Here is a 56680-nt window from a genome sequence, read left to right on the forward strand (position 1 = left end):
GGAGGAGCTGGGCGACCGGCTGACCCTGCCCGGGACGCTGCCCTTCGACCACCCGACCTGCGCCTCGCTCGCCGCCCACCTGCTCGACGCGCTGGCGCTCGCCCCCGGCGACGCAGCACAGCCCGACGAGGACGGCGTCGAGGACGGCGTCGAGGAGCTGATGGCCGAGGTGGAACGGCTCACCGCCGACGAGGCGGCCCGGTACTTGAACCAGCTCACCACCGAGAACGCGCCCGAAGGGGGCCAGACGCATGAGTAGCATCGCCGACCGGATCGCGGCACTTCCCGCATCTCAACGGGCCCTGCTGGAAGAGCGGTTGCGGCAGCAGCAACGCCCCGCCACCCCGGCTCCCGAACCGATCGCCGTAGTGGGCATGGGCTGCCGCTTCCCCGGTGGGGCAAGCGATCCCGAGACCTTCTGGAACCTGCTCACGTCCCGGACGGACGCGACCTCCACCGTGCCCGCCGGCCGGTGGGACGCCGAGCAGCTGCACGACCCCGAGGCGGCCCGGCCGGGCACCGTACGGTCCAAGCGCGGCGGTTTCCTCGACAGCATCGACACCTTCGACGCCGAGTTCTTCGGCATTCCCCCTCGGGAGGCGGAGACGCTCGACCCCCAGCACCGGCTGCTGCTGGAGGTCGCCTGGGAAGCCCTCGAACACATGGGTCAGGCGCCCACGGCGCTGCAGGGCACACAGACGGGCGTGTTCGTCGGCATCGGGATCGATGACTACAAGCTCCTGCAGACCGCCGACCTGTCACGGATCGACGGGCACATGGGGACCGGAAACCTCTTCTGCGCGGCCGCCGGGCGCCTGTCGTACCTGCTGGGCGTGCGTGGACCGTCGCTCGCCGTCGACACCGGATGCTCCTCGTCCTTGGTGACGGTCCATCTGGCGATGCAGAGCCTGCGCTCGGGGGAATGCGATCTCGCGCTCGCCGGGGGCGTCCACCTCATGGTCGCCCCGGACATGTCGGTCTACCTCTCCCAGGCCGGCGTGCTGTCACCGGAGGGGCGCAGCCGCGCCTTCGACGCCTCGGCCGACGGCTACTCGCGCGGCGAGGGTGCTGGGATCGTCGTCCTCAAGCGGCTCTCCGATGCCAGGGCCGCCGGTGACACGGTGCTCGCGGTGCTCCGGGGCTCCGCCGTCAACCACGGGGGACGTGGCAGCGGGCTGACGGTTCCCAACGGCAGCGCCCAGCAGGACCTGATCAACAGCGCCCTGAAGGCCGGGCGGTTGGAGCCGGCCGACGTCGACTACGTCGAGACCCACGGCACCGGCACACCGATCGGCGATCCCATCGAGGCGAACGCGCTCGGCGCCGTCTACCAGCGGGGACGGACCCCCGACCGTCCGCTTCTGATGGGCACGGTGAAGACGAACCTCGGCCACCTGGAGGCCGCGGCGGGCATCGCCGGGCTGATGAAGGTGGTGCTGTCGCTGCGCCACGAGGAGATCCCGGCCCATCTCCACCTGCGGGACCGCAATCCGCAGATCGCCTGGGACGATCTCCTGCTCGACGTCCCCACCGAGGCCACGCCGTGGCCGCGGGGTGACCGGCCCCGGGCGGCCGGCGTCAGCTCCTTCGGGATCGGCGGCACCAACGCCCATGTGATCGTGGCGGAGGCGCCGGTCGTCTCCGCGCCGCCGGCCGCTCCTCAGGAGCGGTCACCTCACCCCGTCGCGCTGTCGGCCAAGACCGAGCCCGCCCTGCGGCAGCTGGTCGAACGCTACCGGCGCCATCTCGAAGGGCACCCGGAGGCGGTCTGCGCGGACGTGGCCCACTCGGCGAACACGGGGCGCGCCCACTTCGCCCACCGTGCCTTCTTCGTCGCGTCGGACACCGCGGATCTGACCGCGCAGCTCTCCTCCTGGGACGCACCGGGAGCACCCACCGCGTCCCGCTCCCCCGGCCGCGACTTCCGTACCGCGTTCCTCTTCACCGGGCAGGCGTCGCAGTACGTCGGCATGGGCGCCGGGCTGTACGCCAACCAGCCGGTGTTCCGGCAGGCGATCGACGCCTGCGCCGAGCTGCTGCGGGACCGGTACGGCTGGTCGCTGACCGAGGTCCTCCACGCACCGGACGGCGACCGGTCGCTCCTCGACCGCACCGAGTACGCACAGCCGGCCCTCTTCGCGGTGGCCCATGCGCTGGTGTCCCTGTGGAAGGCGTGGGGCATCACACCGTCCGTCGTCCTGGGCCACAGCGTCGGCGAGCTCGCGGCGGCCTGCGCCGCCGGCATCCTGCGCTGGGAGGACGCACTGACGCTGGTCGCCGAACGCGGCCTGCTCATGGCGAAGCTGCCGGGCGACGGCGCGATGGCCGTCGTCACCGCCGACGAGCCGACCGTGTCGGCGCTGGTCGAGTCCTACCCGGGGCTGAGCGTCGCGGCGGTGAACGGCCCACTGCAAACCGTGGTGTCGGGGCCCGCCGACACCTTGGCGGAGCTGCTCGATGCCCTGGGCAAGGACGGTGTCGGAGCCCGTCGGCTCAACACCTCGCACGCCTTCCACTCCGCGCTCATGGACCCGATGCTGGAGCCCTTCGGCGCCGTGGCGGAAGGCGTGGCGCACCGGAAGGGCGCCGTTCCGGTCATCTCCACCGTCACCGGTGAGCAGGTCCACGGCGACGAAATGGCCCGCGGCGGGTACTGGAGCCGCAACGCCCGCGACGCGGTCCGCTTCCTCCCCGCCGTCCGGACGCTGCTGGAGCGGCGGTTCGACGCGGCCATCGAGATCGGTCCGGACCCCGTCCTGACCCGCCTGGTCGCCAAGCAGGGCCTGGACCCCCGCGCGGACCGGCTCTGGCTGCCCTCCCTGTCCCGGCACACCGACGACTGGCAGCAGATCCTCCAGACCCTGGGGAGCCTGTACGCGGCCGGCGCCGACATCAACTGGCACGCCGTGGACGCCGGGTTCACCAGGAGCCGGGTGCCGCTGCCCAGCTACCCGTTCGAGCGGAAGCGTTACTGGAGGGACACCCGGGCCACTCGCGGCACCCGTCCGGCGGGCACGTCCGTCTTCCCGGGCACCCGGCTGAGCTCGCCGGCGCTGCGCGACACGGTGTTCCAGACCCGGTTCACGGCCGGTTCCCCGGCCTTCCTCGCCGATCACGTGCTCTTCGGCGCGGTGGTGGTTCCCGCCGCGTCCCACCTGGCCATGACGCTCTCCGCCGCCGTGCAGGGCCGGGCGGGCTCCGGCGCACTGCTGGACGGGGTCTCCTTCCCCCAGGCGTTGACCGTGGACGACGCCGAACGGGACGTACAGCTGCTCATCGAGGAGAACGACGGTGCGGACTCCCGGGCCTTCCGGGTGGTCAGCGCCCCCGCGGGCACGACGGACCAGCGGGCCTGGACGACCCATGCCACGGGAACGCTGCGCGTCTCCCCGGCGCCGGGGACGGCAGGCCGCACGTCCGCGCACCGCGAGTTGCTGGGGCGGCGGGGCGAGCGCCTCGACGGGGTCGATTTCTACGCCGCGATGCGGGAGAACGGCGCCGACCTCGGTCCCGGCTTCCGTTACCTCAGCGAGGTCACGCGCTACCCCGGCGAGGTCCTGATCCGGATGCTCCCGCCGGAGCAGGACGACCGGGACGGCCGCTTCCTGCTGCCCCCCGGCCTGGTCGACTCCTGCGTCCAGGCCGTGGTCGCCCTGGTCTGGGCCACCCGGCCGGACGAGGAGCTCGGCGTACGGGTTCCCCTCCGGCTGGACGCCATGAGGTTCCACACGGCGCCGCCCACCGCGCCCCTGTGGTGCCACGTCCAGGAGCGCCCGGACCAGAGCCCGGACGGCGAGACGGTCGTGGCGGACCTGCTGCTGTGCGACGAAGAGGGCACCGTGGTACTGGAGATGGACGGTCTCTGGCTGCGCCGCGTACCGGCCGACGCACTGCTGCGCCGGGACACCGCCGTCGTCCGGCAGCCCTCCTGGCAGGCCACGGACACCGTGCCGGTCCCCGCCGACGGCACCACGCCGGACGCACCCTGGCTGGTTCTGGCCGACCGGCGCGGCGTCGGCGCCGCGCTGGCCGCACGGCTGCGGACGAGCGGACACGAAGCCACCGTCGTCGGGGCCGGTGCCCGTGAGGACGCGGACCTCAGGGCGCTGCTACGGGAACGGACCGCCGGCGGCAGCCCGTTGAACGTGGCCTTCCTCCCGGGCCTCGACGAGCCCGCGGACGAGCCGACCGCGGAATCCCTCGACGGGGCCCAGGGAAGGGCCTCCGCCGCCCTGCTGACCGTCCTGCAGGAGCTCGGCAGTGCCGGGCGTGCCGCACGGGTCCTGGTGGTGACCCGCGGGACGCAGTCGCTGTCCGCGCACCCCGTCCGGGTCGTGCACGCCCCGCTGTGGGGCCTGGCGGCCATCGCCAACGCCGAGAACCCGGACGTACGCTGCGTACTCGTCGACCTCGACCCGGACGGGCCAGCGGTGCAGGACGAGGCCGAAGCGCTCTGCGCCGAGGCGCTCGCGGCCGACGGCGCCGACCGGATCGCCTTCCGCGGCGGTCGGCGGCAGATCGCCGGGACAACGGGCACGGCGCTCGCCGAACGCCCCACCGCGGCCGAGGAGTTGGTGCGGCCGGAGGGCACCTATCTGGTCACCGGCGGGCTCGGCGCGCTCGGCGTGCACACGGCCGACTGGCTGGTGCGCAGCGGTGCCCGGCATCTCGTGCTGATGGGGCGCCGGGCTCCCTCGGAGGCCGCCGGCCGCGCCATCGGCCGGTGGGAGCGGGCCGGGGTCCAGGTCGCCGTACGCCAGGCCGATGTCGCGGACTTCGAGGCCGTGCAGCGGGTGCTGGCCGAGGTGGCAGACACCATGCCACCGCTGCGCGGAGTGATCCACGCGGCCGGTGTGCTGGACGACGGCAGCATCGCGCGGCAGAACGCTCAGCGGCTGCGCTCGGTGATGGCTCCCAAGACGCGTGGTGCGTGGAACCTGCACCTGCTGACGCGGGACGCGAAGCTGGACTTCTTCGTCCTGTACTCCTCCGTAGCCGCCCTCATGGGCTCCCGCGGCCAGAGCGGTTACGCCGCCGGCAACTCCTTCGTCGACGCCCTCGCCTACCACCGGCAGTCCCTCGGGCTGCCCGGAACCAGCGTCGCATGGGGGCCGTGGAGCGGCGACGGAATGGTCGCGACCCTTGACGCACACGCCGAACGCCGGGTGCGGGAGAGCGGTTTCGGCATGCTGGAACCGGGCCCCGCGCTGCGGGCGATGGAGGACGTGCTGCGGGCCGGCGTCCCGCACGCGTACGTCTACGCCGGTGAGCCGGCCGGTGCCCGAGCGGCCGCTACGGGACGGAGCGGAGATTCACGTGCGAAGGCCCCGTCCCCGGCCGGGCAGTCCGTCTACGACCGCCCCGCCGCCCTCGGGCCCGCGCTCGCGCCGAGGAACGAGACCGAGGCCAGGCTCGTGGCCATCTGGGAATCGCTGCTCGGCATCCACCCCATCGGTGTCGAGGACGACTATTTCCACCTGGGAGGCGACTCCATCACGAGCCTGCGGATCATCAGCAGGGCCAAGCAGGCGGGCATCCGGCTGACCGAGGCGGACCTCTTCACCCACCCGACGGTGGCGGAGCTGGCGGCGGCGGTGCGGACCGTACCGACACCGGACGACGGCGGGCCGGCGACGCCCACACCGCAGGGCGCCGCCATTCTCCCCACGCACCTGGCCGAGGACGACCTGCACCGGCTGCTGTCCCGCATCGGGTCCACCGAGGCCGAGGCACCCGACACCACGGCACGACACGTCGATGCGGCCAACGACAGCACCATGGAAAGGCGGAGCCGATGACCACCCGCATTGAGGGCGTACATCCCCTCTCCCCCCTGCAGCAGGGCCTCCTGTACCACACCATCCTCGATCCGGGGACGTCCTTCTACGTCGACCAAGTGATCCAGACGCTCGACGGCGACCTGGACGCCGATGCCCTGGAACGGGCGTGGCAGCGGGCCGTCGACCGGCACACCATCCTGCGGTCCTCCTACCACTGGGAAGAGATCGACGAGCCCGCGCAGGTCGTGCGCGCCTCCGGCACCGCGCACATCGAGCGGCACGACTGGCGGGACACCGGCTCTGACGACGCCGTCCAGGAGCGACTGGAGAACTTCCTGCGCACCGACCGGCGTCGGGGCTTCCAGCTGGACCGTCCGCCCCTGTTCCGGCTGCACCTCCTGCGCGTCGCCGAGCAGCGGCACCTCTTCGTCTTCCGCTACCACCACATCCTGCTCGACGCCTGGTCGGCCCTGATGCTGCTGGAGGAGGCGCTGTCCACCTATGACGACTTGGTGCGGGGTCGGCGGCTGTCCTCCCGGCCGGTGCGGCCGTACCACGACTACGTCGCGTGGATACGCCGCCAGGACATGAGCCGGGCCGAGGAGTTCTGGCGCACCGAATTGGCGGGCTTCCGGCCGGCCCCGCTGGCCGTGACCGGCACGGAGGGCGACGACGCACGGGCGGGGACCGGCTCGGACACCGGCCGGGAGAACCCGGAGGTGTCGCTGGTTCTCCCGCGGGAGACCGGGGAGGCCCTGCGCCGGCTCGCCCGTGAGCACCGGCTCACTCTCGGCACGGTGTTGCAGACCGCGTGGGGCTTGCTGCTCAGCAGGTACACCGACCAGCAGGACGTCGTGTTCGGGATGACCATGACGCACCGGCCGGCCGAGCTGGACGGGATCGAGGACGCCCTCGGACTGTTCATCAACACGCTGCCGTTGCGGGTGCGGTCTGCCCCGCACCGCCCGTTCGCCGAGGTGTGCGCCCGGGTCCAGGGCGCCCAGACGAGGATGCGGGGCTACCTGTCCAGCCCCCTGGCGGATGTGCAGCAGTGGAGCGACGCCGAACCGGGTGAGCCGCTGTTCGACAGCATCATGACCATCCTCAACGTGCCGCGGATCGGCAACCTGGGACGCCGTACCGGCGAACTCGACGTCCGAGGTGGCGCATACCGCTACCACACCAACTATCCGCTGGCCGTTCTCGTCATCCCCGACGAGGAGATCAGCCTGCGCATCGGCTACGACAGGAACCGCTTCGAGGCGGCCGTCGTCGAGCGCATGCTGGGTCATTTCGCCACGATCCTGGAAACGGTGGCCACCGACTTCACGCTCCCGGCCGGCCGGATCCCCCTGCTGACCCGCGATGAGCGGCGGATGATCGACGCGTCGAGCGCCGGCGAGGCGCTGGCGTCACCCGGCCTGTGCGCCCAGCGGCTGTTCGAGGAGCGTGCGGAACGCACACCGGACGCGACGGCGGTGACCTTCCGGGACACATCCCTGACGTACCGTCAACTCGATGTGCGGGCGAACCAGTTGGCGCATCTCCTGGCGGGCCACGGCATCGGTCCGGAGTCGCGGGTCGGGCTCTGCCTGGACCGCTCGATCGACCTCGTGGTCGCGATGCTGGGCGTCCTCAAGGCGGGTGGTGCGTTCGTACCGCTCGACCCCGCCTACCCCGAGGACCGCCTCGACTTCATGAGCCGGGACGCCGAGCTGTCCCTGCTGCTGACGAGCAGCACGGCACAGCGGCAGCTGCCCCGACTCGCCGTCCCAAGCATCCTGCTGGACGAACAGACGGAGACGCTCGACCGGCACAGCACCGAACCCGTCTCCAGCGGCCTCCGGCCGGACGACCTCGCGTACGTCATCTACACCTCAGGGTCCACCGGGCGTCCCAAGGGAGCGCTCATCACCCACGACGGCCTGGTGAACAGCTGCCTCGCGCAGCAGGACGCGTTCGGCATCGGCCCCGAGGACCGGGTGCTGCAGTGGGCGTCCCCGAGTTTCGACGCCTCGGTCTTCGAGGTCTTCCTGGCACTGGGCGCGGGCGCGGTCCTGTGCCTGGCTCCCCAGGAGGAGGTCGTCCCCGGCCCCGGGCTGGTCGACCTGCTGGCCCGCGAGAACATCACCGGCCTGGTGATGGCCCCCTCCGCGCTCGCCGCCCTCCCGCTGGAGGCGCCCGCACGGCTGCCGGGGCTGCGCACCATCGTGCTCGGAGGCGAATCGGTGTCCACCACACTGCTCGATCGCTGGTGCCCCGGCCGACGGATCTTCAACGTCTACGGACACACGGAGACGAGCATCTGGGCCACCGTCGAGGAGTGCGCGGCGGACGGGCGTCCCCCGTCGGTCGGCCGGCCGATCCGGGGCATCCAGCTGTACCTGCTCGACAGCAGTGGGCAGCCGGTCCCGGACGGGGTCGCGGGTGAGCTCCACCTCGGTGGTGTCGGCGTCGGCCGTGGCTATCTGAACCGGCCGCGGCTCACCGCCGAGCGCTTTCCGGCGAATCCCTTCTCCGACGTCCCCGGCTCCCGTCTCTACCGGAGCGGCGACCTGCTGCGCAGGCGTCCGGACGGCCGGCTCGACTTCGTCGGCAGGGTGGACGGGCAGGCCAAGATCCGGGGCCTGCGCATCGAGACGGGCGAGATCGAGAGCGCCCTGCGCGAACACCCGAACGTGAAGGACGCCGCGGTCATGGTGCGCGACGGGCTCGGCGGAGAGGGCACCGACCAGAGGCTGGTGGCCTACCTGTTGCTCCGGCCCGGTGACGAGCGCCCGGCAGAGGACTGGCGCCTCTTCCTGCGCACGACGCTGCCGGACTACATGGTGCCCAACTCCTTCGTCACGCTGGACTCCCTTCCGCTGACCTCCAACGGCAAGCTGGACTACGCGGCTCTGCCGGAGCCCGGACGGAGCGTGCCGGCCGACGGACGGGCGGCGCCGCTCACCCCGCTGGAGAGCCGGATGGCCGAGCTGTGGGCCCAGACGCTCGGACTGGACGGGGTCGGCGCGCACGAGGACTTCTTCGCCCTGGGCGGCAACTCCATCAAGGCCACCCGGATCGCCTCCCGCATACGTCAGGAATGGCAGGTGGAGTTCTCCGTGCGCACGGTGCTGGAGAACGGAACCGTCGCCGGCTGCGCAGCCGCGCTCGGCGGCCTCCCGGCGCATTCCGTGCACGAGCCGTCGGCGACCTGAGCCCCGGCCGCTTCCCCTCGAAAACCGCCGATCGCCTTCCCGGCGAGCGCGCCGAAAAGTGCGCCGATCATTCTCGAAAGGACCACATGAGCCTCACGGTTGATGAACCGGGTGTGCTGTTCCCGTTCGGCATCCCCGACCCCGAAGCGCCCGTCCGAGTCTTCTGCCTGCCCTACGCGGGCGGCGGCGCCGGCCTCTACCGTGCCTGGAGTCGGCGTGCCGTACCGGGCGTGGAGTTCGTCCCGGTGCAGCTGCCGGGGCGGGAGAACCGGCTCCACGAGCCGCCGGAGCACGATTTCGACGCCCTCGCCGAGCGCCTGGCCCGTGCGGTGGCTCCGTGGACGGGCGAGCGCTACGCCCTCTTCGGGCACAGCATGGGCGGTCTGCTCGCCCACGAACTCGCCCACCGGCTGCAGGAACGGACCGGGCGGCCCGCCGACCTGCTCGCCGTGTCCGCCTGTTCGGCTCCTGATGTGGAGCGCCCCGCCTGGCGCATCCACGACCTGCCGAGAGAGGAGTTCGTCGCGGAAGTGCGGCGGCTCAACGGCACCCCGCAGGAGGTGTTCGAGGACGAGGACCTCCTCGACCTGTGCCTGCCGCGCATCCGCGCCGACTTCTCCGTACTGGCGAGCTACCGGTACCAGCAGCGAACGCCGCTGGCCGTTCCGGTCACCGCGCTGTGCGGAACCCGTGATCCGCAGGTACCCACTTGGTCGGTGGAGACCTGGCGCGCGCACACGACCGGCGACTTCCGACTGCACCTCGTCGACGACGACCACTTCTTCATCCACCGTCACGAGCAGGCCGTATTCACGCACATCACCGATGGGCTGCACCGGGAACTCGTGTGAGGCGAGGAATTCACCCGCTCCCACTCCCCGTGCCCACACAGGAAAACGGAAACCGGATATGAGCAATTCCTTGGACGAGCCGGACGGCTTGTTCCTGGTGCTGGCCAATCACGAGGCGCAGTACTCGCTGTGGCCGGAATTCGCAGAGATTCCCCACGGGTGGACGGTCGCGCATCCGAAGAGCGACCGGAACACCTGCCTGGATTACATCGAACAGCAATGGACGGACATGCGTCCGAAGAGCGTTGGCGAACGACATGACAAGGGGTGTGGCATGAACAAGGTTGGTGCGACGATAGCCGAGGTGTACAACCACGCCCTGGCGGCTTCGGCGATCAGTGCGGCGTGGGAGGTCGGCGCCTTCGACGCGCTGCGGGAGTCCGGCCCCCTGGACGCCGAGGCGTTCGCGGCCGAACGGGGCCTGGATGCCGCCTCGATGCTCGAGTTGTTCCGTGCGCTGGCCGCCGCGGACATCGTCACCCGGGAGGGCGTCAAGGTCCGCCCCGGCCCGAACTTCGACGAGGCGGACCGGTCCAAGTCGCTGTTCCACTGGATGACACGAGGCTGCGGCGAGCTGTTCAACACCCTCCCGGACCTGGTCCGAGTGGAGAACCGCGAGGGTTCCTTCTATCGGCGTGACGCGGCGGCGATCAGCGTCGCCTGCCGCGAGATCAACGCCGAGTGGTGGGACCCCGTCTTCCGGCCGGTGGTGGACAAGCTGGACTACACCTACGTCGCCGACCTGGGCTGCGGCAGCGGCGAGCGGCTGATCCGGCTGGCCCAGTCCCGGCCGGGTGTGCGCGGGCTCGGCATCGACGCCGCCGACGGGGCCATCGAGGTCGCCACGGGCGCGGTGGCGGAAGCGGGCCTGTCGGACCGCATCACCATCACCCAGGGCGACGCCACCCAGCTCGAACCGCGCGCTGAGTACGCGGGAGTCGACCTGCTGACCTCGTTCATGATGGGACACGACTTCTGGCCGCGGGCCGAAGCCGTCGCCTCCCTGCGGCGCATCCGCGAGGTCTTCCCCGACCTGAAGCACTTCCTGCTCGCGGACGCGACGCGGACCACGACGTACGCGGACCACGAGATGCCGGTCTTCAGCATGGCCTTCGAATTCGCCCACGCGGTGATGGGCGACTACCTCCCCACCCTGGAGGAGTGGGGACCGGTCTTCGAAGAGGCCGGGTGGCGCCTTGCGGGCCAGCACCCCATCTCCGTACCGGCGGACAGCGTGCTGTTCCACCTGGTCCCCGCCAGCTGACGCACCGCCGCCGCCCCCGTGCCTCGCCCCGAGGCACGGGGGCGCCGCCCTGGAACGGCCCGGTACGGGGTCAGAACTTCACGGTCGAGACGGTGTGGACGACGGGGTGGCCCGGCTCGTCGTAGCTGACCATGATCCGCTGGGACGGGTGCGGGTCCTTGCTGGTGATCGTCGTGCCCGCCCAGGGCGCATCGGTGCCGAAGTCCCAGCCGACCTTCGCCGCTTGATCCGGCGGGATGGTCATACGGCCCTTGGTGAGGGCGGCGGTGCTGGTGCCGACGGCAGCGAGGAAGTGCTCCAGCCCCCACTCGTTGGTCCTGAACTGCACGAACAGCGAGCTGGTCTGCCAGGAGTTGGTCTCGTAGTAGTAGACCGGGGTGGACCCGATGGGCACCGGGACGTTGTAGATCCGCTGCTGGACCTTGGAGGGGAAGGCGTTGGTCAGGCCGGTGGCCGCGGCCTCGGCCTCCTTGCCCTCGCCGCTGTCCCGGCTCTGCTCGGCGGAGATCACGATGTAGCCGGCCGGGATCGCGATCAGCAGGAAGATGATCAGCGCCATCAGGAAGGGACGGCGGGGCTTGGCCCGGGGCGGCAGCGCGGTGAGGTGGTCGTCATGCATGGCGTGGGATTCGGTTTCGGTCATCGGCGGCCGGCCCGTTCATAGCGCTCGTAGCGCTCGACGCGGCGGCGGTTGGCGCGCCGGAAGCGGCGGGCCACCAGGCGGGCGAGGTCGGCGGCGCCGACCATCCCGGCTTCCGGGCCCAGCTGGGCCTTGGCGAGGGTGGCCTCGGGGCGGTAGCCGCGGCCGGTGAGGTGGCGCCGGAAGGCGTCCCTGGCCGGGGCGATCAGCAGGTCGTCGGCGGCGCTGACACCGCCGCCGATGACGAAGCAGGAGGGGTCGAGCGCGGCGGCGAGGTTGGCGATGCCGACGCCCAGCCACTGGCCGATCTCCTGCAGGAGCTCGACGCACATGGCGTCGCCCTCCCGGGCCAGCTCGGTGATCAGCGGGCCGGTGATGTCCCCGACCCGTCCGCCGACCCGCTCGATGATGTTGTACGCGACCGGGGAGTCGGCGGCGGCCAGCTCCCGGGCCTCGCGCACCAGGGCGTTGCCGGAGCTGTACTGCTCCCAGCAGCCGCGGTTGCCGCACGGGCAGCGGTGGCCGCCGGGGACGACCTGCATATGTCCGAATTCGCCGGCCACGCCGTACTTGCCGCGCTTGACCGCGCCGTCCTCCAGGATGGCGCCGCCGATGCCCGTACCCAGCGTGATCATGACGAGGTGGTCCTCGCCGCGTCCGGCGCCGAAGCGCCACTCCGCCCAGGCGGCGGTGTTGGCGTCGTTGTCGACCATGACGGGGACGGCCAGGCGGCCGGCGAGGCGGTCCCGCAACGGCTCGTTGCGCCAGTTCAGATGGGGGGCGAACAGCACCCGGGAGCGGTCCGCGTCGACCCAGCCGGCGGCGCCGATGCCGACCGCGTGCACATCGTGCCGGTCGGAGAGGTCCAGCACCAGCTCGGTGATGGTGTCCTCGACGACCTTGGGGCTCTTGGACTTGTCCGGCGTCTCGGTGCGGACCTTCTCCAGGATGGTGCCGTCCGCGTCGACCACCCCCGCCATCACCTTGGTGCCGCCGATGTCGATGCCGACGGTGGGCACCCGCGGGGCGGTCAGGTGCGAGCGCCGCTCCCGGGTGCCGACCGTGCGCAGCACGGTGGCCCTGGCCGACCCCCGGTGCACCCGGTCCCGGTACATGCTCATCGACCCACCTCTTCGCCGTTACGGTCACGGCCCTGTTCGCCGTTGCTCCCCCACTGCCTGCGGGGCGTGGGTGGTACCCCCGTGCGGCGGCTGCGTGCTCGCAAGAGTCGTCTCGTCCCTGCGGGGTCTCGGGAGGCCGGGGCCTCGATGTGCGGGTTCGGTGCGATTGTGCATCACCGGCGGCGTCCGGCGCACCGCGACCGGCACTGCGGCGCCCGGCGCGACCGGCCACCGGGGCGGACCGCCGGTGCGCTACCGGCGCTCAGTCGGGCCGGTGACCGCCGGGGAACTCCGGGGTCGCGGTGCGGGCCAGCTCATGGCTGAGCTGTTCCAGCTCGCTGCCGCCCGCCATCTGGCGGGTCAGCTCCTCCAGGGCGATCTCGTCCTTGGTGTGGCTGCCGGCCATGGTGCCGCGCTTGAGGAGGACGAACCGGTCGCCGACGAGGTAGGCGTGGTGCGGGTTGTGGGTGATCAACACCACGCCGAGCCCGGCGTCCCGGGCTGCCGCGACGTACTTGAGGACCACACCGGACTGCTTGACGCCGAGCGCCGCCGTCGGCTCGTCCAGGACGAGGACCTTGGCGCCGAAGTAGACGGCCCGGGCGATGGCCACGCACTGCCGCTCACCGCCGGAGAGGGTCCCGATGGGCTGGTCGACGTCGCGCAGGTCGATGCCCATCCGCAGCATCTCGCTCCGGGTGGTCTCGCGCATGGTGCGGACGTCGAGCCGCTTGAAGGGGCCCGCTCCGGTGGTCGGCTCGGACCCGAGGAAGAAGTTCCGCCACACCGGCATCAGGGGCACCACCGCCAGGTCCTGGTAGACGGTGGCGATCCCGCGGTCCAGCGCCTCCCTCGGGGAGGACAGGGTGGCCTCCTCCCCCTCGATGGTGAAGGTGCCGGCGTCGTGCCGGTGCAGCCCCGCGATGATCTTGATGAGGGTGGACTTGCCGGCGCCGTTGTCGCCGAGCACGCAGGTGATCTCCCCGGGGTACACCGTCAGGGACACCCCGGTGAGGGCCCGGACGCTGCCGTAGTGCTTGCTGACGTCCGTCAGCTCGACCAGCGCGGTCATGCCGTCTCCTCCGCCCGCTTGCGGACCCAGGCGTTGAGCAGCGTGGCGAGCAGCAGCATCGCGCCGAGGAAGAACTTGTACCAGTCCGGGTTCCACTGCGCGTAGACGATGCCCTTGCTGGCCATGCCGAAGATGAAGGCGCCGACGGCGGCGCCGATCGCCGAGCCGAAGCCGCCGGTCATCAGGCAGCCGCCGACCGCCGCCGCGATGATGTACAGGAACTCGTTGCCCACGCCGTCGCCGGACTGGATCGCGTCGTACGAGAACAGCAGGTGCTGTCCGGAGATCCAGGCGGCGAAGGCGACGCCCATGTACAGGCCGATCCGGGTCCGGGTGACCGGGACGCCGACCGCCCGCGCGGCATCGGCGTTACCGCCCACCGCGAAGATCCAGTTGCCGACGCGGGTGCGCAGCAGGATCCAGGTGGCGAGCGCGACCAGGGCGAGCCACCACACGATGGTGATCTGGATGTCGACACCACCGACGGTCAGGTGCGAGGCGAAGAGCGCCCGGGCCGAGTCGAAGCCCTCCATGTCGGCGATGGACTTGGTCGAGACGGTGCCGTCGATCAGCTTGGTGAAGCCCAGGTTGAGGCCGGTCAGCATGAAGAAGGTGCCGAGCGTGATCAGGAAGCTGGGCAGCTTGGTACGGGTCAGCAAGATCCCGTTGAACGCCCCGATCGCGAGGGTGACCAGCAGGGACACCCCGACACCGACCCAGGTGTTGGCGGTCATCTGGTAGCTGAACATCGACGAGATCAGCGCCGAGCTGACGACCATGACACCGGCCGACAGGTCGAACTCCCCGCCGATCATCAGCAGCGCCACCGGGACCGCCATGATCCCGATGGTCGACGAGGCGTAGAGCACCGTGGAGAGGCTGGAGGCCCGCAGGAAGGGCTCGGCGACCAGCGAGAAGAAGACGAAGACCGCGACCGCCCCGACGATCGAGCCCAATTCGGGGCGGCTCATCAGGCGGCGGGCCAGGGAGCGGTGCAGCAGGCGTTCGTCGACCCCGGGCCGGTCGGCCGTCGCGACGGCGTCGGTACGGCTCATCGGGTGCCCCGCTTGGTGTAGTCCGCCAGGGCCGCGGCGTCCTTCTTGGTGATCACCTGGGGTCCGGTGAGCACCGGCTTGCCGCCGCCCAGCATGTCGGCGTTGTGCTTGTACAGCCAGAGCAGATCGACCGCCTCGTACCCCTGGAGGTAGGGCTGCTGGTCGACGGCGAAGCCGAGGGTGCCGTCCTTGAGGCCGGTCGCCACCTGGGCATTGAGGTCGAAGGTGTCCACCTCGGCCTTGCTGCCGGCCTGCTCCGCGGCCTTGACCGCGGTGGGGGCGAACGGCGCGCCGAGGGTGACGACGGCGTCGATGGCCGGGTCCGCCTGGAGCTTGGACTCGATGGAGGACTGCACGTCGGGCATGTTGGTGCCCTCGACGTAGAGCCGCTGCAGGTCGCCCTTGAAGGTCTTCTCGGCGCCGTCGCAGCGCTGTTCATGGCCGACGTTGCCCTGCTCGTGCAGCACGCACAGGGCCTTCTTGCGGCCGCGCTTGTTGAGCTCCTCGCCGACCGCCTCACCGGCCACCGTCTCGTCCTGCCCGATGTGGCTGAGCGCCCCGAACGCCTTGGACGCCTCGGCCCCGGAGTTCACCGTGATCACGGGTATCCCGGCCTTCTCGGCCTTCTTGACGACGTCCTTCATGGCATTGGGCTTGGCGAGCGAGACGATCAGGCCGTCGACCTTCTGGTCGATGTAGGACTGCACCAGCTGGCTCTGCCGCTGGGCCTCCTCGTCGTGCCCGTAGACGAACTTGATGTTGTCCTTGACGGCGGCCTGCTGGGCGCCGTTCTGCACGATGTCCCAGAAGGTGTCGCCGTCTCCCGAGTGGGTGACCATCGCAAAGGTCCACCGGGGGGTGTTCACCGCGGCCCGGCCGCCGGCGGCCTGCGCGGCGCGCTCCTCCTCGGCGCGCTTGCCCCCGGTGCTGCTGCAGCCCGCCAGTGCGACGCCGAGCACCGCCGCCAGCACGCCGCCGATGACGCGTCCCCTTCTCCGAACCCTTGCCACGAGGACTCGCCCTTCCGCTGATCTTGCCGTGCCGGTCGTCGGTTGCCTGCGCTGTGTGGGCTTCCGGTCGGTGGACGCGGTGTCGTACACCGAGGCCGGCCGGGCCCAACCGAGCAAGTATCCGTTACCGATGATCTGTCCCGGTTGATGGGGTGGCGTCATCGCGGTGGCCACACCCGGCGCCCGCCGGGCGGACGCGGCCGGGCGGGCAGGTCGGGCCCGGTCTGGAACCCCCGCGCGGAGAGATAGGTCACACGGCACGGCCCGGCGGCCCGGGGCGGGTGGCTCCCCGGCGGCGCCCCGAGGCGCCGGATGCCTCTCCGGGCGCCTCAGGGCCGTACGAGCAGCTGGAATTCGAAGGCGTAACGGGAAGCGCGGTAGGTGTGCGAGCCGAATTCGACCGCTCGCCCGGTGTCGTCGAACGTCGTCCGCTGCATGGTGAGCAACGGGGCGCCCTCGGGCTCGTCGAGCTGCCGGCCCTCCTCCGCCGTCGCGGCCCGGGCGCCGACCGCCTGGCGGGCGCTGTGCAGGGTGATCCCGGCCGACCGCATCAGCCGGTACAGGCCGGTCTCCTCCAGCTCCCCGGTGTCCAGCTTGAGCAGCCCGGCGGGCAGGTGGTTCCGCAGGTGCGCCACCGGCTCGCCGTGCGCCATTCGCAGCCGCTCGACCAGCGCCACCTCGGCGCCCTCGGCGATGCCCAGTGCGGCGGCGACCTCGGCGTCGGCCTCGGTGGTGGTGTTGAGCAGCACCCGGGTGGCCGGCTTCTGCCCGGCCGCCTCCAGGTCGTCGTAGAGGCTGCTCAGCTCCAGCGGGCGCTTGACCTGGCTGTGTACGACCTGGGTGCCGATGCCGCGGCGACGCACCAGCAGCCCCTTGTCGACCAGGGACTGGATGGCCTGCCGCACGGTCGGCCGGGACAGGCCGAGCCGCCCGGCCAGCTCGATCTCGTTGCCGAGCAGGCTGCCGGGAGCCAGCCGGCCGTTCTCGATCGCCGCCTCCAGCTGCTGGGACAGCTGGAAATACAGCGGGACCGGACTGCTCCGGTCCACGCTGAACTGGACGGGGCTCTCGGCGCCCAGGGCTTCTTCCGCATCGCGTTTCCCCACGCTGGCGAGCGTATCCGCCCGGGCAGATGACGGGAAGTCCGGAGGTCACATTGTCCGGACAAGGACGGTCCCCGCCGACCCTCCGATGACCGGCTCGGGGCGCGGGGCCAGGGGGTCGGGGCGCGGGGCCAGGGGGTCGGGGCGCGGGGCCAGGGGGCGCGGGATGCAGGCCCGGCGCACCGCCCGGCCCCGCGTTCAGGATTCCGCCCCTGACCGGCCCGGGTTCTGGTAAGCCAGTCAGACCCCGCAGCGAGGAGGCCCCATGTCCGTCCGCCGTGTCGTTCCCGACTTCCAGTCGGACGCGCTGGAGGAGAGCCGCAGCTTCTACGGCCTCCTGGGCCTCGAGGAGGTGATGAACCAGGGCTGGGTGCTCACCCTCGCCTCCCCCACCAACCCCACGGCCCAGCTCACCTTCATGACCGCCGACCGGACCGCGCTGGTGGCCCCCGACCTCAGCATCGAGGTCGACGACGTCGACACGGTGTACGCATCGGTCCGCGCCGCCGGCGCCGAGATCGTCCGGGCGCTCCAGGACGAGGAGTGGGGCGTGCGCCGCTTCTTCGTCCGGGACCCCAACGGCCGGGTCGTCAACGTCCTCGGGCACCGGGCGGCAGACAGCCCGGCGGACGGGCAGAACGCTTAGCCCCTACCGGCGTTCCGGGCGTAATGGTCGGCGATCTCGTCGCTGGTGGTCAGCCACACCCCGGGGTGGCCCGCCACATACGCGAGCGCCTCGTCCAGGTACCGGTGCCGGAACGCCTGGCCGATGACGAACGGGTGCAGCGCCAGCGCCATCACGCGCCCGCCGTCCGCCGCGTCCTCGTAGAGCTGGTCCAGCTGGTCCTTGACGATCTGGACGAAGTCCGGGCCGCTGAGGCGCTTGCCGACGAACAGGCCGATGTCGTTCAGCTCGACGGAGTACGGCACGCTCAGCATCCCCGGCACGTTCAGCCGGTAGGGCTGGTCGTCGTTGGTCCAGTCGAGGACATACCGCAGGCCGAGCTCGGCGAGGAGTTCCGGGGTGCGGAAGGACTCGGTGAGCGCCGGCCCCATCCAGCCGCGCGGCCGCGCTCCGGTGGCCCTCTCGATGGTCTCGACGACCTCGGTGAGGTAGGCGCGTTCCTCGTCGGGGGCCACATCGGGCTGGAAGACGGAGTTGTTCTTCCCGTGGGCGAGCCATGCCCAGTCCCGGTCCCGGCCGGCCTCGATGATCTGCGGATTGCGGTCGACGACATCGGAGTTGAGCAGGACGCTGGCGCGGATGCGGTGCCGGTCCAGGGCCTTGATCAGCCGCCAGAAGCCGACGCGGGGGCCGTAGTCGCGCCATCCGTAGTTCAGGGGGTCCGGCGTCAGGTGCGCGGTGCCCGGGAAGGTGCTGGTCGAGGGGCGGTCGAGCCGGTAGTGCTCGATGTTCAGACCGACGTAGAAGGCGACCCGGGCGCCGTCGGGCCAGTGGAGCGGCTCCCGTTCGACGATCGGGCTGTAGTCGAAGAGCTGGTTGTCCATCAGGAATGACCTCGCGTAGGGGTGCGGTTCTGCGTGCGAGGGATATGCTCAAACCTTCACATTGATGTGAAGGTCAAGCGGGAAGATCAGAGCGACTCCGACTGAGGTGGGGCACATGCGGATCGGGGAGCTGTCGGAGCGCACGGCGACACCACGCCGGCTGCTGCGGTACTACGAGGAGCAGGGGCTGATCGCCGCCGAGCGCGCCCCGAACGGCTACCGGGAGTACGACGACCGCTTCGTCGACCGGGTCCTGCAGATCAGGGGGCTGCTCGACGCCGGGCTGCCGACCCGGATCATCAAGCAGATCCTGCCCTGCCTCGACACCCCGCGGACCCTCTACTTCCCCGACGCCACACCGGAGATGCTGGCCACCCTGCGGCGCGAGCGGGACCGGATGACCGAACGCATCCGGTGCCTGACCCGCAACCGGGACGCGATCGGCGCGTATCTCGATGCGGTGCTCGACTACCAGAAGGCCGGCGAGAACGGCACGACGGACCGTCCCTAGGTGTACTGACCGGAGACGTTGATTGAGAGCAGGGCGTTCCGCTCGGCAGTCACGAGGCCGGGGTTGAGTGCCTTTCAACCAGGTCTCTGGCGAGCTGACTGATGCGTTCGCGGGCTGTCTCTGGGGTGAGTATCTCGATGTGGTCGCCGAACTGGAGGAGCTGACGCACTGACTCGATGTCGGGGTAGCGGACGACGACGGTGCACCAGCCGTTTTCCGCGTCGGAGACGTCGTGGATGCGGTTGCCGAGGATGCGCCGCGCCAGGTCGAGTCCGTTTTCTGGCAGGCGGACGGTCACGCTCACGCGACCTTGCCCCTCGGTGCGTTCCTTCAACGCGGCCCATCTGGTGCGGAGGGTTTCGCTTGGTCGGAGAGCAGCTGGCGCGTCGAGTTGTTCGTATGACGAGAGTCGTTCCAGAGCGAACAGCCGACCGTTCCCCTGGTCATCGGCGATGAGATACCAGCGACCGGATTTCGCGACGATCCCGTACGGGTCGACCACCCGCGTTGAGGCCTGATTCTCGGCGCTGCGCCGGTATTGGATTCGCAGCCGGCGGCGGTGTCGCAGTGCCGAGGCCAGATCCGATACGTCGACCCCTGCCTCTGAGTCAGCAAACCACGCGGTGCTGTCTACCAGCACCAGGTCCGCCAGTTGCAGCAGGCTCGGCGATCCAGGTGCTGCAGCCTGCCGAGCGGCGATCTTGCGCGCGGCCGACTCCCACACCGCAGACAGACCCATACGCTCAAGTTGCGCGCTGTCCAAACCGGCTACGGAGAGTGCCTCCAGCTCTGATGGTTCCAGATGCGATGCGTTGAGCCGTGCACTGGGGAGCAAGACGATCCCGCCGTTCCGCCCGCGTTCGGCATAGACAGGCACACCTGCTGTCGAGAGCGCCTCGACATCCCGCAGCACAGTCCGCCGAGACACTTCCAGACGTCCGGCGAGCTCGGTGGTGGTGATGCGCTGACGGGTCTGCAGGAGCAGCAAGAGATGCAACAGTCTCGAAGCCTTCATGCTGACCAACCTTTGCAGAAAAGGTGACAGGCCCTGTCGCGATGCGGCGGTCAACTGGAGCAGTACCGAGAATTCAACGATCTGAGGAGCGCACTATGCCCGCACCCAACCTGTTCCTGATCGGCGTCCGCGACGCCGAGACCGCTACCGCCTTCTACAGCGACCTGTTCGAGATCGAACCGACCTTCATCAGTCCCCACTACGTAGCTTTCGAGGTTGCCCCCGGCGTCCTGTTTGCGCTGTGGACGGGCTACAGCGAGCATGCGGTCCCGAGCACCCCTCGAACGAGCGAAGTCGGACTGATGGTCCCAGGAGGAGCGACCGCGATTGACGAGATCTTCACGAGCTGGGTCTCGAAGGGAGTCCATGTCGCGGAGGAGCCACACGACGCTGTCTTCGGTCGCACGTTCGTCATCACGGACCCCGACGGCAACCTCATCCGGGTCTCCCCGGTGGACTGATCTTCACGCCCTCTACCCACACTTCTAGTTGTCGAAGGGCCGCCCGCACCCGATGGTCGGCCCTTCAGGCTGTCCAGGAGCTCAAACATGTCACATCCGAACGCCGTCCTCACCCCGCGCCACCGTCTGAAAGTCGCTCGACTCGTCGTTGACGACGGCTGGCCGATCAGCGAAGTCGCGGCCCGATTCCAGGTGTCCTGGCCAACCGTAAAGCGCTGGGCCGATCGCTACCTTGCAGGCGAGTCCATGCAGGACCGATCCTCACGACCCCGGAGATCTCCGACTAAAACACCCAAGAACGTGACGAAGCGATGCGTCAGCCTGCGACTGCGCCTGTGAGAAGGGCCCGTCCAGCTCGCCGCGAGACTCGACATCGCCCCGTCGACAGTGCACCGAATCCTGCGATCGGTCCGACTGAACCGACTCGCCTACGTCGATCGAGCGACAGGTGAACCCGTCCGCCGGTACGCGCACGACCACCCGGGATCGCTCGTGCACGTGGATGTGAAGAAGCTCGGGAACATCCCCGATGGAGGCGGTTGGCGGTACGTCGGTCGCCGCCAAGGCGAGAAGCACCGCGTCGCGACACCGGGCAAGTCACGCAACGCCTACGGCGGCCCGAAGCTCGGATATGCGTTCGTGCACACCGTCATCGACGACCACTCCCGCGTCGCCTACACCGAGGTCCACGATGACGAGACGGCCGTGACCGCAGTCGGCGTGCTGCATCGCGCGGTGGAGTGCTTCGCCGAGCGCGGCGTCACCATCGAGAGGATTCTCTCCGACAACGGCGGCGCCTACCGGTCCTACCTGTGGCGCGACACGTGCGACACCCTCTCGATCACACCGAAGTACACGCGCCCTTACCGTCCGCAGACCAACTGCAAGGTCGAACGCTTCCACCGCACCATGGCCGACGGCTGGGCCTACGCCCGCTGCTACACCAGCGAGCAACAACGCCGAGACGCTCTGCCACCGTGGCTGCACCAGTACAACCAGCACCGTCCGCACAGCGCTTGCAGCAACCAGCCCCCGTTCTCACGGTTGATCAACCTCCCCGATCAGTACAACCGCCGGCGGCGCGCCCCCCTGCGCGGTCGGTCGGCATCGCCCCGCGGATCGGTCACCGCGGTGACGCTGAGGCATCGACTAAATACCGGCATTTCTGATACCGAACTACCGTCGCCTGCCGAGCCCAGGCAGCCCGGCGGAAACGTAGGGAACGTGCGCTGCTTCGAGAGAGCAACGCGCTTGTCCGTGACGGGGAGCCGTGGGTGCGATGACCCGGTTCTGAGAGAGGGACCCGTGGGTTCGCCGTCAGCCCGCTGGGGCGGCCTCGGCGCCCTGCGCCGGCAACGCCCGTGCCGAGTCCGGGTCGCCCATCGAGGTCTTCTCATCCGGCCCCGTACCCGTCATGCCGCTCACGGCCGCTCTTGCCGCGGCCACGAATGCGGTGATCGCCGGATGAGTACCGCCGCCCGCACGGAAGGCGACCTTCGATCGGCGGAACAACGGCAACTTGGTCAACACCACGCCTGCGGGGCTTTGGGCCGTGGCCATTTCCGGTAGGAGGCCGGCTCCTTGCCCGGTGGCGGCCAGGGCCAGCACGGTGCGGAAATCGTTGATCTGATGGCGAATTCTCGGCTGGAACCCGGCCGCCTGGCAGGCGCGTACGACCATCGCGTGACCGGTCGTGCCGTCCCGTGCGGTGATCCACGGGGCCTCGGCATAGGGGCCGAGCAGCTCTGCCAGCGTGCCGCCGCGGCCGGTGTTCTCGGTCGCGGTGGCGGTGACGAGGTACATCGGCTCTTCCAGCAGGGGTACCTCGTCCACTGTGGTGTCCGGCGACGCGGGTACGAAGTCGTAGTCGTGGACGAGGGCCACGTCGAGTTCGCCGGCTCGCAGGCCGTGGGAGACGCGGGCGGAGTCGATTTCTTGCACCATCGGTTCCAGCGCGGGATGCCGTTGGGCCAGCTCGGCCAGTGTGGCGGGCACGATGGTGTGGCCACCGGAGGGGAAGGTCCCGATGCGGAACGGCCCGCCGATGCCGTCCCGCGCGCTGGCCAGGTCGGCGACCGCCAGCTCGAGGCGTTGCAGCACGGCGTCGGCGTGGGCGACGAGTGACCGGCCTGCGGGCGTGAGGATCACCCGCCTGCCGCTGCGTTCCAACAAGGCCACGCCTGCCTCGCGTTCCAGCACACCCAGTTGCTGGGAGACGGCGGATGCGGTGAAGGTCAGTGCCTCGGCCACGGCGGCGATCGTGCCCCGCCGGTCCAGCTCGCGGAGCAGATGGAGACGACGAACATCGAGCATAAGCTCAGCTTAGGCATAGAGGTAGAAATCAGAAATGGATCTACCGGGTTGAGGTGAGCCAGGGTGGGACCATGAAGCCGAATCCGATCCTCAACGGCCTGTACGTCCCTTTGGTGACCCCGTTCACCAACGACCTGCGCCTGGCTCCCGATGCGCTGGCCCGACTCGCCGACGAGGCGCTGTCGGCCGGCGCCTCCGGACTCGTCGCCCTCGGCACCACCGCGGAATCGGCCACGCTGACCGCGGAGGAGAAGCAGGCCGTGGTGCGCATCTGCTCGGCCGCCTGCCGAGCCCACGGCGCCCCGCTGATCGTCGGGGTCGGCACCAATGACACCACCACCGCCATCACGTCGCTGCGCGAGCTGGCGGCCACCGGTGACGTGGCTGCGGCGCTGGTCCCCGCGCCGCCCTACATCCGGCCCGGCGAAGCGGGGACACTGGCGCATTTCACCGCGCTGGCCGAACGCGGCGGCCTACCGCTGATCGTGTACGACATCCCCTACCGCACGGGGCAGACGCTCGGCATCGGCACGATCACTGCGCTCAGCCGCCTACCGGGGATCGTCGGGATCAAGCACGCGACCGGCGTGATCGACGCGACCACGGTGGAGTTGCTCGGCTCCCCCTCGCCCGGCTTCGCCGTGCTCGGCGGCGACGACGTCGTCATCTCACCGCTCGTCGCGGCGGGCGCCCACGGCGGGATCGTCGCATCGGCCAATGTGCGCACCGCCGACTACGCCGAACTGATCTCGTTGTGGCGTCGCGGTTCCGGTGCACCCGCCCGCAGGCTCGGCGCCGAGCTGGCCCGGTTGTCCGCTGCCCTCTTCGCCGAGCCGAACCCGACAGTGATCAAGGGAGTGCTGCACGCTCAGGAACGCATTCCCAGCCCGGCCGTCCGGATGCCGTTGCTGGCCGCTTCCAGCCGTACGGTCCGCCGCGCGGCGCTGCTGGCCGACAGCCGTGCACGCCACGCGTCCCCCGCCTGACCCCAAGCCGAGGAGCGCGTTCGGCGCCACGCCAGAGCCACGCCCTGGCGACGTCAGGACGACTCAGGGCGACGCCAGTGTGGTCCAACTTGGTTCGCGTTAGCCCGCGTTGCCCGGGACGGAGCGCATATCGACGTCCCAGTTCAGTTGGCGGGCCAGCGTGTCGTCGCCGGGGCGCTGGGGGGACGGTGCACGGCCGGTGGGTGCCGAGGTGCGTGGCGGGGTGCGGGTGCCGCGGGAGATTTCTCCGCTGGCGGTGATGTTGTGCTCCACGCGGGGGCGGCGGCACGCCTCGTAGAGGGAGAGTGCGCTGTCCGGATCGGGCGCGTCCCGCAGGGACTTGGCGAGGATGACCGCGTCCTCCAATGCCATCGAGGCCCCTTGGCCCGTCGCCGGTGAGGCCGCATGCGCCGCATCACCGATGAGCAGCGTCCGCCCGGAGCGCCAGGGGGTTCCCAGCGGAATCTCGGTGGCGTTGGTGGCCATGATGCCGTCGGTGGAGGCCGCCACGATGCCCGCGGCGGGGGTGGCGTCCTTGCCCAGCGTCTCGACGAGTTGCTCCCGCCAACGGGACGGCGTGGGGTGTGCGAGTTCGTCGGCGGGGACGGCGTCTCCCCCCACGCGGGCGAACCAGTACGTCTCCCCGTCCGGCGAGACCGCGTAGCCGAAGGCGGCGGCGCTGCCCCGCACCATGGTGAGGTGCCCGGTGTCCTCCGCCACCGGGGTGCTGCGCGTGTACCCGTAGAAGACGCTCTGCCCGGCGTAGACGGGCTCTGCGCCGGGCGCGATCGATCGCCGGACGGTCGAGCTCAGGCCGTCTGCGCCGATGAGCAGATCACCGGTCGCGACGCTGCCGTCGGCGAAGCGCGCGCTCACCCCGTCCGGGCCGTTCTCGACGGACACCAGCCGCGCACCGTGCGTCAGTCCGATTCCCCGGCGCACGGAGTCCATGATGCACCCGGAAATCCCTTGCCACGCGGCTGACTTCGGCGGCGTCGAACCGTACGGCGTTTTCGAGTCGTTCCCGCATGCGCCAGTCGACCGGAGGTGAGGGAAGGAGATCGGCGGAGGCCGGTGGAGAGCGGAGGAGTGCCCGCGTCGGCCGGTGCCCCTACGGGCCGTACATGCTGCCCTTCCGTACCTTGCATCGGCGATTGCCTGCCGCGTATCCAGGAAGGGTTGACGAATTCGTGCCAGAAGAGGGGCTCCCGTGCACCATCACGAGCAGGCCGGACCTGGCGGAGCAGGCAGCGACCGTACCGCGGCTCGCAAGCCCGCATCCGCCCCGTCCACACAGCTGCGTGGCCTGCTCGGCCAGCAGGCCGGTGCGGGCAACGCCGCGGTCGTCCAGATGCTCCGTCAGGCCGGCCACTCCTGGGCCCAGGAGCAGCATCAGCACAGTGCCGGATGCGGCCATCAGCAGGCCGAGTCGAAACAGCAGCCCGCGGTGCAGCGCTCCGCCGTGCACGACGTGCTGCGCACGCCCGGCCGGGCGCTGGACGATGCCACCCGTACCGACATGGAAGCGCGTCTGGGCGCGGACTTCTCCGACGTCCGCATCCACAACGACGCCGCCGCCAAGGCCTCGGCCGCCGAAGTCGGTGCGCACGCCTACACCAGCGGCAATCACGTCGTCATCGGAGACGGCGGTGCGGACAAGCACACACTGGCCCACGAACTCACCCACGTCATCCAGCAGCGCCAAGGCCCCGTCGCCGGCACGGACAACGGCAGCGGGCTGAAGGTCTCCGACCCGTCCGACCGCTTCGAGCGCGAGGCCGAGGCCAATGCCAGCCGGGCCATGGCCGCGAGCCCTCAGGCCGCTCAGAACGTGCAACGCAGCACGGCACCCTCCCCCGCGCCCGTCGCCCCCTCCTCCGTGCAGCGCGCCTACGACCACGAAAACCCGGCGAACCCGCAGAACGTGATGACGACCGAGCACTGGGAACGCCAAGCGGGGGTCATGGGCGCCGACGGCAAGGCCACGAAAGAGATGGCCACCGCCAAAGTGAACCTCACCAACGCGGCCAAGAAGAACAAGAAGGCCAAGGCGGGTAAGGGGCGCACGATGGAGGAAATCATCAAGACCGTCGGCCCGGACCTGCTGCGTCAGTTGCAGGGAAAGCCGGAGACGGCGGGGCAGTTGGACCTGTACAGGGCCATGAGCCTGGAAGAGGCGATGACCCTCCTCGCGTACTGGGGTAGTCCCGAAGAGGTTGCCGCCGTGCAGTACGTGGCGGAGGGCGGCGGCTCGGCCAAGGACTTCAAGACCAACCACAAGGGCATGACCGTCGGTGCCCACCTCGGCGACCGGGCCCAGGCCGACGCGTACCACAACATGGGAGGTGAGGCGTATCAAGTCATGCTGAAGTTCACACTGAAGCCCGGTGCACACGAACTTCTCTTCACTCCGCAACACATGGCCCTCGGGCCCTCCTACAACAGCGAATTGGTCCGCCGGGCGAACGGCGGCACCTATCAGAACGCCAGTGGCAACGAGGGCACGCTGCCCGGCTACATCGGCGTGAAGGCGGAAGAGAACGAGCCGTTCAGCGTGGCCATTGCGCAGGGCGCCAAAAACAAGAAGGGCAGAGAAGCCGGCCCGAGCCAGCTGCTGTTCCAATTGTTCGTCGCGGACGTGAAGCTCGTGAGCAACAAGTCGGGGACACCCGTGCCGGGTGAAGCCGTGGCAGCCGGGTAACCACGAACTGCCGTGGAGCCGGCTCCGGTCGGCAGCGGCCGGACGTTCCCCCGTCCTCGCAGTGGGCCTCCGTGGGTGATCCCGGCGGCGCGTCGAGCGCGCGTGCCGGGCGTCGCGGGGCGGACAGGAGCGTGCCGCCGGTGCCTGGTACTCAGGTCACCGGCCGAGGCCCGGGCCTTGGCCGTCGGGCTCCGGTGCGGCGGGTGGTCCGCCGAGCGGCAGTACCGTGCCCTGTGCCACCGCGCACAGGGTCTCCACCCCGTCCGCGTCGAGCATCGTCAGATCGCAGCGGCACACCGCCTGTCGACGTCCGGCCTGGACGACCTCGGCGCGGGCCCGCAGGGTACGGCCGCGCGCCGGGCGCAGGTACTGGATGGTGAAGCCGCCAGTGACGATCGCCGGGCCCAGCGCCGTCCCCGCGGCGAAGGTGAGGCTGTTGTCGGCGGCGTACGAGAGCACCCCGCCGTGCACGAAACCGTGCTGCTGGAGCAGCTCCTCGCGGACATCGATCTCCAGCGTCGCGGCGCCCGCTCCGAACCCGGTGATCCGTGCCCGCACCAGCCTGCTGAACGGCTGCTCGTCCAGCACCTGCTGTGCCGCGGCGAGCTCCAGCGCCGCGCTCCCCTGCTGCTGCCCCGTCATCACACCATCCGCCTCTCGCCCACTGCTTCGCTTGCTCCAACTGCTTCGACTGCTTCGCTTGGGTCCGTCATGTCAGCTGCCGCTTCCGCTACTTCATCCAGGAATCCTCGTACCTCTCGTAGGTGCCGTCGTGTGTGGCCAGGTGCACCCACTGATCCACATAGGCCTTGAAGTCGACGTCCCCGCGGGGCAGCGCATAGGCCTTCTCGGAGAAGGTGAACGGCCGGTCCGGATGCACCGCACAGAGCTCGGGGTGGATCTTGGCCTGATAGCGGGTCTCGCTGGCATCCGTCATCATCACATCCGCGCGGCCCGCGATGATCTCGCCGAAGACGGTGGTGTTGTCCGGGTGGACCCGGAGGGTTGCGCGCTTGATGTGGGAGCGGGCGAACTGCTCGTTGGTGCCGCCGGGGTTGACGATGACGGTGGTGCCGGGCCGGTCGATCTGGCGGAGCGTCCGGTACCTGTTCTGGTCGGCGCAGCGGACGATCGGTGTCTTGCCGTCGGTGCGGGTCGGCTCGCTGAAGTAGACCGAGCGGGCGCGCGGGAGGGTGACAGAGACGCCGCCCATGGCGATGTCGCAGCGGCCGGCCGCGAGGTCGCCGACGATCCCGGCCCAGGTGGTTGCCACGTAACGGGGCCTGGCGCCCAGGCTCTTGGCGAGGTTCCCGGCCATGTCGATGTCCACACCGCGGTACCGGCCGGTGGTGGGGTCCAGGTAGCTGAAGGGGCGGTAGTCGCCGGTGGTGCAGACCCGTAGCACCCCGCGCCGTGGGACGGTGTCGAGGGCCGATGCCTTCCTCCCAGCCAGGCGAGCGGAGGTGGCGGCGGAGACCGGAGCAGCCCCCGCGGAAGCAGAGACGGAGACCGGAACGGCGCCGGCCGGGGCCGGGGCAGCGGCGGTGACGGCGAGCAGACAGGCGAGGGCGGGCAGGGCGACGGCACGCTTCATGGGGGCTCCGGTGGCTGCGGATCGGGCGGTCACCCGGTGCGCCGCCGCGGGCCGGGCACGGCGACCCGCGACGGCACGGCGGCGTGATCGGATGGCCGAAGTTCCCAGCGTGGCAGAGCCGGTGGCCCCGGTGAACCCCTTGACCGGCTGGTGGGACGGGGCCGTGGCGTCAGTCCGCGGGACGGCCCACCACGGGGCCGACGGCGGCCGGGAGATCAGCGCCCCCATGGCCGACGGCGGCCGTCCGGCGGTTCAGCGCCCGTAGCCGCCCGCGGCGTCCGGGCCCATCTGGTCGGGGTCGGCCTCGGCGAGGCGGGTCAGGAGGTCGGCGGCGCGCTTGGCGACCGTGGCGCGGTCACCGTCGGAGAGTTCCACGCCCATGCCGACGGCGACCGCGCCCGCGGCGATCCACTCCGGCGCGCGCTCGACCGTCACCCCGCCGGTCGGCAGCACCGGTACCTGCGGCAGGGCGGCGCGGACGTCCCGGAGCCAGGACGGGTGGTGTGCCGAGGCGGGGAACAGCTTGACCGCGTCCGCGCCCAGTTCGAGCGCGCGGACCATCTCGGTCGGCGTGCACACCCCGGGGAAGACCGGGACGCCGTAGCGGTGGCCGGTGCTGATGACCTCGGCGTCCAGGCTCGGGGAGACCAGGTAGCGGGCACCGGCGTCGACCGCCATCCGGGCCGACGTCGCGTCAAGGACCGTGCCGGCGCCGATGACTGCGTCGTCGCCCAGCTCGCGTGACAACGTCGTCACCGCCTCCAGGGCGAAGGGAGTGGTGAGGGATATCTCCAGGCTCGTGATGCCGGCCGAGAGCAGGGTGTCGGCGGTGGCACTCGCCTCGTCATAGGTCTTGCTGCGGACGATGGCGAATACACGCTGCGCCAGTGCGGCCCGGGTGATCTCCCAGCGATACACGGCAGTTCGCCGTCCTTCCTTGTCTGTGACGCCTCGTGCCGGTCGCCAGGACCTCGGCGGCTGCGGCACTCTCCCGGGCGCGCCGCAGCAGTCGACCGCTCAGGGTCTCTTGTCCGCCGATGCCCGCCCGCTCCTCGTTTCCACCGAAACGCTACCGGGAACCACCGACCATCCTCTCCCGGGGGGTGCGCCCCGCGCGCCCCATTTGCTGAGAGTGATAACAAAGCGGCCGGGGTGCAGGTGCACCCCGGCCGCTCTGTTGTGCCGCTGTGGTGGAGCGTCAGCAGCCCCGGTCGACGAGATCGAACGTCTTGTAGTGGTCGGCGGTGTAGTAGTCCTCGTCCTTCTTCTCACCGGCCACGATCCGGCGCGCACCACGGTCGGGCGAGCCGGGGGTGACGACGGTGTACTCGTGGTAATAGCCGGTGTCATGGGCCGGCAGGACACCCTCGCGGTTGTCAAAGACCGTGCCGTCCTTCGGGTACGGGAACGGCCCGCCCTTCGCGATCAGGTCGAGGGTGTCATGGGCCTGCGAGGGCAGCTTGGTGTAGCAGACCTTGCCGATGTCCTGGGCGTGTACGGCCGTGGCCACGGCGTACGAAGCGGTCGGCTGCACCGCGCCGGCGGCGGGCGTCGCGGCGACCGCGGTACCGCCGAGGAGAAGGGTCGAAACGAGGGCGCCCGCGGCGCCGATCCTGGTGATCCGTGGGGGGATTCTCATGCCCACCAGGATGACGCGCGTAGACATGCCCCTGTCAATGCCAAAGCCCGGAAGTTTTCCGGGAGTTCACACGAGTCGTCACCTTCCGCCCCAAGGGGAACCCCGCTCACCACGGATTTCGGGGTCCGCGGTTGAATCGCCCTGATGCGGTCCCACTGGGCCGTTCCCCGTCCCGACCAACGGAGGAAAGCGCATGCGCGTGAAGGACTTCGACCATCTGGTGCTCGCAGTGCGGGACATCGAGCGCTCGCTGGCGTTCTACTGCGGCCCGCTGGGGCTGGAGCCGGTCCGGGTGGCGGAGTGGCGGGCCGGTACCGCGCCCTTCCCGTCGGTGCGGATCTCCCCGGCCACCATCATCGATCTGATCAGCCGCCCCGAGGACGCCCCCGACGGGTCAGACACGGCAGACGGGTCCGAAGGGCCCGAAGGGTCCAAGGCGGTGTCCAACGTGGACCACATCTGCCTCGTCGTGGACCCGCTGGACTGGCAGGAGGTGATCGACTCCGGCACGTTCACCGTGCTGGACGGTCCGGGCACCCGCTACGGCGCCCGCGGTGAGGCTCAGTCGATCTATGTGCAGGACCCGGACGGCAACACCGTCGAACTGCGCTGGTATCCGCAGGACGCCACGGAGTAGGGGCTTTTGCCTCACAGGCAAATCTTTTGCCTGAGGGGCGAAGGGTGGCTATACCGGGGGTATGACCGAGTCCCCCGAAGAGCCCCCCGGCGCCCCGCCGGAGGAGCTCCCCACCGTCGCGCCGCGCCTGCGTGACCTGCGGCGACGCAGTGGTCTCACGCTGGAGACCGCGGCCCGGCTGGTGGGGCTCTCGCCCGCGCACCTGTCGCGGCTGGAGACCGGCCGCCGCCAGCCGTCGCTGCCGATGCTGCTGGCACTGGCCCGTACGTACGGCACCACGGTATCCGACCTGCTCGGCGAGGCCGCCCCGGAACGGGACCCGGTCATCCGGGCCGACCGCGCGGAGCCGTCGGAGGCCGGCGGCTGGACCTACTGGACCGCGGGCGGCGCCGGGCGCGCGATGCAGGCGCTCCGGGTCCATGTGCCACAGCGGGCGCAGGGCGAGCTGGTGCGGGTACACCCCGGCGAGGAGTGGCTGTACGTCCTCACCGGGCGGCTGCGGCTGACGCTGGGCCCGGCGGTGCACGTGCTGGGTCCGGGGGACGCCGCGCACTTCGACTCGCTCACCCCGCACCGTCTCGCCGCCGCCGCACCGGGCGGGACGGAGCTGTTGTTCGTCCACACGCTGCTGCAGAGCGGTGCCGCCGAGCTGTGCTTGGGCGGCGACGCCCCACGCCGCGGCCTGTGAACAGGGAAGGATCGTACGCCGTGCCCGACCGTGCCACCCCTCCGCCGACGGATCCCGCCGCGGACTCCCCCGGCTCCCCCGGCCCCCTCTCCGAACCGGTACGCAGCCAGCCGTACGTGGTGACCAAGCCGCCCCGCGGGGTGTCCGTGCGGGTGTTCATCTACGTGGTGGCGACGCATGTGCTGCTGGCGTTCATGAGCATGTTGGTGTTCCTCGCCAAGTCCCGCTGACGGCCCGCGCCGTACGTGGTCGGCCCGCGCGATCCGGGCGGTACGGCTGGTCTGGCAGAAGGGCCTGCCGCGCCTGCGGTCAATGAGGTGATTCTGCGCTGACCGGAGGGGCCGGGGCGCCGGAGCGCGGTGCGCTGCCCGTCGCCGGGGCGCCCCGGCGCCTACCCTGAGGCCTTGGCCGCCGTCTCGCGCCGTACCCCGGAGGAGTCCGCCCATGGCCCGCCCCGCGCCCGACACCACCCGACCGACGGCGGTCGCCGTCCTGGACGAGGCGGTGTGTGCGCTCGCCCCGGACGCCGGGGCCAACCGGCTGGTCGCGCGGATCGGGGCGGGCCAGGCACCGCGCTCCGTCTTCGCCACCTTCGCCCTGGAACAGCACCAGGTGATCGCCGCCGACCGGCTGAGCTTCCGTCACCTGGCGCGGCGGGCGGACGGCGACCCGCCGGTGGCCGACTTCTTCGATCTGCTCGCCCGGGGAGAGACCCTGGCCCTGGAGCGGCTGGCCGGGCTGGCGGACGCCTGTGCGCTGACCGCCCGTGACCTCGCCGGCTACCAGCCGCGCCCGGGTTGCCAGGCCTACCCCTCGTACGCCGCGCGGCTCGCGCTGGGCGCCCAGCCGGCCGATGTCGCCATCGCGCTGACCGCCAACTTCGCGGCCTGGGGCGGCTACTGTGCGGTCGTCGAGGCCGCGATGCGCGACCACTACGGCTTCCCGGAGGCTGCCCGCGGGTTCTTCGGCCTCTTCGCCGAGCCGGCGCCGGACGTCGAGGAGCAGGCCCGTGCGGCGGTGCAGCACGGCCTCGACACCGGGCAGGCCCAGCCGGCCGCGGCACACCGCTACGGCCGGCTGCTCCAGGCCTACGAGCTGATGTTCTGGAACTCCGTGGACGGTTGACGCCGCTGCCCCGGACGCGCGGACGGCGGGCCGGCTCACATGGGCAGGGAGTGCAGCCGTACCGGCCCCGGTGGCCACGGGGCGCCCGGGTGCAGCGGGGCCCACAGGGTTGCCAGCGGCATCTCCACCGGGCCGGAGGGCTGCTCGACCTCCACCGGGGAGTCGACGGTGTGCCAGCCGAGCCTCTGGTAGAGGGCGATCAGCGGCGGCCGGCAGAACAGCAGCGCGTACCGCGGGCCCAGCGTGCGGGCGTGCTCCAGAGCAGCGGCGACCACGTGCCGGGCCAGCCCCTGCCCCCGTTGGTCCGGTGCGACGGCCACCCCGCCCAGGCCCACCACCTGCGTGGGGGTACCGCCGATGGAGAGCGGCAGCGGGAGCAGACCGGCGTGCGCCACCAGTCGGCCGTCGCGCCTGATGCCGAAGTGCTCCTCCTTGGGCAGCCAGGTCAGGCCGGTTCCGGCGACGCCGAAGGGGTCGGGTCCGGCGCCGAGGATCTCGTCCTGCTCGGTCTTCGAGTACCGCGAGAGCCGAGTCACCTCGACCGGTGCGGACGGTGGGTTCGCAGTCATTCCGCCATGATCCCGTACCGGCCGTGGCCCCGCACCGGCCAGGAGCGCGAAGTGGCCGGAGGAGGCGAAGAGGAGGGGAAGGGGAGGGGAAGGGGTGCCAAGACCTCGATGGCGTCGGCGGGTTGGGAGTCCCCCGGCTGGTGAGCGGGACGAGCGGGTGGCGGGGTGTCCGGGTGGCACCGCGGGCGGTCAGGCGCGCGGCCTTTCGAGCAGGCGGCCGGTGGGCTCGCCGAGCGTGCCGCCGTCGTTGATCCGCCGGCCGCGGAGCCAGGTGGACCGTACGACGCCGTGCAGGGTCCGCCCGGCGTATGCGGTGATCTTGTTGCGGTGCTGGAGGGCCTGCGGATCGACGGTGAAGGTCTCCTCGGGGGCGAGCACCGCGAAGTCGGCGTCCCGGCCGGGCGCGAGGGCACCCTTGCGGCCGAGGCCGACCAGGGCGGCCGGGGCCGTGGACATCCAGCGCACCACGTCGTCGAGCGAGTGTCCGCGCTGGCGCGCCTCGGTCCAGATGGCGGGCAGGCCCAGTTGGAGCGAGGAGATCCCGCCCCAGGCCGCGCCGAAGTCGGCGGACTTGAGGTCGGCGGTGGAGGGCGAGTGGTCGGAGACGATGCAGTCGATGGTGCCGTCGGCCAGTCCCTCCCACAGCGCGTCCTGGTTGGCGGCCTCGCGGATCGGCGGGCAGCACTTGAACTCCGTTGCGCCGTCCGGAACCTCCTCGGCGGTCAGGGTCAGGAAGTGCGGACAGGTCTCGACGGTGATCCGGACGCCCTCGCGCCGGGCGGTGGCGATCAGCGGCAGCGCATCGCTGGAGGAGAGGTGCAGTACGTGCACCCGGGCGTCCAACTGCCGGGCCAGCACGATCAGTCCGGCGATGGCGTCGTTCTCCGAGACGCGGGGGCGGGAGGCGAGGAAGTCGGCGTACCTGGGACCGTGCGCCTCCGGGGCGGCGTCCAGATGGCCCGGGTCCTCGGCGTGCACGATCAGCAGGCCGTCGAACCCGGCGATCTCACCGAGGGCGGCGGCGAGCTGCTCCCGGTCGACCTCGGGGAACTCCTCCACGCCGGAGGGCGACAGGAAGCACTTGAAGCCGAAGACCCCGGCGTCGTGCAGCGGTCGCAGGTCCCCCACGTTGCCGGGAATGGCGCCGCCCCAGAAGCCCACGTCCACATGGGCCTTGCTGCGGGCCACCGCGCGCTTGGTGTCGAGGTGGGCCGCGGTGGTCGTGGGCGGCAGGCTGTTGAGCGGCATGTCCACGAGGGTGGTGATGCCGCCGGCCGCGGCGGCCCGGGTGGCCGTCCAGAAGCCCTCCCATGCGGTCCGGCCGGGGTCGTTGACGTGGACGTGGGTGTCGACGAGGCCGGGCAGCAGGACGTCGTCCCCGAAGTCCTCGGTCCGCGCCCCGGCCGGAGCCTCGGCGTCGTACGGCAGCACCGCGTCGATGACGCCGTCCCGGACGACGACGGACGCGGCGCGCGTGCCCTCGGGGGTGACGACGCGCGTGGAGCGCAGCACCAGCTCTGTTTCGGACACCCGGTCCCCTCCTCGTATCGTGTGTTCCATCGTTGCGTGGCGGCGCGGCGGACGCACGCACGGCCATCGGGCCGCAGCGCCACACGGAGCCACCGCCGGAGCCCTACCGGAGTCCCCACAAGGGGGCGCCCTCCAGCACTGCCCCGGAGCGGCGCCCGATCGGCACCGGGGTCGGCACCGGGTCGGAATGCGTATCGACTTGCATATCGGAATGCATATCGGAATGCGGATGCTGAATTCAACAGACTGTTGAACGAGTGTGAGTGTTCACTCCGGACCCCGACCCGTCAAGCCCCCTCCACCGGCACCGACGCGGCGACCACCACACCATCAAGCACACCCCACCCCTCCCTCTCGCCACTCCTGCCACCTTGTGCGATTCCATAGAGTGGAGAATAGATTTCACTCAACAGAATGTAGTGATGGCCACTGGCCTCACGGGGAGCGCCCGGCTAGGCGCGCACCCGGTAGCTCGTACCGTGCGACAAAGCGGGCCTGACCGGCGGGAACGAGTGTGCGAGAGTCCGTGTGCCATCGCAGGGGGACCGGTAGGCTGCTCCGGTCGGGCCCCGCGCCCGCACGCCCCGGCCGAGACCGATCCGCCCCGCCCGAAAGGAACGCGCCGTGCCGCCGTCCAGCGCCAGCACTTCCGCCGCCGAAGCAAAGCCCGCGGGCGCCAGCGGTGGCGTCCAGTCCCTCGAGCGCGCCTTCGACCTGCTGGAGCGGATGGCCGACGCCGGTGGCGAGGTCGGCCTGAGCGAGCTGTCCACCAGCAGCGGGCTGCCGCTGCCCACCATCCACCGCCTGATGCGCACCCTCGTCGCCTGCGGCTACGTCCGCCAGCAGCCCAACCGCCGGTATGCGCTCGGCCCCCGCCTGATCCGCCTCGGCGAGAGCGCCTCCCGACTGCTGGGCACCTGGGCCCGGCCGTTCCTGGCCCGCCTGGTGGAGGAGACCGGCGAAACGGCCAATATGGCCCTCCTCGACGGCGACGAGATCGTCTACGTGGCGCAGGTCCCCTCCCGGCACGCCGTCCGGATGTTCACCGAGGTCGGCCGCCGGGTGCTGCCGCACTCCACCGGCGTCGGCAAGGCCCTGCTGGCCAACCACCCGGCGGAGGAGGTCCGCGCGCTGCTCGGCCGTACGGGGATGCCCGCCGCGACCGAGAAGACGATCGTCGACCCGGACCGCTTCCTGGAGGCGCTCGCCGAGGTCCGCCGGCTCGGTTATGCGGTCGACGACAACGAGCAGGAGATGGGCGTCCGCTGCCTCGCGGTGCCGGTGCCCAACTCCCCCACCTCCGCGGCGATCTCCATCTCCGGCCCGACCGGCCGGGTGACCGACGCAGCGACCGAGAAGATCGTGCCGGTACTGCAGGACGTCGCCGCACAGCTGTCGGTGGCCCTGGCCAACCAGACCCCGGCCTGACACGGACCGCACCCCGCCCCCGCCGGGACCCCGCACCGTACGCACAAGGACACGAGGAGCCGAGGGACCGGACCGCGGCCGCGCACCGCGTCGGCCGGCCACTCCTTCGCGCCCCGGTCACCGGCCGCGCGGCAGCGGTCACCGGCCGCGCGGCAGCTCCCCGAAGCGCTCGATGCCCGCGCGCACCTCGCTCAGCGCGGGCGACAGCGCGCTCACCGAACCGACCGCCCCGGCGATCAACAGCAGGGAGCGGCGCAGCCGGGGCACCTCCGGCAGACCGTGGCTAACCATGGCGTCCAGCGCCGCGAGTTCGTCGTCGGCGGCCGCACGGTCCGGTAACTCCGCCGGCAGTACGGCCAGCTGACGGCGCAGCCGGGCGACCGCGTCACGCAGCTCATGAACCCGCGGGTCGCCCTCGACCCCGGTCACCCGTCCGTCCCTCTGCAGCTGTTCCACAACGACGGCGTCCTCCATGGCCGGTGCCGTTCCGCGCTGCGGGACAGTTAACGCCACTCTGCGCTCCCTGCGCCATACGGAGAGCGAAAAAGGCCGGATCACCCGGGCACGTCCGGGCCGGGCGGTCCGAAGCCCGGAGGCGTGCGTGGCTCAACGGGTCCGCTCTCGCGACGGGTCCGCTCTCGCGCGCGTTGCCCAGCCGCGACCTGATGACACCTCAGCACGTGCGTTCTGCGGGGCACCCGATGGCGTGGGCGTGGCCGATCCCATGCGTATGCGGTGGCGGAACGGAGCATTCTCCCTTCCAAGGAAATATCCGGCATATCACTGGATCGGAGAATGCCATGGAGCCCAACACCGGCCCCGGCACCGGCCCGGAACCCCGCGGCGCCAGCGTCGTACAGCTCATCTGTCGTGCGTTCGGGCTTTCCGATGCATCGGAGATCACGTTGGACCACATACACCGCTACGTCACCGAACGCCGCCGCGTGGAGGAGCGGACCCATCAACTGCGGGAGCGCTTCCGGCCGAACATCCCGCGCCCCCGGGCCTCCGACGACGCGGCCTGAGCCAGGGCGCCCCGCCTCCGCCACCGAGCGCGCCGCGTGCACCAACCCGGCGCACACCACGGTGTCATGAGGTAAGCAGTCCCCATGGCACCGACACCACCGGAAACACCATCCGTTGCACCGCGGCCCGAGGGGCGGGTGGCCGGTCTGCTGCTCGCCGCGGGCGGCGGCCGACGCCTGGGGGGACGCCCCAAGGCGCTGCTCGACCTCGGGGGACGGCCGTTGGTCGAGCACGCCGCACGCGCACTGCGGGACGGCGGCTGCACTCCGGTGCACATCGTGCTGGGTGCGGCGGCCGCCACGGTACGCGAACGCGCCGCGCTGTCGGCGTTCCGCGTCTCGGAGAACCCCGACTGGGCGCAGGGCATGGGGAGTTCGCTCCGGGTCGGCCTCGCTGCGCTGAACGCATCGGAGGCGGACGCGGTCGTGGTGTCCCTCGTGGACCAGCCGGGCATCGGCGCCGCCGCGGTCGCCCGGCTCCTCGCCGCGTACGCCGCCGGAGCGGATCTGGCGGCGGCCTCGTACGCGGGCCGGCGCGGCCATCCGGTGCTGTTCGGAGCCGGCCGGTGGGCGGACATCGCGGCGGCCGCGGAAGGGGACCGCGGCGCCCGCACCTACCTCCGGGATCATGCGGGCGAGCTCACGCTGGTCGAGTGCTCCGACGTCGCCGAGCCGTACGACATCGACACACCGGAGGATCTGCCCCGCCTCGCACCGGGGGCAGGACCCACGGACGGGCGGGGCGGGACCGTCCGAGGTCATGGAGAGTGACGGCGGTGGCACCGAGAGCCAGTCGATCACCGCATGTGTCGACCCGGAGAATCTCGACATCAACAAACCATTGAAGTTCCGCGATAAGGAAACTAGTCTCCACTGGTCAGAAGCGCCTTGAACCCCCACGGCGCCCGCGACCGCACCCAGGGGCCCGCGGCACCCCGTGCCGCCCGGCGTCCCGGCGGCCGCCAGGCACCGCCGCTGAATGGAGTGACAGCTCATGTCCGCACCAGCGCCGTCCCCGCTGGCCATCGTCGATGTCGACCCCGCCCGCACCCCCGAACGGCAGGGTGAGGTCCTCACCGACGCCGCACTCGCCTTCGTCGCCGAGCTGCACCGCCGATTCACCCCGCGCCGCGACGAGTTGCTGGAACGGCGGGCCGGGCGCCGCGCCGAGATCGCCCGTACCAGCTCGCTGGACTTCCTCCCGGAGACCGCGGGCATCCGCGCCGACGACAGCTGGCGGGTCGCCGAGGCCCCCGCCGCGCTGAACGACCGCCGGGTGGAGATCACCGGCCCCACCGACCGCAAGATGACGATCAACGCGCTCAACTCGGGCGCCCGGGTCTGGCTCGCCGACTTCGAGGACGCCTCCGCCCCCACCTGGGAGAACGTCATCGGCGGGCAGCTCAACCTGATCGACGCCTATGAGCGCCGGATCGACTTCACCGACCCCGCCTCCGGCAAGTCCTACGCCCTCAAGCCCGCCGAGGAGCTCGCGACCGTCGTGATGCGGCCCCGCGGCTGGCACCTGGAAGAGCGCCACCTGCAGTTCGAGGGCCGCCCGGTCCCCGGCGCCCTGGTCGACTTCGGCCTGTACTTCTTCCACAACGCCAAGCGGCTGCTGGCCCTGGGCAAGGGCCCGTACTTCTACCTCCCGAAGACCGAGTCGCACCTGGAGGCCCGCCTCTGGAACGACATCTTCACCTTCGCCCAGGACTACGTCGGCATCCCCCAGGGCACCGTCCGCGCCACGGTCCTCATCGAGACCATCACGGCCGCGTACGAGATGGAGGAGATCCTCTACGAGCTCCGCGACCACGCCTCGGGCCTCAACGCGGGCCGCTGGGACTACCTCTTCTCCATCGTCAAGAACTTCCGTGACGGCGGTGCCAAGTTCGTCCTGCCCGACCGCAACGCGGTGACCATGACCGCCCCGTTCATGCGCGCCTACACCGAACTCCTCGTCCGCACCTGCCACAAGCGCGGTGCGCACGCCATCGGCGGCATGGCGGCGTTCATCCCCAACCGCCGCGACCCCGAGGCCAATGAGAAGGCCCTGACCAAGGTCAAGAACGACAAGGACCGGGAGGCCGGCGACGGCTTCGACGGCTCCTGGGTCGCCCACCCCGACCTGGTCCCGGTCGCCCGCGCCTGCTTCGACGCGGTCCTCGGCGACAAGCCCCACCAGAAGGACCGCCTGCGCGAGGACGTCTCGGTCTCCGCCGCCGACCTCATCGCCATCGACTCCCTCGACGCCCGGCCCACCTACCAGGGGCTGGTCGACGCGGTCCAGGTCGGCACCCGCTACATCGAGGCCTGGCTGCGCGGCCTGGGCGCGGTCGCCATCTTCGGCCTGATGGAGGACGCCGCCACCGCCGAGATCTCCCGTTCCCAGATCTGGCAGTGGGTGGACGCCGGCGTCGTCTTCGAGGACGGCGCGCACGCCGGCACCACCGCGACCGCCGAGCTGGTCCGCGAGATCGCCGCCGGGGAACTGGCCGCCATCCGCGCCGAGATCGGCGAGCAGGCCTTCGCCGCCGGCAAGTGGCAGCAGGCCCACGACCTCCTGCTGAAGGTCGCCCTGGATGCCGACTACGCCGACTTCCTGACCCTGCCGGCGTACGCCCTGCTGGACTGAGCGGCGGGCCCGCACCCTGACGGTGCCGCGGTTCCGCTGATCGGAACCGCGGCACCGTGGTGTGTCCGGCCCCCCACCGCGCGGGCGAGGGAGCCGCGGGGCGGTGTGGTGTCATGTGATCACCAAGTGGAGAGGCATTCGGATGGATGGTCGACCCGGAGATCACCGTGAACCGTCGGCCGCGGACGCAGAAGCGAGCGCGGACGCGGGTATCACGTCGGGGATGACAGTGGCCGAGCGTCTGCGGCGGGCCCAGGGAGCCCTATCGCCCGGGGAGCGCAAGATCGCCCGGGCGCTGATGGCGCACTACCCCGCTGCGGGCCTGGAGTCGACGTCCGCACTGGCCGGACGGGCGGGGGTGAGCCCGCCGACCGTCGTCCGCTTCGCCACCCGGCTCGGGTTCGAGGGCTACCGGCAGTTCCAGCAGTCGCTCCGGGACGAAGTGCAGGCGCGCCGCGCCTCACCGCTGACCCTGCGGCCGGTGGTCAGCGAGAGCTCGCCGACCTCGGAGCTGATCGAGGCGGCGGAGGAGGTCGCCCGGGGCGCCTTGAGCCACTCCTTCCACGCGCTGCCGGAGCAGGAGTTCGAGCGGGCGGTCGAGCTGATCTGCGACCCGGCGAAGCGGATCGTGAGCTTCGGCGGGCGGTTCTCCCGCCTGCTGGCCGAATACCTGGACCTGCATCTGCGGCTGCTGCGGCCACACACCCAGGTGCACCTACAGGCACCCGGCGGGGACGGCGGCTTCCGGGTGGATCTCGGGCGGCGGGAGGTGTGTGTGGTCTTCGACTTCCGGCGCTATCAGCGCGACACGGTGGAACTGGCCCGCTATGCGCACGAGCACGGCGCCAAGGTCGTGCTGTTCACCGACCCCTGGCTGTCTCCCGCGGCCGAGTTCGCCGACGTGGTGTTGCCGGTACGGGTCGAGGCCCCCAGCCCCTTCGACAGCATCGTGGCCCCGGTGGCGGTGGTGGAGACGCTGGTGGCCGCGGTCCATGTGCGCCTGGGTGCGGCGTCGGAGGAACGGATGCGGGCCGCGGAGGAGGCGTCGGGCGACCGCACGATGGAGTGAGCGCCCGTAGCGGTGAAACGAATATTTCAAGCCCGACCATTGACGCGCTACATGGAACGTATGTTTCATGGCGGGACTCGGGCTGCTACGGACGTGGCCCGTCTCCTCCTCGGAGCGCCCTGTGTCGCATCACTCTCGAACACGCAAGCTGCGCTTGTGGGAAGCGCTGACACTCTCCGTCGGCCTGATGAGCCCGACCCTCGCCATGGGCCTCAACGGGGCCGGGGTGGCGGCCACGGTCGGCAAGGCCGTCCCCCTCGTCTTCCTGCTCGGCCTGCTCGGTGTCGGCCTCGTCGCCTACGGCTTCTGGCGGCTGACCCAGCACTTCAACCAGGCCGGTTCCGTCTACGCCCTGGCCGGGGCCACGATCGGCCCGCGCGCCGGATTCTTCGGCGGCTTCGCCCTGCTGGGCACCTATCTCGCCTTCCTCACCTGCGCCCTCGCCGCGACCGGCGTGCTCGCCCAGGCGTTCCTCCACGCGATGGGCCTGCGGTCCACCGGGCCCTGGGTGGCCGTCGCGCTCGTCACGGCCCTCGGCGTCACCGCGCTCAACTCCCGGGACGGCCGTACCACCGCGCGCACCCTGCTGATCGTGGAGGGCATCGGCATCCTCGCCATGCTGGTGCTCGCCACCGTCATCGTGGGGCGCACCTCGACGGGATCCGCGCCCCGGCACCAGACCCTCGACCTGTCGGTGTTCACCGCCGGCGGGACCTCATACGGCGCGATCATGACGGCCACCGTCTTCGCCTTCCTGTCCTGGGCGGGCTTCGAGGCGTGCGCGTCACTCGGCGAGGAGACCGCCGACCCCCGGCGCAACATCCCCCGCGCACTGGCCGGCAGCGTGCTGCTGACCGGCGGCCTCTACGTCCTGATGATGTTCGCCCAGACCCTCGGCTTCGGCACCGACGCACAGGGGGTGAGCGAGTTCAGCAAGGCGGAGTCGGCCCTCTCGACACTCTCCGGGCAGTACATCGGCACCTGGTTCGCGCTCGTCATCGCCTTCACCGCGGCCGCCTCCGCCTTCGCCGCCGCACTGTCGTCCTCGGCGGCGGCCGCCCGTATGGTCCAGGCACTGGCCCGGGACGGCTTCGGGCCGCGCGCCCTCGCCCGCACCCACCCCGTCACCGGTGCCCCGACCGCGGCGCTGCGGGTGTGCGGCGCCCTCGCGGCGGCGCTGACCGCCGTGATGTACGGCACCGGGGTCACCGCCGTCGACACCTACTACTGGTACGCCACCATCGGCGTGCTGTGCGTCCTGGTGGGGTACGCGGTCGCGGGGGCCGGGGTGATCGTCTTCACGCTCTCCGGCCGGGGCCGCATCCCCCGCTACGAGTTGGTGATCCCGTGCGCGGGGCTGGGCTATCTGGGCTTCGTCTTCCTCCAGCAGTCGACCGGCCAGAGCGCGCCCTACACCTACTTCCCCTGGATCGCCGCAGCCTGGTGCCTGGCCGGTGTCGCGGTCGTCCTGTGCGCGCCCTCCCTCACCCGGCGCATCGGCGCCCGCCTGACCGGCGCGTTGGCCCCTGAGATGAGTCCCACCGATATCAACCGAAAGGTGCCCTCATGACCCTGGTGCACACGGCGGGGACGGAACCGGGACTCCCCGCTCCCACCGCCGCACCGGCCCCCGGCCCGGTACCCGGCCCCGCTCCCGCTCTCCGTACCGCACCCGAGGACCCCGCCGTGGCCGATGCCGCCACCGTCTTCGTCGCCACCTGTGATCTGGCCGGCCAGGTGCGGGGGCGTGCCGTGCCCGGCTCGGACCACGCCTCCGCACTGCGCTCCGGCACCGGATGGGTCCCGGTCGATCTCGCGATCTCCTCGTTCGGCCCGATCGCACCCGACAACGTCTTCGGTTCGCGGGGCGACCTGCGGCTGGTCCCCGACCCGGCCACCGGGGTCGACATCCCCGCGGACGGAGACCATCCCGCCCTCCGGCTCTACCTGGCCGACCAGACCCTCCCCGACGGGGAACCCTGGCCCTGCTGCCCCCGTACCTTCCTGCGGGGCGCCGTCGAGGAGCTGCGGGAGCGCACCGGACTGGACGTGACCGCGTCGATCGAGCACGAATTCGTGCTCGGCGGGCTGCCGTCGAGCCCGCCCTTCTCCCTCGCGCGCTACCGCCACGCGGAGCCCTTCGGATCGGACCTCGTACGGCTCCTGGAACAGAACGGGCTGCAACCGGAGAACTGGCTCCCGGAGTACGGGGACGGACAGTTCGAGATCACCTTGCGCCCCGGTACCGCCATGGCCGCCGCCGACCGCGCCGTCCTGCTCAAGGAGCTGGTGCGCGACCTCGCCCGCCGTCGCGGACTGCCGGTCAGCTTCGCGCCCCTGCTCACGCCCGACGGGGTCGGCAACGGCGTCCACCTCCATCTGAGCCTGCGCGACGCCGAGGGCCGTCCCGTCCTCTTCGACGCCTCGCGGCCCGGCCGCCTCTCGGCACTCGGCGCCCGGTTCAGCGCCGGCATCCTGCGCCATACGCCGGCCCTGACCGCCTGGACGGCGCCTAGCCCGGTCTCCTTCCTACGGCTGACCCCCCACCGCTGGAGCGCCGGCGGCATCTTCCTGGCCGAGCGCAACCGCGAGTCGCTGCTGCGGATCTGCCCCACCACGCAGCTCGCCGGGGCCGATCCCGCCGTGCAGTTCAACCTGGAGTACCGCGCGGCGGACGCCACCGCCAACCCCTGGCTCGCCCTGGGGGTGCTGATCCGCGCCGGGCTGGAAGGGCTGGTCCGCGACTACGACGAGCCCACGGTGTGGCCGGAGGACACCGACGCCTCGGTGCTCGCCGGTGTCCCGGCGCTCCCCGCCTCCCTCGAAGAGGCCCTGCACGCACTCGAAGCGGACGACGTCGTGCGCTCGTGGTTCGACCCGCGGCTTCTCGCCACCCATCTGTCGGTCAAGCGGTCCGAACTCGCCCAGTTGGCCGGCCTCGACGAGGCCGCACGTATCCGGAAGGTCGCCGATGTCCACTGATGCCCTGACGGCGGCGATCGCGGAGCTGCCCCTGGTGGACCACCACGTCCACGGCGCGCTCCGCGACGACGTCGACCGCGCCCAACTGGAGCTGATGCTCACCGAGTCCGACCGGCCGGTCCCGCCGTGGATGACCCAGTTCGACTCGCAGCTCGGCTTCGCGGTGCGCCGCTGGTGCGCCCCGGTCCTCGGTCTCGCCGTGCACGCCGCACCGGACGCCTACCTCGCCCGCCGTCGGGAGCTGGGCGCGGTGGAGGTCACCCGGAGACTGCTCGCGGCCTCGGGCATCGACCACTACCTGCTGGAGACCGGCTACGGGGGTGCGGAGATCCTCGGCGTCGACGAGATGGCCACGGCCTCCGGGCGCCGCGTCGATGAGGTCGTACGGCTGGAGTCCGTGCTGGAAGACGTGGCCCGCAGCGGGGTGGCCGCCGCGGACCTGCCCGAGCGGTTCCGTACGACGCTCGCCGCACGGACCGTCGACGCGGTCGGCCTCAAGAGCATCGTCGCCTACCGGTTCGGCTTCGACTTCGACCCCGAGCGGCCGGCCGACGACGAGGTCACCGCCGCGGCAGGGGACTGGCTGGCCGAGTGCGAGCGGACGGGCACCGTACGCGTCAGCGACCCGGTGCTGCTGCGCTTCGCCCTGTGGTCCGGGGTCGACCGGGGCCTGCCCCTCCAACTGCACGCCGGATACGGCGACCCGGACGTGGAACTGCACCGCTGCGACCCACTGCTGCTCACCCGGTTCCTCAGGTTGGTGGAGCCGCACGGCGTCAGTCTGCTGCTGCTGCACTGCTACCCCTTCCAGCGCAACGCCGGCTATCTGGCGCAGGTGTTCCCCCATGTCTTCTTCGACGTCGGGCTCGGTGTGAACTACACCGGAGTGCGCTCCGACACCGTGGTGGCCGAATCGCTGGAGCTGGCGCCGTTCGCCAAGATCCTCTTCTCCAGCGATGCCTGGGGACCGCCCGAACTCCACCACCTCGGCGCGCTGTTGTGGCGGCGGGGCATGCTGCGGGCCATGGCACCGTGGGTCGACAGCGGCGAATGGCACCTCGATGAGGCGGTCCGGGTGGCCCGCATGATCGGACACGACAACGCCCGCAGGGTCTACGGTCTGGCGGCGGGCGCATGAGCATCGACCACCCCCTCACCGCCCTCGCCGCCCAGCTTGAACGGGAGCTGGACCACGCCGTCGAGCTGCGCCACCAACTCCACGCCCAGCCCTGTCTGTCCGGCGACGAGGCCGCGGCCCGCGATCTGGTGCTCGCCGCGCTGCCCGGCGGGCACGGCGCGGCCGAGGTCGCCGGCACCGGAGCCGTCGTCCGGGTGGGCGGCGGCGGTCCGGCCATCGCCGTGCGCGGTGAACTCGACGCGCTGGCCGTGCACGAGGACACCGGCGTGCCCTGGGCCTCCCAGCGCCCCGGCGTGATGCACGCCTGCGGTCACGATGTGCACCTCGCCGCGCTGGTCGCCCTCGCCCGGGCCGTGGACCGGGCCGGCGGTCCGGCCCCGCTGCTCGCCGTGCTGCAACCCCGTGAGGAGACCTACCCTTCCGGCGCGCAGGACATCAGCGAGGACGGGATCCTCGAACGGGAGCAGTGCCGGGCGACCATCGGGGCACATGTCCAACCGCTGCTGGCGGCGGGCACCGTCGCCTGTACGCCCGGCGGGGTCAACGCCTCGGCCGACGAGTTCACCGTCACCGTCCGGGGCAGCGGCGGCCATGCGGCCTACCCGCACCTCACCCGCGACCCGGTCGTCACCCTCGCCCATGTCGTCGTCGCCCTCCAGAGTGTGGTGAGCCGCGGGGTCGACCCGATGTCCTCCGTCGTGCTGAGCGTGACCACCCTCGCCGCCGGGACCGCGCCGAACGTCGTACCCGGCTCCGCCGAGGCCCGCGGCACCCTCCGTGCGATGCGTACGGCCGACCGCCAGGCCCTCCACGAGCGACTGGCCGAGACCGCCGATCTGGTGGCGAGGGCACACGGCTGCAGCGCGGACGTCGAGATCACCTGCGGTGAGCCGGTACTCGACAACGACGCCACGCTGGCCGCCGCGACCCAGCCGCTGCTCGCCACGCTCGGCCTCAAGGTCGCCACCGACCTGCGGTCCGCGGGCGCGGACGACTTCTCCTACTTCTCCGAGCGCATGCCCGCACTGATGCTGTTCGTGGGCACGCACGGTGGCACCGAGCAGCTGCACTCGCCGACCTTCCTCCCGCCCGACGAACGGGTGCGGGACGTCGCCCATGCCCTGCTCGCCGGCTATCTGGCCGCCGCGGAACGGTTCGTCCCCCGCTCCCTCGAAGCTCCGGAGGACACGAAGGGCACGGAGGACGCGGAGAACGCGGAGAAGGCGGAGAACGCGGAGAACGCGGAGGCCACGGAGGACGCCCCCTAGCCAGGTCCGCAGCGCCCTCAGCCGTCCACCCCCGCCCCCAGCACCCGCGCCCCCAGGAACGAGGACCCGCACATGACCACCGCCGACACCACCACCGACACCACCGGCGACCGCCCGGCCGACCCCGGCACCGAGCTGCACCTCCAGCTGGCCGAGACCGCCACCGCCCGCAACTACCACCCGCTGCCGGTGGTCCTGACCTCCGGCCGGGGCGCGTGGGTGACCGACGTCGGCGGACGCCGCTATCTCGACTGCCTGGCCGGCTACTCGGCGCTCAACTTCGGCCACGGCCACCCCCAGCTGCTGGCCGCGGCCCGGGAACAGCTCGAACGCCTCACCCTGACCAGCCGCGCCTTCCACAACGACCGGCTCGGCCCGTTCTGCCGGGACCTCGCCGAACTCGCCGGGATGGACCTGGTCCTGCCGATGAACACCGGCGCCGAGGCCGTGGAGACCGTGCTCAAGGTGGCCCGGAAATGGGGCTACGAGGTCAAGGGCGTGCCCGCGGACCGCGCCACCGTCATCGTCGCCGACGGCAACTTTCACGGGCGTACCACCACGATCGTGAGCTTCTCGTCGGACCCGGTCGCGCGGGAGGGCTTCGGCCCGTTCACCCCCGGCTTCCGCACCGTCCCCTACGGAGACGCCGCCGCGCTGGCAGACGCCATCGACGAGCACACCGTGGCGGTCCTGCTCGAACCGATCCAGGGTGAGGCGGGCGTGGTGATCCCGCCGCCGGGGTACCTCGCGGCCGTCCGCGCACTGTGCAGCCGGGAGGACGTCCTGTTCGTGGCCGACGAGATCCAGTCCGGCCTCGGCCGCACCGGCACCACGTTCGCCTGCGATGCCGAGGGGGTCACGCCGGACCTGTACGTCCTGGGCAAGGCGCTCGGCGGCGGCATCGTGCCGCTCTCCGCCGTCGTCGGCCGCCGCGAGATCCTGGAGGTGATCCGGCCCGGCAACCACGGCTCGACCTTCGGCGGCAATCCGCTGGCCGCCGCCGTCGGCCACACCGTCGTCGAGCTGCTGCGGACCGGCGCGTACCAGGAGCGGGCCGCCCGGCTCGGCGAGCGGCTCGGCAAGCGGCTCGAAGCCCTCATGGGCCACGGTGTCCTCGCCGTGCGCAGCCGGGGGCTGTGGAGCGGCATCGACATCGACCCCGAGCTGATGTCCGGACGCGAGGCCTGTGAACGGCTGCTGGCCAGGGGCATCCTCGCCAAGGACACCCACGGCTCCACCATCCGCCTCGCCCCTCCCCTGGTCATCGAGGCCGACGAGCTCGACTGGATGACCGAGCAGCTCGCCGAGGTGCTGACCGTGCCCCGCGCCTGAGGCGGCTGCGCCGGGCCGCCCCCGCCGTGCGCGGGGGCGGCCGTGGACCGGTGGATCCGGCCGGGGCGGGGCGGTCGGAGGGGGCGGGGCGGTCGGATGCCGAACCGACGTCCTCCGGGAGGCCGTCGCGGCGCACTGCCTCCGTGCTACGCCCCGGCCTTGCCGAGGTGCTACCCGCCGGTCGTGGAGCGGACGGTGATCACAGGGTGCGCTCCAGGCGGTCCGCCACCACCTTCACGAAGTGCGCGGGGTCGGACGGCCGGCCGCCCTCCGCCAAGACGGCCAGGGAGTAGAGCAGTTCGGCCGTCTCGGTGAGCTCGGAGCGGTCCTCGCGCTCCTTGTACGCCTGGTTCAGGCCCTTCACCAGCTGGTGGTCGGGGTTGAGTTCGAGGATGCGCTTGGTGCGCGGCACCTCCTGCCCCATGGCCCGGTACATGTTCTCCAGCGCCGGTGTCAGGTCGTGCGCGTCGGCGACGACGCAGGCCGGCGACACCGTCAGGCGCGACGACAGCCGGACCTCCTTGACGTCCTCGTCCAGCCGCTCCCCCATCCAGCCGAGCAGACCCGCGTACTCCTCGGTCTGCTTCTCCCGCTCGCCCTCGGGCTTCTCGTCGCCCTGCGCATCGAGGTCGATCTCCCCCTTGGCGATCGACTGCAGCCGCTTGCCGTCGAACTCGCCGACCGCGTCGACCCACACCTCGTCGACGGCGTCCGTGAGCAGGAGCACCTCGATGCCCCGCTCCCGGAAGGCCTCCATGTGCGGGGAGTTGTCGATGCTCTGCCGGGACTCGCCGGTGATGTAGTAAATGGCCTCCTGACCGTCCCGCATCCGCTCCACGTACTGCTTGAGCGTGACCGTCTCGTCCTCGCCGTGCGTGGTCGCGAACGACGACACCGCGAGCAGGGCGTCGCGGTTGTCGGAGTCGGTGACCAGTCCTTCCTTCAGCACCGCGCCAAACTCCCGCCAGAACGTGGCGTAGCGCTCGTCGTCGCCCGCCATCATGCTCTTGACCGACGACAGCACCTTCTTCGTCAGCCGACGCTGCATCAGCTGGATGTGCCGGTCCTGCTGCAGGATCTCGCGGGACACGTTCAGCGAGAGGTCCTGCGCGTCGACCACGCCCTTGACGAAGCGGAGGTACGGCGGCAGCAGCGCCTCGCAGTCGTCCATGATGAACACGCGCTTCACATACAGCTGCACCCCGCGCTTGTAGTTCTGGGTGAACAGGTCGTGCGGGGCGTGCGCCGGGACGAACAGCAGGGCCTGGTACTCGAACGTCCCCTCGGCCTGCATCTGGACGGTCTCCAGCGGGTCCCGCCAGTCGTGGCTGATGTGCTTGTACAGCTCGTGGTACTCGTCCTCGGACACCTCGTCGCGGGAGCGCGCCCACAGCGCCTTCATCGAGTTCAGCGTCTCGGGTTCGGCCGGCCCGTCACCCTCGTCCGCCGGCTCCCCGACCAGCCTGACGGGCCAGGTGATGAAGTCCGAGTAGCGCTTGACGATCTCCTTGATCTTCCACACCGAGGTGTAGTCGTGCAGCTGGTTGTCGGGGTCGGCCGGCTTGAGGTGCAGCGTGACCGAGGAGCCCTGGGGCGCCTCGACGCCCTCCTCCAGCGTGTACGTGCCCTCGCCGCGGGACGTCCAGCGGGTGCCCTTCTCCTCGCCCGCGCGCCGCGTCAGCAGGGTGACCTCGTCGGCCACCATAAAGCCGGAGTAGAAGCCGACGCCGAACTGACCGATCAGCCCCTCCGCACCGGCCGCGTCCTTCGCCTCCCGCAGCTCCCGCAGGAACTCGGCGGTGCCCGAGTTGGCGATCGTGCCGATGAGCTGTCCGACCTCGTCGTACGACATCCCGATGCCGTTGTCCCGCACGGTGAGCGTACGGGCGTCCTTGTCGATTTCGAGCTCGATGTGCAGGTCGGAGACGTCGGCGTCGAGTGAGTCGTCCCGCAGCGCGGCCAGGCGCAGCTTGTCCAGCGCGTCGGAGGCGTTGGAGACGAGCTCACGGAGGAAGACGTCCTTGTTCGAGTAGATCGAGTGGATCATCAACTGGAGCAGCTGACGGGCCTCTACCTGGAACTCAAACGTTTCGGTCGACATGGTTCGCAATTACCTCATGTGGTCGGTGGATCGCCGGCAACTGGCGCATTCACTGTAATAACACCGTCCGCCGGTAGGGCACCGGATACCCGGACACCCCACGTGGCCGGGAAGCGCGCAGACTCTGTGACCGGTCAGGGCGGCGCGTACCGGCCCTATAGTGGCGCCTTACTACAGAGGTAGTGGTCAGTGGTGGCGAGCGGCATGAGGCAGGGGCGGGAGTGGCACGGCGGCGGGAGCAGGTACTGGAGGCGGCGATCGGGGTCCTCGGGAGCGAGGGGGCCCGCCGGCTCACCTACCAGGCGGTGGACGCCGCCGCGGGGGTCCCGCCCGGCACCGCCTCCAACTACTTCCGCAACCGGACGGCCCTGATCGACGGGATCCTCGACCACCTCCAGGCGCGGGAGCGGCACGACTGGGAGCGCTTCGCTGCCGGGGCCGCGCCGGCGGACGCCGGTGAACTCGCCGATGCGGTCGCCCGGTTCCTGCGGTACGCCACCGGTCCCGCGCGGGCGAGGACCGCCGCCCGGTTCGCCCTCTACCTGGAGTCCATGACCCGGCCGGAACTCCGTCCGACGCTCACCCGCGGCCGGGAGGCCGTCCTGGACTGGGGCACGGAGTGGCTGCGGCGGTTCGGCTCACCGGCACCGCGACGGCACTGCGAGGTCCTCTGTGACTACCTGGACGGCGTGGTGCTCCACCAACTCTCCTTCCCTGACGAGGAGTTCGATCCGGGCCCGGGGATCCGCGGACTGCTCGGCGGGCTGCTGGGGCGGGCAACCAGCGGGCAAGGGCCTTAAGGCGTCGTTTCTCTTGGGGCGTATGGTCGTCAAACCGTTCATGGCGAATCTGGTTGAGCAGCGGGTGCCGGAGGAGTTGTAGAGACAGTTTCGGAGGGTGGTGCCTCCAACCGAGGCTATGCGTCGGCAGGGCGGGCGTCGTCGACGGGCAGAAGACCGCGAGGCTCTGGCGGCCATCTTCTTCGTGGCCACCTCAGGCTGCACGTGGCGGCAGCCCCCACACCGGTCTTCGGGCCGGGCTGGCAGACGGTCTACCGGCGGTTTCGCTCATGGAGCCGGGAGAGAGTCTGGGCCCGGCTCCACCGCGTCATCCTCGACGAACTCGGCACCCGCGGCGAACTGGACTGGTCGCGGTGCGCGATCGACTCGGTCAGCATCAAGGCGGCGAAAGGGGCCACTGACCGGGTTGAATCCGGCCGATCGGCAAGAATGGATCGACGATTCACCTGATCTCGGACCGGAACGGGCTGCCGCTGTCACTGGGCCTCTCCGGCGCCAAAATGCCCGACGGTCTCGGTCTGAAGCCGCTCGTGTGCGGTATCCCACCGGTCCGTGCCCACCGCGGCCCACGACGTCGACGCCCGGCCAAAATCCACGCGGACAAGGACTACGACTACGACCACTTGCGGCGACGGCTCCATGGGCGAGGGATCCGGCACCACATCGCGCGCAAGGGCAGCGAGACGTCGCAGCATCTGGTGCACCGCCGCTGGGTCGTGGAGTCGACCGCGTCCTGGCTTACCGAATGCCGACGCCTGCACCGCCGCTACGAACGCAAGGCCGAGCACTTCCTCGCCTTCGTCGGCATAGCCGCAGCCCTCATCAGCTACCGACGACGCACCAAATGAATCGACGTCTATGTCTGCGAGAAACCACCGTGACAGATCGTCGTGATGGGCAGGATGCCTGCATGGATCAGGGGATGGCAGCCGTGCTGGGTGCGGCAGTTGGAGTCGTAGGGACCTTGGGCGCATCGGGGCTGACGTACCTCGGAGTGAGGCAGCAGACCCGTGCCACGGGGCAGATTGAATATGCGAAGGCTGTTTGGACAGAGCGGGCTGAGCTATACGCCACATTCATCGACGAAGTCGAGGAGGCGCACCATGCGCTGATCCATGGGCGGGCGAGTATTTCCGCACTGCGGAGCGCCTTGAGCGGTCGGTCCAACGAAACCAGTCAGGAAGCAGTAGACGAGGCTGAGGAGGCTCTGGCCAGCCTCCGTGAGGCCAAGGACCTCATACGTGCGGCGTACAAGTGCGCTTCGAGGATCCGTGTACTGGGCCCTCAGGCGCTGGTCGACATCACAACCGATGTGGTGCAGGCACTCAATGGCCGGCTCGGAACCCTATCTCGCAGTCTGGGGGCGGCTGAGCAAGGGGCAGAGCCGGTGGGACGGTTTCTCGAAGAGGAACGCGAGCAAGCATCGAGTTTCACTGAGGCGTTCGGAGGGTTCACGGCCCGGGCTGCTCATGTCATTGAGGGGCACGAGCTGCCGAGGCGAGCCGAGTGACGCCATCCTCGGCGACTACCCACGCCCCGTCGGTCATCTGCCGTTCTACAGACCGACGTACTCAGCGACCAAGAGAGCGACATACACCTCGGAGAGACTCGGGTTGCCGTCGAGGCGGAAGTGCCCTGCCCTGAAGTCGAGTTCGTGTGCGCGGCCAAGGTAACTGACCTTGAGGCACGGCCGCGGACTGTCGGGGTTCGTCTTCGCTAACCCTCGCTGTCAACCCGTCGCACTGGTGGCAGTAGGCGGTTCCCCGTGTGCCGACATGACAACGGCCCTCGCCGGGTGGCGAGGGCCGGTTACTCAGGGTCTGCTGCGGGTTCAGGCGGGGAACTCCCCACCCTTGACGGCAGCGACGAACGACGACCAACCGTTCGCTGAGAAGTTGAGCGCCGGGCCGTGCGAGTCCTTGCTGTCGCGGACCGGGACGACACCGGGGATGCCGGCAGCGACCTCGATGCAGTTACCGCCGTTGTCGCTATAGGAGGACTTGAACCATCGGGGGGAGTAGGTCGTGGTCGTCACGGGGTGCCCTTTCGTGCCTCGTTGATCATGGCCATCGATGCCGCCTGCGACAGCGCCTCGGCCTGTAATTGATGGTAGGCCGTCAACAGAGGCAGTACGGCTGTCGTCTCGCGTTCTAGGTGTCCCCGAATCTGGGATTCGGCGTACGCGATCACGGACAGGTCCGACAGCGTCAGCAAGTTCATCGGGAGGTTGAACGGGCGGCGCTCCCCTATGTCGTACGGGGCGATCTGGAGCACGGTGTTCGGCAGCTCGGCGAACTCGGCCAGTCGCGCCAACTGCGCTCCCATGACCTCATGGCCGCCGACACATCTACGGATACAACTCTCGTCCATCACCACCAGCATCATGGGAGGGCGGGGCCGTACTAGCGCGGCCTGCCGCTCAGCCAGGAAGGAGACCCGCTCGGCTGCTTGCTCGGGTGTGATTGCCCCACGCCGTAGGGCGCTCCCTGCCAGGACCCGGGCGTACTCCGGTGTCTGTAGAAGCCCAGGGATGATCCCGATTTCGTACAGCCGAATCTCTGCCGCCCGGCTCTCGTACTTGACGTACTCCGGGAACCCCTCCAGCAGGCTGCCGTGCCGGATCTCGCGGTACTCACGCTCGAACGAGTCTGCTGTGCCCTCAAGGGCGAAGACGCGGTCCACGCTACGCGAGAACCGGAGGGTTGGAGGCTTCCGACCATTTTCGACTGCGGAAATATGCACGCTGGAATATTCCGCGAGTTCGGCCAGGTCCTCTTGAGTCCAGCCGCGCGCCTCTCGCAGACTGCGTAGGCGCGCTCCGTAGGCCGCCTGCGGGGAGGCGTCCGGGTTCAACTCGTTGCGATTCAAAGGGCGTTCACGATCCTTCCATCCGCAAATGACAAGTTGAATGGTCCCTGACTGTAGGCCACGCTGAGGCTCCCCGGTAGTGGAAGCACTACGGAGAGGAGCAAGCCGTGTCCGGCAGCCTGAACCCACCCGTACAGCTCAGCGAACCCCAGCCCCACCCGAAGCCTGCGGCGGAGTGCGATGTGTGCCAGGCCCTGGTGCATCAGAGACAGTTAGCGGAGGCGCGAGGCGACACGTCAAAGGTGGCCGATCTGAACATCGAACTTCGGCACCATCCGGAGCATGCGGGGTATCAGCGATGACTGCCGAGACACGTACGGCCATCCGGGCGGCACTGCAGGCTCTGCACGATCTTCAACGTGCCCTTGCTGAGGCGAACATGCGACTGCCAGCGATGATGCTCACCGAGATGGCCGACGGAGAGATTCGAATCTATCTGGGCCGTGTCGGCGCTGGGACGGCGAAGGACCTGGCCCGCATCGTGAACGACCACAAGCGGGGGCGGCGACGCGCGTGCGAGCCACGATGGACGGCTTTCTCGTTGGTGGCCTCCTGGCGCTGTGTGAAGGGGCAGCCGTTCTCTTCGTCGTGTTCATCGCTCTGACGAACTGATGAACACTCGCTCCCTGGGCCACCATGCCAGGGAGCGGGGCATAACCCCCGGCTTGGTCATGGCCGGGCGCGCTCCCCGTAGAGGGCCCACACAACCCCCGCGAAGGCCCCAGTCTCCGTGTCCAAGGGCGGGGACGACATGAGGAGCGCAAGGCGGTCGCCAGGTGTTGGGGCGAACAGGCCAGGCGACCGCCATAAACTCCCGCCCCCTTGCCGGATGCCCTTGCCGATGCTGCCCGTTCGAAAGGCCCCGGCAAGGGGGCGGGGCTCCATCACAACTAGGAAAGGCGCCATGTCCCAGCAGGAAGTGCCGTGTAACGCCGATGGTCAAGACGCTGGCGGACAGCCGAAATGCACGACGCACGACGCCACGCTTATTCGCGCTTCCGGTGCTCCGGATGGTGTCTATAAGTGCGGGCCGGAGTACGTCACGGCGAAGGACAAATGTAAGTAAGTGAGCAGGATGTGACACACCCTCGCTACCAGACCCCCGTCCGGCTGCGAAAGAAGGACCGCGACAGTCGGGCGGGTAGCAAAATGCAGTGCACCACCCCGTCCCGGCGGGATCCTTCCGCCCGCAACCTTTGGACAGGTCGAGCGCCTGCCGGAGCGGGTCCTGCACCACACCACCGTACGAAGCGACCAAGGAGGAGACTTGCAAACGAACCTCGCAGGTACAGAGATCACCGGACCGGCCCCCTGGGGGCTGCGCCGTATGGCTCCGCTGCGCAACGGTTCTCCCTCGCCGTGGCGGTACGCGGGCATCGACCCGGCGACGCAGACGGGCCGATGGATCGGGGAGGACGGAGCGATGACGCCGGCTGAGCTTGGCAAGCACGGCACCAGCGTGAACACCTACCCGCCCACGCAGGTCAGCAAGGACGGGAAGCAGGACCCTGACTCCGGCCATGACGCGACACAGGACTAGGGGGTAGCGCCATGGACGGACGCCCGGTGCTGGTCTGCACGGAGTACGAGGACGCAACCGCTGATCTGGTCATCGCCGAGTTGAACCGGCGCCGGGTGCCCGTCCTCCGGTTCGACCCGGGGCGCGACTTCCCGGCGCCCGTGGTGCTCGCCGCATACATCGGGGCTGGGGGCACCTCCCGGACGAAGTCTGGGGAGGGATGGGACGGTCGACTGACGATCGGGGAGCGTACGGCCGACCTTTCCGCCGTACGCGCCCTGTACCACCGTCGGCCGAGCCCCTACCCGACAATCAGCGGCGAGCAGGCGGCCCGGTTCGCTGCGCAGGAGAACCGGCGCGGCCTGGGCGGCGTGCTGGGGGCGCTGCCGGGGTGCCTGTACCTGAGTCACCCACAAGCCATCGCGAGGGCTGAGTACAAGCCCGCGCAGTTGGACGCCGCGACCCGCGTAGGACTCACGGTCCCGGCCACCCTCATCACCAACGACCCGGGGGAGGCCAAGCAGTTCCGTTCCGAACAGCCGACGATCTACAAGCCGTTGCACGCGGGGGCGTATGAGGTCGAGGGCGAGCCCGCCGGAATCTGGGCCGCGCCGGTCGAGGCGGGCGAGATCGACGGCGCGGTGAGCCACAGCGCGCACCTGTTCCAAGCGCAGGTGCCCAAGGTGGCGGACGTGCGCGCGGTCGTCGTCGGCGAGCAGGTGTTCGCGGCGCAAATCACCGCGCCACCCGGGGTCGTGGACTGGAGAGCCGAGTACCAGAGCTTGACCTATGAGCCGGTCGCCTGCCCGAACGAGTTAACCGGGGCGCTGGCGCAGTTCCTCGCCGAATTCGGGCTGTACTTCGGCGCCTTCGACTTCGCCGTGACCGCGGACGGTGCATGGTGGTTCCTGGAGTGCAACCCCAATGGCCAATGGGCGTGGCTCGAAGACGCGGCCGGACTGCCCATCACGATCGCTATCGCCGACCTGTTGGAGAACGGAGCGAGTCAGCATGACTGACCCCCTGCACTCGGAACACCTACGGGCCCACCTCGCGCGCCGCCTGTCCAAGTCCGGCGCGCTGCGCAGCCCCGAATGGGAGGCGGCTGTCATGACGGTGCCCCGCGAGGCGTTCCTCTCGCACGGCTGGTTCGAGTACGAAGAGGGCGGTTGGTACCGACCCGCGGCCGGGGACTCCCCGGAAGGACTCGCGCGGATCTACGAAGACGACACCCTCGTGACGCAGGTCGCCGGGGGCGTCTTCCCTGACCAGGTCGAGGGGCGCATCACCGCGGCCCCGTCGTCGTCGTCCACCCTGCCGAGTCTGGTCGTGCGGATGCTCGAAGACCTGCGGGCGACCGAGGCGACGCGCGTCCTTGAGATCGGCACGGGCACGGGCTACTCAACCGCGCTGCTCTGCCATGTCGTCGGCGAGGACAACGTGGCCACGGTCGAGGTCGACGCGGAAGTGTCCGCCCGTGCCGGAATGGCCCTCGCGGGCGCCGGATACTGGCCTACCCGCGTGGTCGGTGACGGCCTGGGGGGCTACAAGGAGGGCAGCCCGTATGACCGCGTGATCGCTACGTGCAGCGTGCACACCGTGCCGGCTGACTGGCTCGCGCAGACACGGCCCGGCGGTGAGGTCCTGGTCACGGTCGGCGGGTGGATGCACGCATCCGAACTCGTGCAGCTCACGGTCGCCGACGATGGCACGGCAAGCGGCCCGGTTCTCGGCGGTCAGGTCTCGTTCATGCTGGCCCGTCCGCACCTTCCGCCCCCGCTCGGGATGCTGCCGAACCTCAGCGAGGGCGACGCGATGCCCGCAGAGCTGGGCGCGGATGTGCTCGACGACTGGGCAGCCCGATTCGTCGCGCAGTTCGCTGCGCCGCGCGCGCAGCGGCTCACGCTGGAACGGGACGGCCGGGCGGAACACGTCGTGATCGACGTGGACGCCGAGTCATGGGCGGTCGTCTACCAAGACAGCGCGCGGTGGATGGTGCGGCAGGGCGGCGCGGCGCGCCTGTGGGACGAGATCACCGAGCACCTTGCACACTGGCAGGCGGACGGGCGCCCGCAGGCCGACCGTATGCGGCTGCACGTCGGCCCCGACGGGCAACGCCTCACCTGGGCGTGACCGCGAGC

Annotated in this window: 49 protein-coding genes and 4 pseudogenes (1 of these 53 running past the window's edge); 33 read left to right on the forward strand and 20 right to left on the reverse strand. The window is 70.7% G+C overall.

What is annotated here, in order from left to right:
* From AB0G84_RS25055 to AB0G84_RS25080, 6 genes and pseudogenes are all read left to right on the forward strand, one after another.
* Positions 1 to 259: the 3' portion of an SDR family NAD(P)-dependent oxidoreductase gene (locus AB0G84_RS25055; protein WP_361324852.1), read on the forward strand. The gene continues 6056 nt to the left of window position 1, outside the view; 259 of the gene's 6315 nt are visible here — the last part of the coding sequence; the start codon falls outside the window, past its left edge; its stop codon occupies positions 257 to 259.
* Positions 252 to 5798 carry an SDR family NAD(P)-dependent oxidoreductase gene (locus tag AB0G84_RS25060; RefSeq protein WP_361324855.1) on the forward strand — a complete coding sequence of 1849 codons (5547 nt, stop codon included), beginning with the start codon at positions 252 to 254 and terminating at the stop codon, positions 5796 to 5798. The genes AB0G84_RS25055 and AB0G84_RS25060 overlap by 8 nt, the downstream gene beginning before the upstream one ends.
* Entirely contained in the window at positions 5795 to 8980 is a 3186-nt protein-coding gene (locus AB0G84_RS25065; protein ID WP_361324857.1) for an amino acid adenylation domain-containing protein, read from the forward strand. The genes AB0G84_RS25060 and AB0G84_RS25065 overlap by 4 nt, the downstream gene beginning before the upstream one ends.
* Positions 8981 to 9066: 86 nt before the next feature.
* Positions 9067 to 9831 carry an alpha/beta fold hydrolase gene (locus AB0G84_RS25070; RefSeq protein ID WP_361324860.1) on the forward strand — a complete coding sequence of 255 codons (765 nt, stop codon included), beginning with the start codon at positions 9067 to 9069 and terminating at the stop codon, positions 9829 to 9831.
* Between the two features lie 58 nt (positions 9832 to 9889).
* Positions 9890 to 10084 (forward strand): annotated as a pseudogene (locus AB0G84_RS25075) (MbtH family protein); the annotation flags it as partial.
* Positions 10085 to 10105: 21 nt separating this feature from the next.
* A complete protein-coding gene (locus AB0G84_RS25080; protein WP_361325025.1) occupies positions 10106 to 11095 on the forward strand; it encodes a class I SAM-dependent methyltransferase in 990 nt (329 codons plus the stop codon).
* 70 nt (positions 11096 to 11165) lie between these two features.
* Here the strand turns inward: AB0G84_RS25080 and AB0G84_RS25085 are convergent, their stop codons facing one another.
* The 6 genes from AB0G84_RS25085 to AB0G84_RS25110 all read right to left on the reverse strand — a co-directional run bounded on the left by AB0G84_RS25085 (position 11166) and on the right by AB0G84_RS25110 (position 17042).
* A complete protein-coding gene (locus AB0G84_RS25085; RefSeq protein WP_361324862.1) occupies positions 11166 to 11738 on the reverse strand; it encodes a hypothetical protein in 573 nt (190 codons plus the stop codon).
* Positions 11735 to 12856: an ROK family glucokinase gene (locus tag AB0G84_RS25090; RefSeq protein WP_361324864.1), complete on the reverse strand. Its 1122-nt coding sequence runs from the start codon at positions 12854 to 12856 to the stop codon at positions 11735 to 11737. The genes AB0G84_RS25085 and AB0G84_RS25090 overlap by 4 nt, the downstream gene beginning before the upstream one ends.
* Before the next feature lie 262 nt (positions 12857 to 13118).
* The gene (locus AB0G84_RS25095; RefSeq protein ID WP_361324867.1) at positions 13119 to 13928 is read right to left on the reverse strand and encodes an ATP-binding cassette domain-containing protein; all 810 of its coding nucleotides are present in this window, start codon (positions 13926 to 13928) and stop codon (positions 13119 to 13121) included.
* A complete protein-coding gene (locus tag AB0G84_RS25100; protein ID WP_361324870.1) occupies positions 13925 to 14983 on the reverse strand; it encodes an ABC transporter permease in 1059 nt (352 codons plus the stop codon). Before AB0G84_RS25100 ends, AB0G84_RS25095 begins: the two co-directional genes overlap by 4 nt.
* Positions 14980 to 15954: a sugar ABC transporter substrate-binding protein gene (locus AB0G84_RS25105; RefSeq protein ID WP_361325028.1), complete on the reverse strand. Its 975-nt coding sequence runs from the start codon at positions 15952 to 15954 to the stop codon at positions 14980 to 14982. Before AB0G84_RS25105 ends, AB0G84_RS25100 begins: the two co-directional genes overlap by 4 nt.
* A gap of 368 nt (positions 15955 to 16322) precedes the next feature.
* The gene (locus AB0G84_RS25110; protein WP_361325031.1) at positions 16323 to 17042 is read right to left on the reverse strand and encodes a GntR family transcriptional regulator; all 720 of its coding nucleotides are present in this window, start codon (positions 17040 to 17042) and stop codon (positions 16323 to 16325) included.
* 319 nt (positions 17043 to 17361) lie between these two features.
* Here AB0G84_RS25110 and AB0G84_RS25115 point away from each other — a divergent pair, with 319 nt between their 5' ends.
* The gene (locus tag AB0G84_RS25115; protein ID WP_361324873.1) at positions 17362 to 17742 is read left to right on the forward strand and encodes a VOC family protein; all 381 of its coding nucleotides are present in this window, start codon (positions 17362 to 17364) and stop codon (positions 17740 to 17742) included.
* Here AB0G84_RS25115 and AB0G84_RS25120 read toward each other — a convergent pair.
* The gene (locus tag AB0G84_RS25120; RefSeq protein ID WP_361324876.1) at positions 17739 to 18605 is read right to left on the reverse strand and encodes a polysaccharide deacetylase family protein; all 867 of its coding nucleotides are present in this window, start codon (positions 18603 to 18605) and stop codon (positions 17739 to 17741) included. The genes AB0G84_RS25115 and AB0G84_RS25120 overlap by 4 nt on opposite strands.
* Before the next feature lie 115 nt (positions 18606 to 18720).
* Between AB0G84_RS25120 and AB0G84_RS25125 the strand changes: the two genes are divergently transcribed.
* The gene (locus AB0G84_RS25125; protein ID WP_361324879.1) at positions 18721 to 19116 is read left to right on the forward strand and encodes a MerR family transcriptional regulator; all 396 of its coding nucleotides are present in this window, start codon (positions 18721 to 18723) and stop codon (positions 19114 to 19116) included.
* Between the two features lie 49 nt (positions 19117 to 19165).
* Here the strand turns inward: AB0G84_RS25125 and AB0G84_RS25130 are convergent, their stop codons facing one another.
* Positions 19166 to 20131, reverse strand: a complete 966-nt coding sequence (locus AB0G84_RS25130; protein ID WP_361324882.1) for a WYL domain-containing protein — start codon at positions 20129 to 20131, stop codon at positions 19166 to 19168.
* 95 nt (positions 20132 to 20226) lie between these two features.
* On the opposite strand from AB0G84_RS25130, the gene AB0G84_RS25135 reads away from it, so the two are divergent.
* Both AB0G84_RS25135 and AB0G84_RS25140 read left to right on the forward strand, forming a co-directional pair.
* Positions 20227 to 20592 (forward strand): VOC family protein, encoded by a 366-nt coding sequence (locus tag AB0G84_RS25135; protein ID WP_055548848.1) that lies wholly within the window; start codon positions 20227 to 20229, stop codon positions 20590 to 20592.
* A gap of 87 nt (positions 20593 to 20679) precedes the next feature.
* Positions 20680 to 21645: pseudogene (locus AB0G84_RS25140) on the forward strand (IS481 family transposase); the annotation flags it as partial.
* A gap of 264 nt (positions 21646 to 21909) precedes the next feature.
* Here AB0G84_RS25140 and AB0G84_RS25145 read toward each other — a convergent pair.
* Complete coding sequence (locus tag AB0G84_RS25145) at positions 21910 to 22905, reverse strand: LysR family transcriptional regulator (RefSeq protein ID WP_361324886.1); 996 nt, start codon at positions 22903 to 22905, stop codon at positions 21910 to 21912.
* A 71-nt stretch (positions 22906 to 22976) separates the two neighbouring features.
* On the opposite strand from AB0G84_RS25145, the gene AB0G84_RS25150 reads away from it, so the two are divergent.
* Positions 22977 to 23891, forward strand: coding sequence for a 4-hydroxy-tetrahydrodipicolinate synthase (locus AB0G84_RS25150; RefSeq protein ID WP_361324889.1), 915 nt, complete (start codon positions 22977 to 22979; stop codon positions 23889 to 23891).
* 99 nt (positions 23892 to 23990) lie between these two features.
* Here AB0G84_RS25150 and AB0G84_RS25155 read toward each other — a convergent pair.
* Positions 23991 to 24839 (reverse strand): annotated as a pseudogene (locus AB0G84_RS25155) (FAD-dependent monooxygenase); the annotation flags it as partial.
* Between the two features lie 403 nt (positions 24840 to 25242).
* Between AB0G84_RS25155 and AB0G84_RS25160 the strand changes: the two are divergent.
* Positions 25243 to 26592 carry a DUF4157 domain-containing protein gene (locus AB0G84_RS25160; RefSeq protein WP_361325034.1) on the forward strand — a complete coding sequence of 450 codons (1350 nt, stop codon included), beginning with the start codon at positions 25243 to 25245 and terminating at the stop codon, positions 26590 to 26592.
* A 156-nt stretch (positions 26593 to 26748) separates the two neighbouring features.
* Here AB0G84_RS25160 and AB0G84_RS25165 read toward each other — a convergent pair whose 3' ends face one another.
* From AB0G84_RS25165 to AB0G84_RS25180, 4 genes are all read right to left on the reverse strand, one after another.
* The gene (locus tag AB0G84_RS25165) at positions 26749 to 27234 is read right to left on the reverse strand and encodes a PaaI family thioesterase (protein ID WP_361324892.1); all 486 of its coding nucleotides are present in this window, start codon (positions 27232 to 27234) and stop codon (positions 26749 to 26751) included.
* An 88-nt stretch (positions 27235 to 27322) separates the two neighbouring features.
* Positions 27323 to 28186: a transporter substrate-binding domain-containing protein gene (locus tag AB0G84_RS25170; protein WP_361324894.1), complete on the reverse strand. Its 864-nt coding sequence runs from the start codon at positions 28184 to 28186 to the stop codon at positions 27323 to 27325.
* A gap of 252 nt (positions 28187 to 28438) precedes the next feature.
* Positions 28439 to 29104 carry a bifunctional 4-hydroxy-2-oxoglutarate aldolase/2-dehydro-3-deoxy-phosphogluconate aldolase gene (gene eda / locus AB0G84_RS25175; protein WP_361324897.1) on the reverse strand — a complete coding sequence of 222 codons (666 nt, stop codon included), beginning with the start codon at positions 29102 to 29104 and terminating at the stop codon, positions 28439 to 28441.
* Between the two features lie 280 nt (positions 29105 to 29384).
* Positions 29385 to 29825, reverse strand: a complete 441-nt coding sequence (locus AB0G84_RS25180; protein ID WP_361324900.1) for a ribonuclease domain-containing protein — start codon at positions 29823 to 29825, stop codon at positions 29385 to 29387.
* A 193-nt stretch (positions 29826 to 30018) separates the two neighbouring features.
* Here AB0G84_RS25180 and AB0G84_RS25185 point away from each other — a divergent pair, with 193 nt between their 5' ends.
* The 4 genes from AB0G84_RS25185 (at position 30019) to AB0G84_RS25200 (ending at position 32275) form a co-directional block, all read left to right on the forward strand.
* Positions 30019 to 30462, forward strand: coding sequence for a VOC family protein (locus tag AB0G84_RS25185; RefSeq protein ID WP_361324903.1), 444 nt, complete (start codon positions 30019 to 30021; stop codon positions 30460 to 30462).
* A gap of 61 nt (positions 30463 to 30523) precedes the next feature.
* Complete coding sequence (locus tag AB0G84_RS25190) at positions 30524 to 31150, forward strand: XRE family transcriptional regulator (protein WP_361324906.1); 627 nt, start codon at positions 30524 to 30526, stop codon at positions 31148 to 31150.
* Positions 31151 to 31170: 20 nt separating this feature from the next.
* Entirely contained in the window at positions 31171 to 31380 is a 210-nt protein-coding gene (locus AB0G84_RS25195; protein ID WP_361324909.1) for a DUF6126 family protein, read from the forward strand.
* Between the two features lie 214 nt (positions 31381 to 31594).
* Positions 31595 to 32275, forward strand: coding sequence for a transcriptional regulator (locus AB0G84_RS25200; protein WP_361324912.1), 681 nt, complete (start codon positions 31595 to 31597; stop codon positions 32273 to 32275).
* Between the two features lie 35 nt (positions 32276 to 32310).
* On the opposite strand, the gene AB0G84_RS25205 is transcribed toward AB0G84_RS25200, so the two are convergent.
* Both AB0G84_RS25205 and allB read right to left on the reverse strand, forming a co-directional pair.
* Positions 32311 to 32844, reverse strand: a complete 534-nt coding sequence (locus AB0G84_RS25205) for a GNAT family N-acetyltransferase (protein ID WP_361324915.1) — start codon at positions 32842 to 32844, stop codon at positions 32311 to 32313.
* Positions 32845 to 33033: 189 nt separating this feature from the next.
* On the reverse strand, positions 33034 to 34374 hold the full coding sequence (gene allB, locus AB0G84_RS25210; protein ID WP_361324918.1) for an allantoinase AllB: 1341 nt from the start codon (positions 34372 to 34374) through the stop codon (positions 33034 to 33036).
* Positions 34375 to 34998: 624 nt separating this feature from the next.
* Between allB and AB0G84_RS25215 the strand changes: the two genes are divergently transcribed.
* The gene (locus tag AB0G84_RS25215; RefSeq protein ID WP_361324921.1) at positions 34999 to 35802 is read left to right on the forward strand and encodes an IclR family transcriptional regulator; all 804 of its coding nucleotides are present in this window, start codon (positions 34999 to 35001) and stop codon (positions 35800 to 35802) included.
* 138 nt (positions 35803 to 35940) lie between these two features.
* On the opposite strand, the gene AB0G84_RS25220 is transcribed toward AB0G84_RS25215, so the two are convergent.
* The gene (locus tag AB0G84_RS25220) at positions 35941 to 36276 is read right to left on the reverse strand and encodes a DUF5955 family protein (protein ID WP_361325037.1); all 336 of its coding nucleotides are present in this window, start codon (positions 36274 to 36276) and stop codon (positions 35941 to 35943) included.
* A gap of 326 nt (positions 36277 to 36602) precedes the next feature.
* Between AB0G84_RS25220 and AB0G84_RS25225 the strand changes: the two genes are divergently transcribed.
* From AB0G84_RS25225 to rocD, 9 genes are all read left to right on the forward strand, one after another.
* Positions 36603 to 36827: a hypothetical protein gene (locus tag AB0G84_RS25225; RefSeq protein ID WP_361324924.1), complete on the forward strand. Its 225-nt coding sequence runs from the start codon at positions 36603 to 36605 to the stop codon at positions 36825 to 36827.
* An 84-nt stretch (positions 36828 to 36911) separates the two neighbouring features.
* Positions 36912 to 37598 (forward strand): nucleotidyltransferase family protein, encoded by a 687-nt coding sequence (locus AB0G84_RS25230; RefSeq protein ID WP_361324927.1) that lies wholly within the window; start codon positions 36912 to 36914, stop codon positions 37596 to 37598.
* Between the two features lie 223 nt (positions 37599 to 37821).
* Positions 37822 to 39462 (forward strand): malate synthase A, encoded by a 1641-nt coding sequence (gene aceB / locus AB0G84_RS25235; protein ID WP_361324930.1) that lies wholly within the window; start codon positions 37822 to 37824, stop codon positions 39460 to 39462.
* A gap of 223 nt (positions 39463 to 39685) precedes the next feature.
* Entirely contained in the window at positions 39686 to 40531 is an 846-nt protein-coding gene (locus tag AB0G84_RS25240; protein WP_361324933.1) for a MurR/RpiR family transcriptional regulator, read from the forward strand.
* A 67-nt stretch (positions 40532 to 40598) separates the two neighbouring features.
* A complete protein-coding gene (locus AB0G84_RS25245) occupies positions 40599 to 42101 on the forward strand; it encodes an APC family permease (RefSeq protein WP_361324936.1) in 1503 nt (500 codons plus the stop codon).
* Positions 42098 to 43513, forward strand: a complete 1416-nt coding sequence (locus tag AB0G84_RS25250) for a glutamine synthetase family protein (RefSeq protein WP_361324939.1) — start codon at positions 42098 to 42100, stop codon at positions 43511 to 43513. The genes AB0G84_RS25245 and AB0G84_RS25250 overlap by 4 nt, the downstream gene beginning before the upstream one ends.
* A complete protein-coding gene (locus AB0G84_RS25255; RefSeq protein WP_361324942.1) occupies positions 43503 to 44651 on the forward strand; it encodes an amidohydrolase family protein in 1149 nt (382 codons plus the stop codon). Before AB0G84_RS25250 ends, AB0G84_RS25255 begins: the two co-directional genes overlap by 11 nt.
* Entirely contained in the window at positions 44648 to 45919 is a 1272-nt protein-coding gene (locus tag AB0G84_RS25260; RefSeq protein WP_361324945.1) for an amidohydrolase, read from the forward strand. The genes AB0G84_RS25255 and AB0G84_RS25260 overlap by 4 nt, the downstream gene beginning before the upstream one ends.
* A 72-nt stretch (positions 45920 to 45991) precedes the next feature.
* Positions 45992 to 47251, forward strand: coding sequence for an ornithine--oxo-acid transaminase (gene rocD / locus AB0G84_RS25265; protein WP_361324948.1), 1260 nt, complete (start codon positions 45992 to 45994; stop codon positions 47249 to 47251).
* Between the two features lie 199 nt (positions 47252 to 47450).
* Here rocD and htpG read toward each other — a convergent pair whose 3' ends face one another.
* Positions 47451 to 49352, reverse strand: coding sequence for a molecular chaperone HtpG (htpG, locus tag AB0G84_RS25270; protein WP_361324951.1), 1902 nt, complete (start codon positions 49350 to 49352; stop codon positions 47451 to 47453).
* 221 nt (positions 49353 to 49573) lie between these two features.
* On the opposite strand from htpG, the gene AB0G84_RS25275 reads away from it, so the two are divergent.
* The 3 genes and pseudogenes from AB0G84_RS25275 (at position 49574) to AB0G84_RS25285 (ending at position 51662) form a co-directional block, all read left to right on the forward strand.
* Positions 49574 to 50152 carry a TetR family transcriptional regulator gene (locus AB0G84_RS25275; protein ID WP_361324954.1) on the forward strand — a complete coding sequence of 193 codons (579 nt, stop codon included), beginning with the start codon at positions 49574 to 49576 and terminating at the stop codon, positions 50150 to 50152.
* Between the two features lie 97 nt (positions 50153 to 50249).
* Positions 50250 to 51000, forward strand: a pseudogene (locus AB0G84_RS25280) (IS5 family transposase).
* Positions 51001 to 51062: 62 nt separating this feature from the next.
* Complete coding sequence (locus tag AB0G84_RS25285) at positions 51063 to 51662, forward strand: hypothetical protein (protein ID WP_361324957.1); 600 nt, start codon at positions 51063 to 51065, stop codon at positions 51660 to 51662.
* A gap of 321 nt (positions 51663 to 51983) precedes the next feature.
* Here AB0G84_RS25285 and AB0G84_RS25290 read toward each other — a convergent pair whose 3' ends face one another.
* Both AB0G84_RS25290 and AB0G84_RS25295 read right to left on the reverse strand, forming a co-directional pair.
* The gene (locus AB0G84_RS25290) at positions 51984 to 52187 is read right to left on the reverse strand and encodes a DUF397 domain-containing protein (RefSeq protein WP_361324960.1); all 204 of its coding nucleotides are present in this window, start codon (positions 52185 to 52187) and stop codon (positions 51984 to 51986) included.
* Positions 52184 to 53020, reverse strand: coding sequence for a helix-turn-helix transcriptional regulator (locus AB0G84_RS25295; RefSeq protein WP_361324963.1), 837 nt, complete (start codon positions 53018 to 53020; stop codon positions 52184 to 52186). The genes AB0G84_RS25290 and AB0G84_RS25295 overlap by 4 nt, the downstream gene beginning before the upstream one ends.
* A 298-nt stretch (positions 53021 to 53318) precedes the next feature.
* Here AB0G84_RS25295 and AB0G84_RS25300 point away from each other — a divergent pair, with 298 nt between their 5' ends.
* From AB0G84_RS25300 to tgmC, 4 genes are all read left to right on the forward strand, one after another.
* Positions 53319 to 53624 (forward strand): hypothetical protein, encoded by a 306-nt coding sequence (locus tag AB0G84_RS25300; RefSeq protein ID WP_361324966.1) that lies wholly within the window; start codon positions 53319 to 53321, stop codon positions 53622 to 53624.
* A gap of 663 nt (positions 53625 to 54287) precedes the next feature.
* Complete coding sequence (gene tgmA, locus AB0G84_RS25305; protein ID WP_361324969.1) at positions 54288 to 54560, forward strand: putative ATP-grasp-modified RiPP; 273 nt, start codon at positions 54288 to 54290, stop codon at positions 54558 to 54560.
* A gap of 11 nt (positions 54561 to 54571) precedes the next feature.
* Positions 54572 to 55558, forward strand: coding sequence for an ATP-grasp ribosomal peptide maturase (gene tgmB, locus AB0G84_RS25310; protein ID WP_361324971.1), 987 nt, complete (start codon positions 54572 to 54574; stop codon positions 55556 to 55558).
* A complete protein-coding gene (tgmC, locus tag AB0G84_RS25315; protein ID WP_361324974.1) occupies positions 55551 to 56672 on the forward strand; it encodes an ATP-grasp peptide maturase system methyltransferase in 1122 nt (373 codons plus the stop codon). The genes tgmB and tgmC overlap by 8 nt, the downstream gene beginning before the upstream one ends.
* Positions 56673 to 56680 lie beyond the last annotated feature (8 nt).

This window comes from Streptomyces sp. NPDC020742 (assembly GCF_040641675.1).
Lineage (GTDB): Bacteria > Actinomycetota > Actinomycetes > Streptomycetales > Streptomycetaceae > Streptomyces.

Coding starts and splice junctions, on each gene's coding strand:
- AB0G84_RS25260 (WP_361324945.1), top strand. CDS start 44,648: ATGAGCATCGACCACCCCCTCACCGCCCTCGCCGCCCAGCTTGAACGG.
- AB0G84_RS25230 (WP_361324927.1), top strand. CDS start 36,912: ATGGCACCGACACCACCGGAAACACCATCCGTTGCACCGCGGCCCGAG.
- AB0G84_RS25245 (WP_361324936.1), top strand. CDS start 40,599: ATGGCGGGACTCGGGCTGCTACGGACGTGGCCCGTCTCCTCCTCGGAG.
- AB0G84_RS25065 (WP_361324857.1), top strand. CDS start 5,795: ATGACCACCCGCATTGAGGGCGTACATCCCCTCTCCCCCCTGCAGCAG.
- AB0G84_RS25285 (WP_361324957.1), top strand. CDS start 51,063: ATGGATCAGGGGATGGCAGCCGTGCTGGGTGCGGCAGTTGGAGTCGTA.
- AB0G84_RS25060 (WP_361324855.1), top strand. CDS start 252: ATGAGTAGCATCGCCGACCGGATCGCGGCACTTCCCGCATCTCAACGG.
- AB0G84_RS25115 (WP_361324873.1), top strand. CDS start 17,362: ATGTCCGTCCGCCGTGTCGTTCCCGACTTCCAGTCGGACGCGCTGGAG.
- AB0G84_RS25185 (WP_361324903.1), top strand. CDS start 30,019: ATGCGCGTGAAGGACTTCGACCATCTGGTGCTCGCAGTGCGGGACATC.
- AB0G84_RS25095 (WP_361324867.1), bottom strand. CDS start 13,928: ATGACCGCGCTGGTCGAGCTGACGGACGTCAGCAAGCACTACGGCAGC.
- AB0G84_RS25160 (WP_361325034.1), top strand. CDS start 25,243: ATGCTCCGTCAGGCCGGCCACTCCTGGGCCCAGGAGCAGCATCAGCAC.
- AB0G84_RS25120 (WP_361324876.1), bottom strand. CDS start 18,605: ATGGACAACCAGCTCTTCGACTACAGCCCGATCGTCGAACGGGAGCCG.
- AB0G84_RS25200 (WP_361324912.1), top strand. CDS start 31,595: ATGGCCCGCCCCGCGCCCGACACCACCCGACCGACGGCGGTCGCCGTC.
- AB0G84_RS25070 (WP_361324860.1), top strand. CDS start 9,067: ATGAGCCTCACGGTTGATGAACCGGGTGTGCTGTTCCCGTTCGGCATC.
- AB0G84_RS25225 (WP_361324924.1), top strand. CDS start 36,603: ATGGAGCCCAACACCGGCCCCGGCACCGGCCCGGAACCCCGCGGCGCC.
- AB0G84_RS25125 (WP_361324879.1), top strand. CDS start 18,721: ATGCGGATCGGGGAGCTGTCGGAGCGCACGGCGACACCACGCCGGCTG.
- aceB (WP_361324930.1), top strand. CDS start 37,822: ATGTCCGCACCAGCGCCGTCCCCGCTGGCCATCGTCGATGTCGACCCC.
- htpG (WP_361324951.1), bottom strand. CDS start 49,352: ATGTCGACCGAAACGTTTGAGTTCCAGGTAGAGGCCCGTCAGCTGCTC.
- AB0G84_RS25240 (WP_361324933.1), top strand. CDS start 39,686: ATGACAGTGGCCGAGCGTCTGCGGCGGGCCCAGGGAGCCCTATCGCCC.
- AB0G84_RS25130 (WP_361324882.1), bottom strand. CDS start 20,131: ATGAAGGCTTCGAGACTGTTGCATCTCTTGCTGCTCCTGCAGACCCGT.
- AB0G84_RS25165 (WP_361324892.1), bottom strand. CDS start 27,234: ATGACGGGGCAGCAGCAGGGGAGCGCGGCGCTGGAGCTCGCCGCGGCA.
- AB0G84_RS25145 (WP_361324886.1), bottom strand. CDS start 22,905: ATGCTCGATGTTCGTCGTCTCCATCTGCTCCGCGAGCTGGACCGGCGG.
- AB0G84_RS25170 (WP_361324894.1), bottom strand. CDS start 28,186: ATGAAGCGTGCCGTCGCCCTGCCCGCCCTCGCCTGTCTGCTCGCCGTC.
- AB0G84_RS25255 (WP_361324942.1), top strand. CDS start 43,503: ATGTCCACTGATGCCCTGACGGCGGCGATCGCGGAGCTGCCCCTGGTG.
- AB0G84_RS25100 (WP_361324870.1), bottom strand. CDS start 14,983: ATGAGCCGTACCGACGCCGTCGCGACGGCCGACCGGCCCGGGGTCGAC.
- AB0G84_RS25090 (WP_361324864.1), bottom strand. CDS start 12,856: ATGAGCATGTACCGGGACCGGGTGCACCGGGGGTCGGCCAGGGCCACC.
- AB0G84_RS25220 (WP_361325037.1), bottom strand. CDS start 36,276: ATGGAGGACGCCGTCGTTGTGGAACAGCTGCAGAGGGACGGACGGGTG.
- tgmB (WP_361324971.1), top strand. CDS start 54,572: ATGGACGGACGCCCGGTGCTGGTCTGCACGGAGTACGAGGACGCAACC.
- rocD (WP_361324948.1), top strand. CDS start 45,992: ATGACCACCGCCGACACCACCACCGACACCACCGGCGACCGCCCGGCC.
- AB0G84_RS25135 (WP_055548848.1), top strand. CDS start 20,227: ATGCCCGCACCCAACCTGTTCCTGATCGGCGTCCGCGACGCCGAGACC.
- AB0G84_RS25080 (WP_361325025.1), top strand. CDS start 10,106: ATGAACAAGGTTGGTGCGACGATAGCCGAGGTGTACAACCACGCCCTG.
- AB0G84_RS25085 (WP_361324862.1), bottom strand. CDS start 11,738: ATGACCGAAACCGAATCCCACGCCATGCATGACGACCACCTCACCGCG.
- AB0G84_RS25150 (WP_361324889.1), top strand. CDS start 22,977: ATGAAGCCGAATCCGATCCTCAACGGCCTGTACGTCCCTTTGGTGACC.
- AB0G84_RS25205 (WP_361324915.1), bottom strand. CDS start 32,844: ATGACTGCGAACCCACCGTCCGCACCGGTCGAGGTGACTCGGCTCTCG.
- AB0G84_RS25190 (WP_361324906.1), top strand. CDS start 30,524: ATGACCGAGTCCCCCGAAGAGCCCCCCGGCGCCCCGCCGGAGGAGCTC.
- AB0G84_RS25250 (WP_361324939.1), top strand. CDS start 42,098: ATGACCCTGGTGCACACGGCGGGGACGGAACCGGGACTCCCCGCTCCC.
- AB0G84_RS25180 (WP_361324900.1), bottom strand. CDS start 29,825: ATGAGAATCCCCCCACGGATCACCAGGATCGGCGCCGCGGGCGCCCTC.
- AB0G84_RS25300 (WP_361324966.1), top strand. CDS start 53,319: ATGACTGCCGAGACACGTACGGCCATCCGGGCGGCACTGCAGGCTCTG.
- tgmC (WP_361324974.1), top strand. CDS start 55,551: ATGACTGACCCCCTGCACTCGGAACACCTACGGGCCCACCTCGCGCGC.